The sequence below is a fragment of the Vibrio sp. ECSMB14106 genome (assembly GCF_000972265.1).
Lineage (GTDB): Bacteria > Pseudomonadota > Gammaproteobacteria > Enterobacterales > Vibrionaceae > Vibrio > Vibrio kanaloae.
The window spans coordinates 115,343-173,013 of sequence record NZ_LAUM01000004.1 but is presented as its reverse complement, the minus strand read 5'-3'; the positions used below and the strand labels follow the sequence as shown (position 1 = coordinate 173,013).

The 57,671-nt window shown below is 44.2% G+C and carries 46 protein-coding genes (2 of these 46 running past the window's edge); 25 read left to right on the top strand and 21 right to left on the bottom strand.

Annotated features, from left to right (window positions below; translation table 11 throughout):
* The 5 genes in view from WR49_RS21430 to WR49_RS04210 are tightly spaced (at most 10 nt apart) and all read right to left on the bottom strand, a layout consistent with a single transcriptional unit that may run on beyond the window.
* On the bottom strand, positions 1 to 665 hold the 5' portion of the coding sequence (locus WR49_RS21430; RefSeq protein ID WP_197078519.1) for a VWA domain-containing protein. Its footprint begins 1,651 nt before the window's first position; only the first 665 of its 2,316 coding nucleotides appear in the window; it begins with the start codon at positions 663 to 665; its stop codon lies off the left edge, out of view.
* Positions 658 to 1,665 (bottom strand): vWA domain-containing protein, encoded by a 1,008-nt coding sequence (locus WR49_RS04225; protein ID WP_046223176.1) that lies wholly within the window; start codon positions 1,663 to 1,665, stop codon positions 658 to 660. The genes WR49_RS21430 and WR49_RS04225 overlap by 8 nt, the downstream gene beginning before the upstream one ends.
* Positions 1,658 to 2,143 (bottom strand): DUF4381 domain-containing protein, encoded by a 486-nt coding sequence (locus WR49_RS04220; RefSeq protein WP_046223175.1) that lies wholly within the window; start codon positions 2,141 to 2,143, stop codon positions 1,658 to 1,660. The genes WR49_RS04225 and WR49_RS04220 overlap by 8 nt, the downstream gene beginning before the upstream one ends.
* Complete coding sequence (locus tag WR49_RS04215; RefSeq protein ID WP_046223174.1) at positions 2,140 to 3,066, bottom strand: DUF58 domain-containing protein; 927 nt, start codon at positions 3,064 to 3,066, stop codon at positions 2,140 to 2,142. Before WR49_RS04215 ends, WR49_RS04220 begins: the two co-directional genes overlap by 4 nt.
* Before the next feature lie 10 nt (positions 3,067 to 3,076).
* Positions 3,077 to 4,033 carry an AAA family ATPase gene (locus WR49_RS04210; protein WP_046223173.1) on the bottom strand — a complete coding sequence of 319 codons (957 nt, stop codon included), beginning with the start codon at positions 4,031 to 4,033 and terminating at the stop codon, positions 3,077 to 3,079.
* 454 nt (positions 4,034 to 4,487) lie between these two features.
* Here WR49_RS04210 and WR49_RS04205 point away from each other — a divergent pair, with 454 nt between their 5' ends.
* Complete coding sequence (locus WR49_RS04205) at positions 4,488 to 6,404, top strand: methyl-accepting chemotaxis protein (protein WP_046223172.1); 1,917 nt, start codon at positions 4,488 to 4,490, stop codon at positions 6,402 to 6,404.
* Positions 6,405 to 6,611: 207 nt separating this feature from the next.
* The gene (locus WR49_RS04200) at positions 6,612 to 6,812 is read left to right on the top strand and encodes a hypothetical protein (protein WP_017057910.1); all 201 of its coding nucleotides are present in this window, start codon (positions 6,612 to 6,614) and stop codon (positions 6,810 to 6,812) included.
* 215 nt (positions 6,813 to 7,027) lie between these two features.
* Here WR49_RS04200 and malK read toward each other — a convergent pair whose 3' ends face one another.
* Complete coding sequence (gene malK / locus WR49_RS04195; RefSeq protein WP_046223171.1) at positions 7,028 to 8,140, bottom strand: maltose/maltodextrin ABC transporter ATP-binding protein MalK; 1,113 nt, start codon at positions 8,138 to 8,140, stop codon at positions 7,028 to 7,030.
* 664 nt (positions 8,141 to 8,804) lie between these two features.
* Here malK and malE point away from each other — a divergent pair.
* From malE to malG, 3 genes are all read left to right on the top strand, one after another.
* A complete protein-coding gene (malE, locus tag WR49_RS04190) occupies positions 8,805 to 9,989 on the top strand; it encodes a maltose/maltodextrin ABC transporter substrate-binding protein MalE (protein ID WP_017057912.1) in 1,185 nt (394 codons plus the stop codon).
* Between the two features lie 81 nt (positions 9,990 to 10,070).
* The gene (gene malF, locus WR49_RS04185; RefSeq protein ID WP_046223170.1) at positions 10,071 to 11,642 is read left to right on the top strand and encodes a maltose ABC transporter permease MalF; all 1,572 of its coding nucleotides are present in this window, start codon (positions 10,071 to 10,073) and stop codon (positions 11,640 to 11,642) included.
* Positions 11,643 to 11,653: 11 nt separating this feature from the next.
* Positions 11,654 to 12,544 (top strand): maltose ABC transporter permease MalG, encoded by an 891-nt coding sequence (gene malG / locus WR49_RS04180; protein WP_046223169.1) that lies wholly within the window; start codon positions 11,654 to 11,656, stop codon positions 12,542 to 12,544.
* A gap of 584 nt (positions 12,545 to 13,128) precedes the next feature.
* Here the strand turns inward: malG and WR49_RS04175 are convergent.
* From WR49_RS04175 to WR49_RS04165, 3 genes are all read right to left on the bottom strand, one after another.
* The gene (locus WR49_RS04175; RefSeq protein ID WP_017057915.1) at positions 13,129 to 13,374 is read right to left on the bottom strand and encodes a hypothetical protein; all 246 of its coding nucleotides are present in this window, start codon (positions 13,372 to 13,374) and stop codon (positions 13,129 to 13,131) included.
* Between the two features lie 246 nt (positions 13,375 to 13,620).
* On the bottom strand, positions 13,621 to 14,124 hold the full coding sequence (locus WR49_RS04170; RefSeq protein ID WP_046223168.1) for an acyl-CoA thioesterase: 504 nt from the start codon (positions 14,122 to 14,124) through the stop codon (positions 13,621 to 13,623).
* 641 nt (positions 14,125 to 14,765) lie between these two features.
* Complete coding sequence (locus WR49_RS04165) at positions 14,766 to 15,659, bottom strand: DMT family transporter (RefSeq protein WP_046223167.1); 894 nt, start codon at positions 15,657 to 15,659, stop codon at positions 14,766 to 14,768.
* 98 nt (positions 15,660 to 15,757) lie between these two features.
* Here WR49_RS04165 and WR49_RS04160 point away from each other — a divergent pair, with 98 nt between their 5' ends.
* The 3 genes from WR49_RS04160 to WR49_RS04150 all read left to right on the top strand — a co-directional run bounded on the left by WR49_RS04160 (position 15,758) and on the right by WR49_RS04150 (position 19,245).
* Complete coding sequence (locus WR49_RS04160; RefSeq protein ID WP_046223166.1) at positions 15,758 to 16,546, top strand: AraC family transcriptional regulator; 789 nt, start codon at positions 15,758 to 15,760, stop codon at positions 16,544 to 16,546.
* A 393-nt stretch (positions 16,547 to 16,939) separates the two neighbouring features.
* Complete coding sequence (locus WR49_RS04155; RefSeq protein WP_046223165.1) at positions 16,940 to 17,920, top strand: ABC transporter substrate-binding protein; 981 nt, start codon at positions 16,940 to 16,942, stop codon at positions 17,918 to 17,920.
* Positions 17,917 to 19,245, top strand: a complete 1,329-nt coding sequence (locus WR49_RS04150; RefSeq protein WP_046223164.1) for a GGDEF domain-containing protein — start codon at positions 17,917 to 17,919, stop codon at positions 19,243 to 19,245. The genes WR49_RS04155 and WR49_RS04150 overlap by 4 nt, the downstream gene beginning before the upstream one ends.
* A 195-nt stretch (positions 19,246 to 19,440) precedes the next feature.
* On the opposite strand, the gene luxN is transcribed toward WR49_RS04150, so the two are convergent.
* Positions 19,441 to 22,011, bottom strand: a complete 2,571-nt coding sequence (luxN, locus tag WR49_RS04145; RefSeq protein WP_046223163.1) for a quorum-sensing autoinducer 1 sensor kinase/phosphatase LuxN — start codon at positions 22,009 to 22,011, stop codon at positions 19,441 to 19,443.
* Positions 22,004 to 23,239 carry an acyl-homoserine-lactone synthase gene (locus WR49_RS04140; protein ID WP_046223162.1) on the bottom strand — a complete coding sequence of 412 codons (1,236 nt, stop codon included), beginning with the start codon at positions 23,237 to 23,239 and terminating at the stop codon, positions 22,004 to 22,006. The genes luxN and WR49_RS04140 overlap by 8 nt, the downstream gene beginning before the upstream one ends.
* 418 nt (positions 23,240 to 23,657) lie before the next feature.
* Between WR49_RS04140 and WR49_RS04135 the strand changes: the two genes are divergently transcribed.
* A complete protein-coding gene (locus WR49_RS04135; RefSeq protein ID WP_046223262.1) occupies positions 23,658 to 26,111 on the top strand; it encodes a M9 family metallopeptidase in 2,454 nt (817 codons plus the stop codon).
* 250 nt (positions 26,112 to 26,361) lie between these two features.
* Positions 26,362 to 26,736 (top strand): cystatin domain-containing protein, encoded by a 375-nt coding sequence (locus WR49_RS04130; RefSeq protein ID WP_046223161.1) that lies wholly within the window; start codon positions 26,362 to 26,364, stop codon positions 26,734 to 26,736.
* 158 nt (positions 26,737 to 26,894) lie between these two features.
* Here WR49_RS04130 and WR49_RS04125 read toward each other — a convergent pair whose 3' ends face one another.
* Positions 26,895 to 27,452: a hypothetical protein gene (locus tag WR49_RS04125; RefSeq protein ID WP_046223160.1), complete on the bottom strand. Its 558-nt coding sequence runs from the start codon at positions 27,450 to 27,452 to the stop codon at positions 26,895 to 26,897.
* Positions 27,453 to 27,672: 220 nt separating this feature from the next.
* Entirely contained in the window at positions 27,673 to 29,271 is a 1,599-nt protein-coding gene (locus tag WR49_RS04120) for an isocitrate lyase (RefSeq protein ID WP_046223159.1), read from the bottom strand.
* A gap of 130 nt (positions 29,272 to 29,401) precedes the next feature.
* Between WR49_RS04120 and WR49_RS04115 the strand changes: the two genes are divergently transcribed.
* Together WR49_RS04115 and WR49_RS04110 are read left to right on the top strand one after the other, a co-directional pair.
* Entirely contained in the window at positions 29,402 to 30,355 is a 954-nt protein-coding gene (locus tag WR49_RS04115) for a LysR family transcriptional regulator (RefSeq protein ID WP_017057927.1), read from the top strand.
* Positions 30,356 to 30,510: 155 nt separating this feature from the next.
* Positions 30,511 to 32,694, top strand: coding sequence for a malate synthase G (locus WR49_RS04110; RefSeq protein ID WP_046223158.1), 2,184 nt, complete (start codon positions 30,511 to 30,513; stop codon positions 32,692 to 32,694).
* A gap of 233 nt (positions 32,695 to 32,927) precedes the next feature.
* On the opposite strand, the gene WR49_RS04105 is transcribed toward WR49_RS04110, so the two are convergent.
* Positions 32,928 to 34,355 (bottom strand): NAD-dependent succinate-semialdehyde dehydrogenase, encoded by a 1,428-nt coding sequence (locus WR49_RS04105; RefSeq protein WP_046223157.1) that lies wholly within the window; start codon positions 34,353 to 34,355, stop codon positions 32,928 to 32,930.
* Positions 34,356 to 34,448: 93 nt separating this feature from the next.
* Positions 34,449 to 35,237, bottom strand: coding sequence for an IclR family transcriptional regulator (locus tag WR49_RS04100; RefSeq protein WP_017057930.1), 789 nt, complete (start codon positions 35,235 to 35,237; stop codon positions 34,449 to 34,451).
* Between the two features lie 155 nt (positions 35,238 to 35,392).
* Here WR49_RS04100 and pta point away from each other — a divergent pair, with 155 nt between their 5' ends.
* Both pta and WR49_RS04090 read left to right on the top strand, forming a co-directional pair.
* Positions 35,393 to 36,511, top strand: coding sequence for a phosphate acetyltransferase (pta, locus tag WR49_RS04095; RefSeq protein ID WP_046223156.1), 1,119 nt, complete (start codon positions 35,393 to 35,395; stop codon positions 36,509 to 36,511).
* 56 nt (positions 36,512 to 36,567) lie between these two features.
* A complete protein-coding gene (locus tag WR49_RS04090; RefSeq protein ID WP_046223155.1) occupies positions 36,568 to 37,332 on the top strand; it encodes a sulfite exporter TauE/SafE family protein in 765 nt (254 codons plus the stop codon).
* Positions 37,333 to 37,415: 83 nt separating this feature from the next.
* Here the strand turns inward: WR49_RS04090 and WR49_RS04085 are convergent, their stop codons facing one another.
* Both WR49_RS04085 and WR49_RS04080 read right to left on the bottom strand, forming a co-directional pair.
* Entirely contained in the window at positions 37,416 to 39,134 is a 1,719-nt protein-coding gene (locus WR49_RS04085; RefSeq protein ID WP_046223154.1) for a cobaltochelatase CobT-related protein, read from the bottom strand.
* A 3-nt stretch (positions 39,135 to 39,137) separates the two neighbouring features.
* Positions 39,138 to 40,121 (bottom strand): AAA family ATPase, encoded by a 984-nt coding sequence (locus WR49_RS04080; protein ID WP_017057934.1) that lies wholly within the window; start codon positions 40,119 to 40,121, stop codon positions 39,138 to 39,140.
* Between the two features lie 262 nt (positions 40,122 to 40,383).
* Between WR49_RS04080 and xsc the strand changes: the two genes are divergently transcribed.
* From xsc to WR49_RS04030, 10 genes are all read left to right on the top strand, one after another.
* Positions 40,384 to 42,195: a sulfoacetaldehyde acetyltransferase gene (xsc, locus tag WR49_RS04075; RefSeq protein WP_017057935.1), complete on the top strand. Its 1,812-nt coding sequence runs from the start codon at positions 40,384 to 40,386 to the stop codon at positions 42,193 to 42,195.
* Positions 42,196 to 42,624: 429 nt separating this feature from the next.
* A complete protein-coding gene (locus WR49_RS04070; protein WP_046223153.1) occupies positions 42,625 to 43,431 on the top strand; it encodes an FRG domain-containing protein in 807 nt (268 codons plus the stop codon).
* A gap of 262 nt (positions 43,432 to 43,693) precedes the next feature.
* The gene (locus tag WR49_RS04065; protein WP_017057938.1) at positions 43,694 to 44,131 is read left to right on the top strand and encodes a nuclear transport factor 2 family protein; all 438 of its coding nucleotides are present in this window, start codon (positions 43,694 to 43,696) and stop codon (positions 44,129 to 44,131) included.
* Positions 44,132 to 44,179: 48 nt separating this feature from the next.
* Positions 44,180 to 45,628 (top strand): NAD(P)/FAD-dependent oxidoreductase, encoded by a 1,449-nt coding sequence (locus tag WR49_RS04060; RefSeq protein WP_046223152.1) that lies wholly within the window; start codon positions 44,180 to 44,182, stop codon positions 45,626 to 45,628.
* Positions 45,629 to 45,748: 120 nt separating this feature from the next.
* On the top strand, positions 45,749 to 46,750 hold the full coding sequence (locus WR49_RS04055) for a TRAP transporter substrate-binding protein (protein WP_046223151.1): 1,002 nt from the start codon (positions 45,749 to 45,751) through the stop codon (positions 46,748 to 46,750).
* 164 nt (positions 46,751 to 46,914) lie between these two features.
* The gene (locus WR49_RS04050) at positions 46,915 to 47,457 is read left to right on the top strand and encodes a TRAP transporter small permease (RefSeq protein WP_017064289.1); all 543 of its coding nucleotides are present in this window, start codon (positions 46,915 to 46,917) and stop codon (positions 47,455 to 47,457) included.
* 37 nt (positions 47,458 to 47,494) lie between these two features.
* Positions 47,495 to 48,835 (top strand): TRAP transporter large permease, encoded by a 1,341-nt coding sequence (locus WR49_RS04045; protein ID WP_017057942.1) that lies wholly within the window; start codon positions 47,495 to 47,497, stop codon positions 48,833 to 48,835.
* A gap of 11 nt (positions 48,836 to 48,846) precedes the next feature.
* On the top strand, positions 48,847 to 49,767 hold the full coding sequence (locus WR49_RS04040; protein WP_017057943.1) for a cache domain-containing protein: 921 nt from the start codon (positions 48,847 to 48,849) through the stop codon (positions 49,765 to 49,767).
* Positions 49,768 to 50,003: 236 nt separating this feature from the next.
* Entirely contained in the window at positions 50,004 to 50,576 is a 573-nt protein-coding gene (locus WR49_RS04035) for a malate synthase (protein WP_017057944.1), read from the top strand.
* Between the two features lie 501 nt (positions 50,577 to 51,077).
* Positions 51,078 to 52,685: a BCCT family transporter gene (locus WR49_RS04030; protein WP_017057945.1), complete on the top strand. Its 1,608-nt coding sequence runs from the start codon at positions 51,078 to 51,080 to the stop codon at positions 52,683 to 52,685.
* Positions 52,686 to 52,905: 220 nt separating this feature from the next.
* Here WR49_RS04030 and WR49_RS04025 read toward each other — a convergent pair whose 3' ends face one another.
* From WR49_RS04025 to WR49_RS20915, 3 genes are all read right to left on the bottom strand, one after another.
* A complete protein-coding gene (locus tag WR49_RS04025; RefSeq protein ID WP_046223150.1) occupies positions 52,906 to 53,832 on the bottom strand; it encodes a M14 family metallopeptidase in 927 nt (308 codons plus the stop codon).
* A 235-nt stretch (positions 53,833 to 54,067) separates the two neighbouring features.
* Complete coding sequence (gene pyrC, locus WR49_RS04020; protein WP_017057947.1) at positions 54,068 to 55,096, bottom strand: dihydroorotase; 1,029 nt, start codon at positions 55,094 to 55,096, stop codon at positions 54,068 to 54,070.
* Between the two features lie 192 nt (positions 55,097 to 55,288).
* Positions 55,289 to 55,447 (bottom strand): YqaE/Pmp3 family membrane protein, encoded by a 159-nt coding sequence (locus tag WR49_RS20915; RefSeq protein WP_004731890.1) that lies wholly within the window; start codon positions 55,445 to 55,447, stop codon positions 55,289 to 55,291.
* Between the two features lie 219 nt (positions 55,448 to 55,666).
* Here WR49_RS20915 and WR49_RS04010 point away from each other — a divergent pair, with 219 nt between their 5' ends.
* Positions 55,667 to 57,553: a hybrid-cluster NAD(P)-dependent oxidoreductase gene (locus WR49_RS04010; RefSeq protein ID WP_046223149.1), complete on the top strand. Its 1,887-nt coding sequence runs from the start codon at positions 55,667 to 55,669 to the stop codon at positions 57,551 to 57,553.
* Positions 57,554 to 57,652: 99 nt separating this feature from the next.
* Here WR49_RS04010 and nadE read toward each other — a convergent pair whose 3' ends face one another.
* On the bottom strand, positions 57,653 to 57,671 hold the 3' end of the coding sequence (gene nadE, locus WR49_RS04005; protein WP_017057949.1) for an ammonia-dependent NAD(+) synthetase. The gene runs 812 nt beyond the window's last position; the window shows 19 of its 831 coding nt (coding positions 813-831); its start codon lies beyond the right edge, outside the window; it ends in the stop codon at positions 57,653 to 57,655.

The window sequence follows — 57,671 nt, the reverse complement described above, 5'->3', positions numbered from 1 at the left end:
TCAGTACCCACCGCTAGAATAGATAACGTCCAATTGCTACCAGATAGCAGAGAGTCGATCTCTTTCTTCTCTTGGTCATCGATATCATCGGCAATCAATACCAAGTCACCTTGATAGATCTTCGCGCGAGTCATCATCTCAATCGCAAGCTTAACCGCAGCGGGAGCGTTGCTACCTTGGTAAGGCATGATATCCGGGGAGAGATTCGGCACTTGGTTCTTAATGGTGTTAATGTCTGACGTAAGCGGGCTAATGGTGTAAGCATCGCCAGCGTACGCGACCATTCCAGTTAAACCTTCTTTCCACAACGAAAGCAGATCAAGAGCCTTGTATCGCGCTTGAGTCAGACGATTTGGTTTTATGTCGGTAGCGTATAGAGACATCGACATATCCATTATCACAACTCGTGCCTGCGTTTTTTCAAAGCTCGGCTGTTCGTTTTTCTCGAAGCTTGGACCGGCTAATGCGATGACACCGACCAGCCACCAAATACCGAAGTAAGTACTGCGATTTTTCGACGGCTTGCTCGATTCTGGCGCCAAGTATCGAGCGATGTGTGACGCGAGTAATCCTTGTTTGGATTGTGTCTTACTTAGCCACCAAATAGCGGGCAGCACGGCAAGCGCCAAGAACCAATATGGGTAGATAAAAGTAAAGTTAGACATTGTTTCTCCTAATGGCTAACAGCATAAATGCGAAGAACATTGCCGCCGACAGTGGCCATACAAACCACTCTTGTTGCGGTCGCCAGATCTTAGTAGCGTTCGTCACGGGTTCTAACTGGTTGATGGTGTCGTAAATCGTTGCTAACTCTTTGCTGTCCCGTGCTCGGAAGTACTGACCGCCAGTGCGTTTGGCAATTTCCATTAGTGTGCGTTCATCCAGATCTTGAGCAGTATTGACCTTACGCGTCATGAAGAACTCTTTGACCATCATCTCGCCTGCACCGACACCCACGGTGTAAATTGTCGCGTCGTATTTCTTGGCAATATCCGCCGCTTCTAATGGGTCTAATACCCCGGCGGTATTACTGCCGTCACTGAGTAGAATCATCACACGCTGAGGGGCATCGCTGTCGACAAAGGTTTTGGTGGCAAGGCCAATACCATCACCAATCGCGGTTTGAGTACCGATAAGCTTTAACACCGCTTGATTGAGCTGTTGTGAAAGCGTGTCTCTATCTAGCGTAAGTGGGGTCTGCAAGTAGGCGTGATCGGCAAATAGCACCAATCCGACTCGGTCGCCTTTTCGTCGCTCAATAAAGTCACTCAATACGCGTTTCACAGCCGACAAGCGGTCGATGTATTCTCCATTGAACTGCATGTCCTTTTGGCTCATCGAGTAGGAAAGGTCGACAACCAACATCAAATCACGATGCTTCGGCTGAAATTCCACCGGTTCGCCATACCATACAGGGCGTGCGCTCGCCGTAACTAGCAGAAGCCAGATAACCACGGACAACGCCTTTGGTAAGCGACTGCTCGGTGTTTTGGTATTGCTGTCTTCGGGCAGAAATGGAAGCCTTAGGGCATTGCTTGATTCTGACTTTGGTGAGAACAAGTAAACGAGCAACGGCAGTAGCGCGATGAAGAACATCCACCACCAAACGAACTCGATGTTTAGCAAGTCCCTGCTTAGAAACATAGGGCTTAGAAAATCACTCATAACGACCTCGCTTAGCAGGAAGGGCTTTACGAAGCCAAGTTTCGCAATCATTAACCAATTGCTGTTGAGCCTTTTTCTGTTCGTCGTTCATTAGGGCTACATCTTGATAGAGCGCTTGTTGCCACTGGGATTGTTTTGCTACAAATAACGGCTTCGCCAATTGCGCATCTAAGAACTTCAACCAATCATCACCAGACAAACCTGCAATTTTTTCGCGTGGGAAATAGCTCAGTGCAGCCTGACGAACGATGTCTTGAGCTTTGCTCGGAGACAAGCCATCTTGGGACTGACTATTACTAAAGTAAGACAGCGCTTCTTGCTTCGCCTGTTGATTGTTTTTTCTGCGTTTTACAATAAAAAACACCAAAGCAATCAGGATAATGGCTGTGACAATTACGGCCCACCAACCCCACGCCAAAGGCCACCATGTTGGTGCGTCTGGCGCAATAACAGGGCTTAAATCTAAGGGCTGATTCATGACTGAGCTCCCGATATCTGGCTCATCAATGGCTGCGCACTCGACAGCGAGCTATAGGGTATCGCGAGAGATAATCCCATCAGTTGTAGCTGTTGCTGCTTGGCCGAGAAGGCATGGTTGAGCTTTTCCTTTTCTTTATTAGAGGAGAAGTTGAACCATTGTGTTTTGCTGCCATCGGTGACCTGTTTAGAACCTTTATAGGCGGTTTCACCTTGCTCTAGCGGATCGTAGAAATGCACCAGACGTACTCTGTTGTGTCGGCGAATTTGACTGATAAGTGAGTAGTCACTTTCTTGGTAACGCACAAAGTCACTGAGCATAATAATATCGCTTCCTTTAGGGCAAAGCTGGTGCAGAGATTTCAGCCCATGCTCTAAGGTCGTGTCATTATGATTGTCGTGATTAGACAGTGCCGCATTATTGATTTCTATGACTTTTTGCAAAATACGCAGTGGAGCATGGTTGCTTGCACTTGGCTTAATCTCAATGATCTCTTTGCCCGTATCAATCACAGAACCAATTCGGTCTTTTTGAGCCACAGTTAGCCAACACAGTTGACTGGCAAAGTGCGCAAGTTGAACTGATTTAAGCAACAAGGTTGAACCAAAAATCATACTGCTTGATAGATCCAAGAACAAAATGACAGGCTGCTCCCTTTCTTCAGAGAACAATTTGGTATGCGCCTTGCCCGTTCTGGCTGTCACGCGCCAATCAATGCTACGAATGTCATCGCCCGCTTGGTACTGACGAACTTCCGAGAAATTCATCCCGCGACCTTTGCGGTTGCTTTCGTGTTGACCATTGAGCTGTGACCATAGGCTCTTCGCCGGAGGCAACCATCGGACAGACTGCGCTTTGTATTGCAGCAGTTCGTCTAGATTCAGCATCACGCCGTCACTGTGGTTAGGTAGTTGATTATTCATGCGCGTACCCCTATGCGCTACCAACCAGTGAAATAAGGTGTGTGATCACTTGGTTCGCAGTGACACCTTCAGCTTGTGCGTGGTAGCTACGAAGTAGGCGGTGACGCAGTACAGGGAATGCCATCGCTTGAACATCTTGTGGTGTGACATAGTCGCGTCCAGCAAGCCAAGCGTGTGCACGAGCACAGCGGTCTAGGGAAATCGTTGCACGCGGGCTAACACCCATATCTAGCCATTGCTCCAGTTTGTCGCTGTATTGCTTAGGTTGGCGAGTCGCCATAACCAGTCTGATTATGTACTGCTCAATGGTGTCTGCCATGTGAATATTGAGTACTTCTTGGCGAGCTTCAAAGATCGTTTTCTGAGATATCTCTTGTGGCTGAATCGACTCGTTGCCTTGAGCTTCACCGCGGTTCAGGCGCAAGATCTCCAGCTCGCTTTCCATATCTGGGTATTCAACTTCTAGATGCAGTAAGAAACGGTCTAACTGGGCTTCTGGCAGTGGGTATGTACCTTCTTGCTCAATCGGGTTCTGTGTTGCCATGACCAAAAAAAGTTCAGGCAGAGCATAGGTTTTTCGACCTGCAGTGACCTGTTTCTCTGCCATTGCTTCTAGCATAGCCGCTTGTACTTTCGCCGGAGCACGGTTGATCTCATCCGCTAGAATGAGTGAGTTAAAAATCGGGCCAGATTGGAAGGTAAACTCTCCTGTCTCTGGCCGGAAAATGTCGGTACCCGTTAAGTCAGCAGGCAGTAAGTCAGGGGTAAATTGAATGCGGTGAAAGTCGCCCTCGACACAGTCTGCCAGTGATTTTACCGCACGGGTTTTTGCTAACCCGGGAGGCCCTTCGACTAGGATGTGACCATCCGCCAGCAGGGCGATCATCAGTTGTTTCACTAGTTCTTGTTGACCAATGATTTGAGACTCTAAATAGCTTTGAAGGACTTCGAAATTTGTTTTGTGCATTTTGGACTCTCTGGGTATCCATTTGATTTTTATTTTGAGTATTAGTCACTGATTTGTAGGAAAAAGTTCCAGTACATTTGCGGAATTTATTTTTCCAAAATTAGAGTGGTTTAAGCGCGGTTAGCTAAAATACCGTTAGCAATGATTTTTATCATATCAATCGCTTTTTATATACTAAAGCTCAAAAAAGTGCATCGTTGTGTGAGTTAGGTGAAATCTAAAATTCAGATTAGAAATTCATAACAAAAATCATTATATTTGCCTTGGTTATCATAACTTAAGAATAAGCGGAGCCAGTTGTTACATCATATTTGCAAGTTTTTGCGAGAATCCTCTCTAGTTTTATAGGCTTTGGCCGATATATTGCTCAGGTTGTGCATTGCTTGTTGGAGTGCACTAAACAAGTCCTGTTCAGGGTATACCAATAACGAGCGATTCTTTTAAAGGTCCAAATATGTTGAAAACTAACTCTCTGAGTATCAAACAAAAAGTTGTACTTGGAATTACCTTTGCGGTTCTTGCATCGACAGTGATTGTTGGTGCGATGGCCCAGCAACAAGCAAGAGATGTATTGAGTCATCGATTGATCGATATTGAGCTTCCAGGGATGCTAGAGCGAATCAATGGTGAAGTTGATCGCGAAGTCTCTCAGCTGTTGTTGGCGGCGGAACAAATTGCTTCAAATGAATTTGTTTCTGATGCTATCGAATCGACCGATCGCGATGCAGCATTAGAGAATAAGCTGGTTAAACAACTGAATAATGTTCGTAACCAATATCAGTTGAACGATGCCTCGGTAGCTAACCGCGAAACGGCTTACTACTGGAATCAAGATGGTTTTTTACGTCAACTTAATCAACAGCAAGATGACTGGTTCTTTGGCTTTACACAATCTGGTCAGAAGACAATGGTCAGTATGTTCCAAGAAGCCAATGGTGATGTGAAAATGTTCGCTAACTACCAACAGCCTTCAGGTTTGGCAATGTCTGGCTTATCAAAATCGATGGATGACATGGTTAGCCTACTTAACAGTTTTAAGATTGAAGATACAGGTTTTGTGTTTTTAACGGATAGTCAAGGTGACGTACAAATTCACCGCGAACGTTTTCGTAGTGATTCTTCACTCCAACAACTTTACGGTTCTCAATCAAGCCAATTATTGAACAAGTCGGGTTTCAACCTGATTACCACTGAAAGCCAGGGACAAGAGCTGTTCGTTGCGAGTTTATACGTGTCGTCAATGGACTGGTTTGTTGTTGGCGTAGTACCAACCGATGAAGTCTTTGCTGAGCTCGATGCCACCGCGCAAAAGATGCTGATCATGACTGCTATCGTTGCTTTAGTCTTTATCCTAATGGGCGTAGTGCTAGCAAACAGCATTACTCAACCGATTAAGCTGTTGGCTAAGCGTTTTGGTGATCTTGGTGAAGGTGATGGCGATCTTGCACAGCGTATTGAAGTGAAAGGCAATGATGAAATTGCACAGCTTTCTGCTGGCTTTAATGGATTCATTGAAAAAATCCATGAGTCGATGAAAGAGGTATGCTCAACCAGTCAAGCACTTCAAGTGGCGGCGGAGAGCGTTTCTAACAAAGCACATATCACTCATGACAACAGCCAAGAGCAGCGCGACCAAACCCTTCAAGTGGTTGCTGCTATTAACCAAATGGGCATGACCATCAGTGAGATTGCATCAAATGCAGCAACAGCAGCAGAAACAGCCACGCAAGCTTCGGGCAATACTGAAGTGGGTCGTTCTGTTGTGAACAAAGCAAAAGACGCGATTAGCCGTTTAGCTCAAGACATTGAAAGTACAGGTCAAGTGGTTGAGCAGCTTGCTTCAACAACGCAAGACATTGGCTCTATTCTGGGTGTTATCCGTGATATTTCAGAGCAAACTAACTTACTTGCACTGAACGCAGCGATTGAAGCAGCTCGTGCGGGTGAGCAAGGTCGTGGTTTTGCCGTGGTAGCAGATGAAGTACGAAACCTAGCAAGCCGTACTGCAGATTCAACGGAAGAGATTCAGAAGATGATCAACCAATTGCAAAGCGATGCGAAAGATGCGGTAACTGCAATGAGTGCAGGCAAGGTTATTACTCTAGAGGGTGTATCTGCATCGGATGAAGCGGTAGACGTGCTGGGTGGTATCTCAGACCGTATCGTTGATATTACCGACCGCAACACGCAAGTTGCTACGGCAACGGAAGAGCAATCGACAGTGGTTCACACCATCAACCAGAACATTGAAGAGATCAATGCGATCAACGAAGTGACGACGGGCACTGCTGAGCAACTTGCAGAAGCGAGCCAAGAGCTTCGCGACCTTTCTTCTCGTCTAGATAAGATGGTTGGTTCATTCAAGCTTTAACCCCTTAGGTCATAGAATGGCTTAGATAGTTACATAGACGAAGAGCTGGATTCATTTAATCGTGACTCCAGCTCTTTTTATTTACGGGCTTGTTTTCTTCTAACTGGCCTTAGCTTGATCTGGTTTCGGGCTTTAAACTCAATCACCCTAGCATCACAGGGCGTAAATGAGTAAAATCTGATTAGGTTTAATATTTAGGTAAGTATCATGAGCGATTTTGAAAAAGAACTAGAGCAGATGACTCAAGAGATGGGCGATGAGCCCGAAGTGAAACTGCCATCACTTGAAGAGCAAAAAGCGATCGTTGCTGAATTTAAGCGACTAGAAGCGGAAGGCAAGCTAACACCTGAAGTGTTAGAAAAGCATTTTGGCCAGTTCAATAAAAAAAGTGATACGCCAATCCACTAAGCTCAAAACAAACCATAGTGCTTAAAGTATCTGGTTGTGCTGAAGCTCAAATTAAACAGATAAAGGTCTAGCACATGCTAGACCTTTTTTATTGCCGTTATCAAAAACCGCCTATTCAATGAAAGAGAAATGAGTTTTAGAAAATGAAAAAATCCCCCTTGTACTAAGTAAGAGGGATTTGATATGGGCAAGTTATATCTTAAAAGGCGAACTGGTTAATCTGTACCGTACTCTTTGTACAAACGACGACATCCGCGGCCATCGCTGTGGAACAGGTGACAACGGTGTGCTGGGATACCAATCGCCAACTTGTCACCTGATTCGATTGTTAACGTGTCTGGCTGGCGATAGATAACGTCAGCATCGGCACTTTCAAGGTTTAGGTAAACCTGAGTTTCGTTACCTAGCTTCTCAACCATCATCACTTCAGCTTCAATTGTCGCATCACCTGATTCAGCTGACATCAAGTGTTCAGGACGAACACCCAGAGACATACGGTCACCAGCATTAACGGTTGTACCATCAACAGGGATCCAGAAAGTCATGCCGTTTGAAAGCTGTACCAATACGCGTTCTGCTTCAGCCTGTTCAATGTGTACAGACATAAAGTTCATCTTCGGCGAACCAATAAAACCAGCAACGAAACGGTTTTGAGGGTAGTGATAAAGGTCTAGCGGCTTACCTACTTGAGATACGGAACCACCGTCAAGAACAACGATCTTATCTGCCATTGTCATCGCTTCGACTTGATCGTGGGTCACGTAAATCATGGTACAACCAAGTTGACGTTGCAGCTTAGTGATTTGCGAACGCATTTGAACACGTAGTGCAGCATCAAGGTTTGATAGCGGCTCATCAAGTAGGAATACGTTTGGTTGAGAAACCAGAGTTCGACCAATCGCAACACGTTGACGTTGACCACCAGAAAGTGCTTTAGGTTGGCGCTCTAGTAAGTGACCAAGCTGAAGAATCTCAGCAGCATGTTCAACACGCTTATCAATTTCGGCTTTGTTAGCGTTTGCTAGCTTCAGGCCGAAAGACATGTTGTCGTAAAGGTTAAGGTGAGGGTAAAGCGCGTAAGATTGGAATACCATACCTACGCCACGCTTTGAAGGCTCAACGTCATTCATGCGTTGGTCGCCAATGTACAAATCACCAGACGTAATGTCCTCTAGACCTGCGATACAGCGTAATAGCGTCGATTTACCACAACCTGATGGTCCAACGAATACTACGAACTCACCTTCGTTGATGTCTAAGGTTACGTCCTTAGAAATCTGTACATCACCATATGATTTATAAACGTTTTTTAACGTGACACTCGCCATCTAGCTAGTCCTCGATCGATCAAATTTTAAGTTTTACTGCTTATCATTATAAGAAATTTTTGGGTCAGCAGTAACTGTAGGAATTGGTAAGTATTGAATGAGTAAGAAAAAAGTGGGTGAGACTTGGATTCTTTAACCAAGCCCACCCATCATAGCCAAACTGGTGCCTATTTCCCCCACATCCAGCTAAATCTCCCCCGTGATTCAATCACAGATTTAGCTCGATGCTTAATAAAGACAACAGCGGGCAGTGAAGCCAACTAAATGAACAATGCTTAAACGCATAACATCTGCTGGTAAAGGGTTCTTACTATCCACTCTTGGATGAATGCAGTTTCGGTGAATTGGTGCAATCGTACATCCTCCCAATGAAAATTTAACGAGGGGGAGTAGGAGGGGAGGAGTAGATAAATGAGGTTATTGATAATAGCCGATCCAGTTCAAATAAATCCACGGCATAACGGTGACTGTGATCACGATGAGTATGTGTTTTGTGATTTTAGTCTCTAATCTGACCGGATGATGATCACGAAATTAAGCCATAATAGCTAGGGCGTAGTGGCTAGGATGATGAGTTAAAGTCTATTTTCTCAGATCATAAGCGCTGAAAACTGGCTCGTCTTGGTTGATGTGCCCTACGTATAAATATAAAAAGGATATTCACATGAAAAACGCTCTAAGCGCTGTAGCTCTAGGTACATTAGTTGCTCTGGGTTCTTTTGGTGCAAATGCTGCTATCGAAGAAGGACAACTAACAATCTGGGTAGGTGGTGACAAAGCTTATGAAGGCATGGCTGAAGTAGGTAAACGCTTCGAAGAAGATACTGGTGTTAAAGTAACAGTGGCTTTCCCTGACAAACTAGAAGAGAAATTCTCTCAAGTTGCAGCAGCTGGTGATGGCCCAGACATGATCTTTTACGCACATGACCGTTTTGGCGGCTATGCAGAAGCAGGGCTTCTTGTTGATATCAAACCTTCTAAAGAAACGAAAGAAGGTATCGTAGATTTCGCATGGGACGCTGTTTCATACGAAGGTAAAACAATCGCATACCCTGTAGCGGTTGAGTCAGTTTCTCTAATTTATAACAAAGCGCTTGTTCCTAACCCACCTAAGTCTTGGGAAGAAATTCCAGCACTTGATGCTGAGCTTCAAAAAGATGGCAAAAAAGCGATCATGTGGCCTCTACGTGGCGGCGCTTACTTCACATGGCCTCTACTTGCAGCTGACGGTGGTTACGCATTCAAACAGACTGCAGAAGGTTATGATATTAAAGATGCGGGCGTAGCGACTGACGGTGTTCAGAAGTCTCTAGGTTTCATCGAGAAGATGGTACAAGACAAAGTTATCTCTGCAGACATGGATTACTCAGTTGCTGAGTCTGAATTTGTAGCGGGTAACGTTGCAATGACAATCAACGGCCCTTGGGGTTGGGAAAACATCAAGAAAGCTGGCGTAGATTACGGCGTAACAACTTTACCTAAGTTCAACGGTAAAGCGTCTAAACCTTTCGTTGGTGTATGGGCGGGTGGTATCAGCACGGCGTCTCCAAACCGCGACCTAGCTGTTGAATTCATGGAAAACTACCTACTAACAGATGAAGGTATGAAGAGCCTGAACGACGACAAGCCACTAGGCGCTGTTGCTCTTAACTCTTTCCAACGTCAACTAGACAGCGATACTCGTATTGCAGCAACAATGGACAACGCGATGAACGGTGAAATCATGCCTAACATCCCTCAGTTCACAACATTCTGGTACAGCATGGAAGAAGCGATCGGCAACGTAGTTGACGGCCGTCAATCAGTAGACCAAGCACTAAAAGCTGCTGAAGGTCGTATGGTTAAGTAACACCCAAGTACTACCTTTTAAGGAGGGGGTAACCTCTCCTTACTTTTCTATTTTTTATCTATATCGCTAGCAGGTTCCTCTATGCAGTCAGTTCAAGGTACAGATGCTATCCCAGCACCATCAAGCCTTCCAAGCAGTAAAAGCGTCTTCATCAAATGGGGGTTGCTTGGTAGCGTTGGCTTAATAAACGGCTACGCTACAATTCTTATGTATTCTCGCGGTGAGCTCGCTTTTGCGCTGCTTACAGTGATCTTAACGGCTTTGGCACTTTACATTTTTGGCAGTAAAAAAACTTACGCCCACCGTTATATTTACCCAGGTATTGCCGGAATGATCTTGTTCATTCTTTTCCCTTTGGCATACACCGTAGGGCTTGCGTTTACTAACTACAGCGCGAAAAACCAGCTTTCTCTAGAGCGTACTCAAACCGTTCTTTTAGAGCGTTCTTTCCAAAGCGGTGAGAGTTACCCATTTACTTTGTACAAAACAGGTGATGGTCACCAGATCGTCGTAAAAGATGGCGACCAGCTGTTAGCGACTGATGTATTTTCTCTAGACAATATGACATCGTCAGAGATGGACCTATCTGTCATCGAATCTGCGCAAGGTGAGAAAGAGAAGATCAAGGCGATCATCCAAAACCGAGCAGCGATCAGTGGTGTTGATTTTAATTTACCAAACGGTGATGACATCCGAATGAGCGGCTTACGTAAGTTTGCTTCTGTTGCTCCGCTTTACACGCTACAAGACGATCAAGAAACGTTAATCAACAATGAAACGGGTGAAGTTCTCAAGCCAAATATGGATGTGGGTTTCTACCAGCCTGTTGATGCAAACGGTGAGTTTACAGGTAATACAATCTCTCCAGGTTTTGTAGTTAGCATTGGTACGCATAACTTTGAACGTGTGTGGAAAGATGATGGCATCAAAGAACCTTTCATCAGCATCTTTATTTGGACGGTTATCTTCTCGGTATGTACCGTAGCGTTCACGCTTGTTATCGGCCTAGTGCTAGCAAACATCGTGCAATGGGAAGAGCTGAAAGGTCGTTCTATCTATCGTGTTTTACTGATTCTGCCTTACGCCGTACCCGCGTTCATCTCAATTCTTATCTTTAAGGGTCTATTCAACCAAAGCTTTGGTGAGATCAACATGGTGTTAGAGAACATCTTCGGCTTAAGCCCGAACTGGTTCTCTGACCCGGTTCTTGCGAAAACCATGGTGTTGATTGTTAACACATGGCTAGGTTTCCCTTACATGATGATTCTATGTATGGGCCTGCTTAAAGCGATTCCTGATGACTTGTACGAAGCGTCAGCAATTGATGGTGCGAATTTCCTTGATAACTTCAAGCGCATTACGTTCCCATTGATGATTAAGCCGCTAACACCGCTATTGATTGCAGCGTTTGCGTTTAACTTCAACAACTTCGTAATGATTCAACTATTGACGAATGGTGGACCGAATATGATTGGCACTTCTGAGCCTGCTGGTTACACAGACTTGCTTGTAAGCTACACGTACCGAATTGCATTCGAAGGTGGCGGCGGTCAAGACTTTGGTCTAGCAAGTGCAATCGCAACGCTTATATTCCTATTGGTTGGTGCACTCGCGTTACTAAACCTTCGTTTCACTAAACTGTCTCAAGATTAAGGAGCACGACAATGGCTATGGTACAAGGTAAAGGCCTTAAATACCGAGTGTGGGCAACGCATGCAGTGTTGTGGTGCTTCTTGGCAATGATTATCTTCCCGCTATTGATGATCATCGCGATCTCGTTCCGTGAAGGTAACTTCGCAACCGGTAGTTTGATTCCAGATAACCCATCATTGGAACACTGGAAGCTAGCATTGGGTATGTCAGTGGTGAACGCAGATGGCTCGGTAACGCCGCCTCCATTCCCAGTACTAACTTGGTTATGGAACTCAGTTAAAGTAGCGGGTGTGACATCGATTTTAATCGTGGCACTGTCAACGACATCGGCTTACGCATTTGCTCGTATGCGCTTCAAAGGTAAAGAAACTATCCTGAAAGCGATGATGATTTTCCAAATGTTCCCAGCAGTACTGGCTCTTGTGGCTATCTACGCGCTGTTCGACAAACTTGGTCAATACATTCCGTTCTTAGGCTTGAACACACACGGTGGTCTAATCTTCTCTTACCTAGGTGGTATCGCACTGCACGTATGGACGATTAAGGGTTACTTTGAAACGATTGATAACTCTCTGGAAGAGGCTGCAGCCCTTGATGGTGCAACGCCTTGGCAAGCATTCAGACTGGTTCTACTCCCGCTGTCTGTGCCAATTCTAGCGGTTGTGTTTATCCTATCTTTCATCGCGACAGTGGGTGAGGTGCCAGTAGCATCTATCCTGTTAACCGATGTGAACTCTTACACACTAGCAGTAGGTATGCAGCAGTACCTATACCCTCAGAACTACCTATGGGGTGACTTTGCGGCAGCGGCTGTACTTTCAGCGCTTCCGATTACTATCGTGTTCTTACTTGCTCAACGTTGGTTAGTTGGCGGTTTGACGGCAGGTGGTGTAAAAGGATAAGCTGTAGCCTATAAGAAAGAAAAGAGCGACCTTTAGGTCGCTCTATATTGGCATTTTTATTACATCATTTGGTTTGGCCGCCGATCAGTAATAAAAATAACCCTCAGGTTACGCATAGCTGGCTGCTAATCAGGTTCCTTACGCTATTAATGATTAGTGGTTTTTGTAACTCTAACCCAGGTACTTACTTGGGTTTTTTTATGCCTGCTACTTTTTGCTTTTTATGTCAGCTTTACTCGTCAAAGCTTCGAGTCATCTCTCTTCTAACTCTTTCCTACTTCAATCTTCTTACTTGAAAAATGAACGAGTCTCACAAATCAGGCTCATCAGTATAAGGAGCTGTTGTTATATTGACATATTACTAATAATCCAATGCGTGATACTTCAATTATTTGCATGCAACGAATCCCCAGGTTGCATAGAAAGTGTGTATAGAGACGGAAGGCAGTTGTGAATCTTAAGGAGTTATAATTCAGGGTTATGGAATGGAGCTAAAGCAATAGTGAATGGCTAATGGCCGAAACTCAGCGCTCAGGCCAACTTAAGATTGATAGTTATAGAATATGAACTTTGAGCTTTCGAAGCTAAAACTCTCGACTCGAAGGCGCGCAACCCAAATGTTGCAACAACACATAGATGCTTTCTTGATCGAGTGCTACGCGACGAAATAAATCCGCAAACGTTGGGTCACCGCCGAAACAAGTCTGGATATAGTGGTTAATTTCACTGTTGTCGTAGCCTTCGACGTACAACGTTCTAACCCATTGATACTCAACCGCCTTCAAGTTGTTCAGTGTAGCTTCGCTAAGAGTAGGGGGTGTCACGCTCAAGTTTGGCTCCGGGGAAATAAAATACAATCTATTATGAGTGGTGGTATTTAATCAGAGCAAAATGACGACTTTATTACAGTCAAAATAAATCAGTGAACCAGCGTTAAATCATTCCAACCTTTGGCTGAATATCACGTTTTATCGACAACATTGAATTTGTAGCGGTTTATTTGTGTGGGGTATTAGATACAAAAATGCCAAGCATGTGCTTGGCATTTTAATAAATCTATGTAGGGTAGCATGACCTTATTTGAGGTACCTCACGTGCGCTTCCATCTCTTCGCCAATTTGTTTTCGCATTTTCATTAGGCGAATAGCAGAATCTCTTAACTCGATGTCTTCTGGTGTTTCAGGGACCCATTCAGGCACTTTAGTTGGAGTGCCATTTTCATCTACAGCTACCATAATAACAATACAGTGAGTCGTCAGGCGGTTGTTAAGGTCTTTTGGATCGCTCGCTTGAACGTCTATTGCAATATGCATTGAAGATGAACCCGTGTAGATTACCTTCGCGCTGACCTCCACCAAGTTGCCTACATGGATTGGTGCGACAAATCGAATACCGCCGGCATAGGCCGTTATACAATACTTACCACTCCACCCTGCAGAACAGGCATAAGCCGCTAAATCGACCCATTTCATTACTGCTCCCCCATGAACCTTACCACCAAAGTTCACGTCCCCAGGCTCAGCTAAAAAACGCAGTATAACGTCTCGTTTACCATTTTTTTGGCTATTGTTACTGCTCATCTATCTTCCTTCATTCATTATTATTGTTCTGCATAACATGCTTGTTACTTGCTAGTAACAATATACTTAAGATGACATAAATTAAAGCGGATAATTTCACGGTTAAGACTATTTTTTCAAACAGATGACAAACCGGTGAATATTGATGTCTATTGGGATGGGAGGCGAGAGGTAAACGCTAGGTGGCTATCTTGTGAGTAAGCTGAGAAGAAGAAAAAACACCTAGCGCGATGCTAGGTGTTTTTAAGCCGTTAGATACTCATATTGGTACCTTTTTATATTTGCCAACTAACCGCTGTTTGTCTGGTTTAGTTTAAATGATTCTAGCTCATTTACCACTAAAGTGGTAGTCAGTTTGTTTTGTTAATCAGCTCATCTTTTACAAAGTATAGATCCTTTACGTGAGTTTTGCCTTTCGGAATATTGATTGGTAATTACTTATTTACACTTGGTACTAACTTCAATCTTGTAAAGGTATTCATGTTAAAAGTACATTAAGTGATTTCTTAATTTCGTTACACGTTCAAGTTGATTCTCCCACCTTGTGAACTTGTTGCAAGAGCTCACTGTGGCTAACGGAGCAGGTACTGAGGAAATGTCGATGAAAGTGTTTTCACTAATCTAACCGAGCTAAAACGAGCTTAGCTTTGTTGTGGCAAAGGCGCTTCAAGTATCGGTTTTCTTTTAATTTGCGCGAGAATAACACCAGAGATCACCATCACACCGCCAATGATATGGAATTGATTAATCTCTTCACCTAACCATGTAGCAGCCAGTACAATCGCGACAACAGGCATTAAGTTCATAAACATCGCACTGGAATCTGCTCCTATGGTGTCAATCGCCTTCACCCACATCCATGGCGCGAGAATAGAAGCAGCAACTGCAGCGTAAGCTATGAGCGGGATGGCTTGCTGTGATGGTATTAGTTGCTTACTTGTCAACCAAAGTGGAGTCAACATCGCAACGGCAAACAAACCTTGAACATAAATCACAACTCCGCTGCTAACTGGCATTTTCCAACGTTTTAGCAAAACACAATAAGAAGCGTAAACGAGTGCTGCAATCAGCATGTACCCATCACCTTGAGTGAGTTCTTGGTGAATGAAGAACAAAGGATCTCCTTTACCAAGCATGAGTGCCAACCCCGACAATGACAATACACCACCAATAATACTTAAGCGCGAAACCGATTTGTGTAGCAAAGGAACGCTCAAGAAGACACTGAACAATGGTACCAAAGAAGTGATCAAGGCCATGTTAGAAGCGGTTGTCGTTAAGCCCGCGTAATAACCCAGAGATTGGTTCATCGCCATGCCTAAAAAGCCAAGGAAAGCTAGCTTAGGTAGGTTAGGTTTGATTATTGCCCATTGTTTTATCACTGAACGTATACAAAAAGGGGTAAGAATTAACATCGCGATGAACCAACGGTAAAAACTCATTGCACTAGGTTCAATGGCGCTTGCTGCAAGTTTATTGACGATTGCATTTGCGCCCCATATACAGACCGTAAAAAATGGTAAGAGGTAATACATGTTAGTTCCGTTGCAAATGATTTGATGTGGCTAGTTTGACAGGTCGTTATACTTATAGATATCTTTAAAAAGACATCAGGCGCGATAGGAAGACAAGATTGAAAAAACACTCGAGAAACCTTCACCCATCCTTATCAATTGATAAGGCACCATCCAACGTATTTATGAATTTCGAAGCGTTCTTATCGAACACCGAAACTCGTGTACATAGCCACCCTTGGGGACAAGTGCAGTTGATTAGCGGTGGAATTCTTGAAATGGAAGCTGAAAATACTCGCTTCCTAGCACCGCCACACTTAGCTATTTGGGTACCTGCTGGGGTGAGGCACTGTAGTTACAACCGTAAGCCATTGGACTACTGTTCACTGAACATCGCTCGTGAGTTAACTCATGACTTGCCTGAAAAAACAAGCTTGATAACAATCACTCCAATTGTGTCTTCGATCATTGATGACTTTCGTCAGAGAAGCATCAATATTGCCGAGAGCGAGCAAGACCAAAGACTAATCCAAGTCTTACTGGATCAATTGGCTGAGCGTCAGGTTGAGCATCATTTTTTACCATCGACAGACAACAAATACTTAGCGCCGATCCTATCCGCTATAGAAGAAAACCCGACTGATGATATTTCCTTAAAAGATTGGGCAGAAAAAGTACACACGACAGAGCGTACTTTGTCACGACACTGCCAGAGTGAGTTAGGGATGAGTTTTACGGAGTGGCGATTGAGAGTACGCTACTTGTACTCTATGGATTTGTTGAGAAACGGCCAATCAGTCAAAGAAGTAGCACTAACTTTAGGTTATAACCAAGCGAGCCCGTTCATTTCAATGTTCAAAAAGTATTCGGGAAGTACCCCTGAACAATATAAGAACCGGTTGTTGTAATTCACTTATCTCGCTAAAACTGTATATTTTTCTGCTTTCTTTGATATTGAAGTATGCGTAACACAATTTTGCGTCGTCACTTCGTATACCAATAGTTCATCGACATCTTCGAGCGATTCACCTAGGCGGGTATGGTGAAAACTGTCGGTATTCTGTTTCTGAACGATTTCGGCATTTGGTCTTGAGATTGGGGTGTTTGGTATACATCTACCCTCAATAACTGAAATCTGTGATGTGCAAGTCAAGCTGCCACGTTATTGAGGGTTATGTTCATCAATTCTCACAACTACATAGCCAATACAAAATCTAATCTAGATTTGGGTAGATATAGCTTCCTCGTTTTTTGTAGTCTAAGATTGAAATTATACGATAAGTTACTGCAGGGCTTTAAAAATGAAAGGGATTATAGTTGCTGTGATTGCCACCTTAATCTGTGGATGGTTGAGTTTTGCTGCAAGCAGAACAATCCAAACAGGCCATATTCCCAAGGTAAAAATTGCCGTTTCTTTAACTCCGCTTAGTACACCTTTGTTTATAGCAGAAAGGTTGGGCTTTTTCGTTGATAACGATATCGATGTCGAACTCATCCCATGCGAAGGTGGCGTAAATTGCGCAAATTTACTTCAAAATAATACTGTGGACTATGCGACGGCGTCTGGAACTGTTGCTCTATTTAATCAGCATCAATACAATAATATATTAATAATTTCAAGCTTCGTTACTTCGAGCAATGATATAAAACTACTGACCCTTGATCAATTGAAGATAAATAGCCTTCAAGAATTATCAGGGAAAAAAGTTGGAATTATCAAATCAAGTGCCAGCGAACTGTATTTTGATTTTCTCTTAATATCAAATGCACTTCAGGAGCTCGATGTTGAAAGAGTATATCTTGAACCTCATGAAATGGTACCCGCTTTACTTTCTTTTCAAGTTGATGCCATATCCGTCTGGGAGCCATATGGATATAAAGCTTCGTTATTATCGACGACGCCTGTCATTGATTTAGGATTAAAGGGTATTTATCAACTTTCTTTCAATTTACTCGCAAAATCGCCTAGAACCATATTAAGCTCGACAGATAAAGAAATTTTATCTGCAATTTACCAAGCTACTCAATGGGTTGAAAAGCATCCTAGTGAAAGTATTTCGTTGATCTCAAATGAATTAGGAGTTGACCCTCAGCAGGTTAAGTGGGCGTGGGGGGATTACATATTTGAATTAACTAACGGTTATACTTTGCTTTCAAATCTACAGCTACAAGCGAGGTGGGCCTCAGAGAGAAAAATAATAGAAGGAGAGCCCATAGACGTTAGGTCATTTATTGACAATACCGCGTATATTGATCTTCAAACAAGTGGAGTCATTGAATGATTCATTCTTTAATATTTAAGATGAAAATTTTACTCGGTATTAGCGTGGTGATGGCTTTTTCGACGGCATGGTTGCTTTATGACCTCTACAACAGCCATATCGTTGCTACTAATAACCAAAACCAGCTTGTTAATCTTCAAAGAGAAGTCAGTTCTCTACAAGGGCAATTATGGCTATTCTTAGAGTATCAAGACAATAAGAGTTATAATAACTTAGTTAATCAGCAGGCCAAGTTTTCTCTTGGTATAGAAGAATCTAATATCCCAAAACCTCAAATAAAAAAAATCAAATTGCTAAATACCCAACTTGAAGAATTGATAGAGCAAGACAAGAAGTTTCAAATAGTTGTAAAAAATTCGATTCGAGATTCAAACTCCCTGATGCAAAGGCGTGCATTACTAAACGCTCGATATAACATGTTAATACAAAACATACATGAACACTTAGCGACCCAGCAAAAAAGAGAGTTATTACAAACGGAGAAGAGGACCGAAAATACAATCATTGATATTACGCGAGTACTCGCTCTGTTTTTTTTCGCTATCACAGCAATCTCTTACCGTTTGCTTAGAAAGTTCCGGACAGGATCGACAGCTATATCTGAAGGGATAATGAAGATCAAGGCTCGCGATTTTTCTCATCGGATAGAATGTACCAATATTGACCTAGAATTTAGTTCTTTAGGTGAAGCTTTCAACACCATGAGTGAAGAATTAGAGCAAAATGTAGTGACAAAATCTGTATTGGAAAATGAAGTTAATAAACAAACACTAGAGCTTAAACGGCAAAAGGTTGCACTGGAATATTTGTCTGGTCACGATTCCTTAACCGGAGTGATGAATCGACGTTCCTTTGAAGAGAGCCTTAAGGCGATGATATCAAGAGCCCAACGAACGGGAAGAATTATAGGAGTTCTGTTTATAGATTTGGATAAATTCAAATCTATAAATGATAATCACGGACACCGAATTGGTGATCAAGTTTTAGTTAAGGTAGCCGAACGCTTGCGAGAAAATACTCGATGTACCGATCTTGTCAGTCGATACGGAGGTGATGAATTTGTTATTGGTCTAGATTTGCTTGATGATAAAGAGTCAGTATTAGACAAAAAAACACAATTAGTTAGCGCTATAATGCGAACAGTTTCTATTGAAAGTAATGATTACCAAGTGGGTGCAAGTATCGGTATATCCTACTATCCCGATGACGGTGATAGCTACGAGCAACTTATTAATTCAGCTGATAAGGCCATGTATGTAGCGAAAAATAAAAAATTGGACTCTGCTTTATTGAAAAGTTATCAAGTCAATAACAAAGTAGTGTAGTTAATGTTAAGTCATGATATATATTTTAATCATAATATATATATCGGCCTTAACATGAAGGATATCTTGTTGTTACTTAAATTAAATCCCTTCAAGTAACACTCTCGAAGCTTGAAGGGATGTTAGCTAACCACTGGATCGTTCATTAAGTCATGTATTTAATTGGTTACTTGTGCCAAATGATTAGCGCCATCACTAATCACTTTCTGTGACTTTAAAAGCGTCGGGCTTAACGTAATTGCTTAACCACTTGTCGAGCACATGTTGTAGTGCACCTAATGAAGTAGGTTTTTCTAGGCGGCCATCCATCAATTTACGTATCATATCTAATTCGTATTGTCCTGACTCTCCAGAAAGAGCAATGATAGGTACATGGGGCGAACGAGCCTTTATTACTTGGCTTGCGTCAAAGCCATTCATGACTGGCATTTGCACATCCATTAAGATCAAGTCTACTTGGTTCGTTCTACACAGCTCGATGGCATTTTCACCGTTTTTTGCTTGTATGCTGTTAACCCCAAGTCGAGTTAAATACATTTGAACAAGCGTACGTTGTACTTCTTTGTCGTCGACAATGAGTACTGTCGGTGCTTGGCTACCACTTCCGGCTTGTTTTACTAAGTGAACGTCGGCTTTGGCTTTATCTTCTGCTGTTGTTTGGTTTTGTTTCCAATCATTGAAGTAAGGTGTACGCAGCGTTGCTGCTTTGGGAGCGTTAGGCACAACCGGGAAATACAACTTGAACTCAGTAAACTCACCAAGTTTAGATTGACATTCAACTCTGCCACCAAATGAGCGCATAACGCGTTGGCAATAACCTAAGCCTAAGCCGCTACCACCGCTTTTTTGATGAGAAAAAAAGTCATCGAAGATCTTGTGAGAAATGGTTTCGTCAATGCCCGGGCCGGTATCACGAAATGTGAGGACGTTCTCGTAAGCCCCTGTTTTGGTGCTGATCTCAATTTGGCTATCTGGATAGGAGTCAAAGTAATAGATCGCATTACGTATTAAGTTAAAAATAACGAAGTTAAATAAGGTCTCATTCAATTTTACAACAAAATCATCATGTTGTGGCAAACGAATCCGCTCAATAATATTCTCATTTTCGAAACCATAGTGGCTTACAGCCTGATCTACGGCTTTGTGAATAGAGGTCACCGTAATTGGTTCATGTTCTGGTGAGCTATCACTGACTTCGCGTAAGATGATGTCAATCAACTGTCGTCCACGTTGGATGGCAGCTTGACCACTCTCAATATCAAGTTGGATTTGTTTAGCTGGTGCTTGATTATCAATGTGCTGTTTTAATACTTCAAAATGCAATTGTACTTGGGCGAGTGGGTTACGCATTTCATGAGCAATTGAATTAGCAAGTGCACGGCTTTGTCGGATGCGCTTATCTGCTTCGATGGTACTTTGTACACGAGTTAATAAGGTCTGTAGCGCAGAGATCTCTTCATTAGAGAACATCTGATCATTGCTCTTGTGTGAAGAGACCAATAAGTGTGTGACCGACTCACCCTGGCCAAACAACGGCATCACCAAGGCGGTGTTGTTGGAACGCATTTTTTCATACAGTGCTTTTATTGAGCGTTTCATCGGTGCTGTGTAACCTAGCTCCTCAGAAAGTTCATCGAACACCAAAACTGACTTGTTTGTCGAAAGGTAATCCTCGTAGAGGGTTTCATTGTAGTTACTGTTAATTAGTCGCAGCTTGTCCTCTGGAATTTGTAGTAGGTGGCCTAAGCGACGCATCGCATCATCAATAGAGAGCTTGAAATCTTCTTCCAGAGCAAGGATTTGCTGGACTGGTGTTTTTGGGTTTCCGTAAATCAAGAAAGAGGCATAGCGACTCACGCGTTTGTAGAGAACATGCCAGGTGATACCAATAAGTGCGCAGATTGGGACTGCTACTAGCCATTGATTGTTGTCGGTCAATGGGATGAATATAGCGCCGAAAGGTATCACTAAAATAACACAAGCCAACAGCGCGTTGAGGCTCATGTAGGCGAGATACTTCACACTGTAGAAACGCGAGGTTAGCAGGGCATAACCAACGAATAACATTTCACTAATAGACAATGCTGGAGGCAACCAAGTGAGTGAGAAATCACGCAAAAAATAGGTTATACCGAGGTGAATTGTCGCGGTAGACAGCATGAATACCAAGATACCTGCAATCATGTAGCCGGTTTTAGTTAATGTGAGCTTGCTACTGTTGGCGCGCATGGCCATTAGGTTACTTAGTGTAAGAACAACAAAACTAATCATTCCAATGAAAAAATATGGCGTATGCGGACCGAATTCAATAACGAATTTGCTAGGGCCAGTAATGATGACATCTTCAACGGTTAACCCCGGACTTAAGTTAATAAAGAAGGAGTAGACCGTAAAAGTAACGAAAATAGCTTGTTGCCACAGGTGGACCTTACCATTACGTTGTTCTGCAGCGAGTTGGCACGAGAAGTAGTAGGCGAAGGCAAATGCAAAGAACGAGGCAAGATTAGCAATTTTTGCGGTCAATATTGCGGCTGAAGTACCAAGATCCGGCAACAAGTCGGAATGGAAGTAGGCGTTACTGCTGATCCACGCAACAATACAAACCGAGTACGCGATGTAAGGTGCATGGTGTGTACCTGCGATCACTTCGTTCTTTTGTTTAAGGCGATAGCAATAGTAGAGTAACCACATCACGACTACAGCAACCGTCGCAAGAAGCGTTATCGCTTTGGCGTGGATGACCGCTTCTAAGCCGAAATCAAACATGTTCATCCTTATTTACCGAGTTTGGTTTATGTACAGAGTTTTGTTTTTCTATCGAGCCAAGTTTTCTGCTTTCACGAACTCGGTGTTTGTAACGGCGAAAATCTGTGTTACTGAACACTTTTACCATCATTTCGAAATTCCAGAACCCGCGATAAATTGTTGTACCATCACCATTTAACTCGCAATATCCAGAGTGGAAATAGGCTTTTGGGTCGATAGCTTGATAAAACTGAAGCATGAAAGGTTGCTCAATAATGGTGAAGCCGATTTTGTAGCCAACTTGGTGTAATACGCTCATCAACTCTTTTTGAGCGAGATAGAGGAAGTAGAGCTTTTGTTGGGTATTCCCGCTTACTGTTAGACGGAGGATTTCACAAATAGCGCGCTCATCGGTCAATTGTAATTGGAACTGGTTATCAAATTCAGGCAAAGAGTAACATTTTGAGAGCGTCGATGGCGTGAAAAGCTGTAACTTTACTAATTGATCGTAACCATGACTTGGTAAACAGTATTGCCATTGCTCATTACTGAACGGTGGTGCGTAACTTAACCAAGTTTCATTTTTTGACCAATCTTGAATGAGCGCAGAAGAAACCAGTGTCGGAAAGGCTTCGCTGGCTGGGTGCTTGAGTAGAATAAAGTGCTTACCCGTTTGAGATAGGTGCAGTAAAGGCAGCATCTCAAACCATTTTTCACCCTTTATGAATACCTCAAGATTGCTCAAAGCGATAGCATCGCATATTGGCATTCCTTGTGGATGACTCGGTGTTTGTACGATAAGTTGATCATTCTCTATCTGTTCAATGATCGCATCATAGTAAGCACTATCTTCAACGGGGAGATCTACAGAAGAGTGGAGCGGGGCTTTTAATGGTGACTTTGCTTTTATTACGGCAATTTCACACTCACACCAAAATTCTAACCAATGCATGTAGCACTGGCCTACGACTGCTTCAAGTTGAATTATCTCGGATGATAAGGTGCTTGGATAGCGCTGAATGAGATCTCGATAATCCATTAAATCAAATAATACAGAGAAGCTCTTGTTTTGGTGTTCAGAGAAGAGTGATTCTAATTGGTTTCTACGATAGTTTGTTACGGTATGGAAAAGAACTGTGCGCTCTTGTGGCTGATAAGCACCAATAACGAGTTCTATTAGCGCTCGTTGTTTTTTTTCGATAGACAGACTGCTAGCCAACAGTGAGCCTAAAGACGACGTTAATTTCATGTAGTTAGCCTAGCCTGGGTTTATTGATTATTATTCGATCTGGCACCAGTCACCGGACATTTATTTTAAGTATTTGATGTAACGTTACATAGAGTGAGCAACAACAACTCTCGTCTATTGCGTGAACATAAGCTGCACAATCGGGCCAAGTTTACTACTTAAGCTTACCCTTAACAACAGCGCTTTATCATGTGGATTTTAATTTGTAAATTACAATATTATCAGTATCTTGCGTGAGTTTTTGGTACGTTTAGCCTGACGTATTCAAGTCGATCATTAACTTTTTGGTTCGATAAATGAGTGTGAAATATCTATTTTTTGAACCAACCTCATAATTAATACGCAACTGAATTCACCTTATAAATTACAAGGAATATAACGGCGGCCTTAAATATATAATCAATTCATGAGTGTTGTTATGTCTCATACCCGTTTATTCCCACGTCGTCGTTTGGCACTGGCTCTTGTTCTTGCCAGTATTTCCAGTTTTACTTTTGCTCAACATCAGTGTGATGTTCCTGACCTTCAGCGATCTCCTGATCTCGCTCTCGCTGTAGCAGCTGCGGATAGCAGCTGCTATAGCTCTTGGTTCTCAGCCCCGGATAATTCACTAGACAATATCTACAGTGAAGCGAGTCTAAGCCGTATTCAAATTGCACTTGACTTAGAAATTGCCCGTTACCGAGGTGAAGCTGAGCAAGCACGTAAACTGGAGAACTTTGGCGAGTTTATTCGTGCGGCTTATTACGTCCGCTATAACGCGCAAGTACAAGACTTCAGCGAAGCGTTGAGTCAGCGATTTGCTCAATCAACCAACGCTTTTTTAGCTAACCCTAACGCGCTAGATCAAGGCCGTGAACAAGTGGGGGCAATGAAAAGTCTGACGTTGATGGTCGATAACGTTAAGCAATTACCACTGACCATGGATGCACAACTTGCGGCACTTCGTCAATTCAACCGAGAAACCGCACAAGACACTCAATGGGTTGATGGTCTCAACAATCTATTTCGCGCAATGGCAGGACATGTTGCTCGAGATGACTTCTACGATTACATGACTAATCATACACAACACATCGATACGTTGGCGGCATTCGCGCGTGATAACATGTGGGCTTTGGACACGGATGCGAGCTTTCTGGTTTATAACGCAGTTCGTGAAACGGGTCGCTTGTTGGCAAGTCCAGATAAAGCAACCAGAGACAAAGCACTGCGAGTGATGCAACAAGTGATGGCACAAAACCCACTGGGTAGCGAGCACGATAAGCTTTGGTTAGCGGCGGTTGAGATGATGGGGTATTACGCACCTGACGGCTTGAATGGATTGGATCTAGAGCAAGCAAAACGTGATCTAGCAATGCGTATACTTCCTAACCGTCATGAGTGTCAAGGGCCTGCGATTATTCGCTCACAAGATTTAACACAAGCACAATCACTTGAAGCGTGTGATGTGCTCGCGGCGAAAGAGGTGGACTTCCATCAAGTTGCGAACACAGGTCAACAACCTGTGACTGACGACAATAACGAACGAGTAGAAGTCGTTGTGTTCGGCAGCAACGGCAGTTATGTAGATTACTCCTCTTTCTTATTTGGTAATACGACTGATAACGGTGGCCAGTATCTAGAAGGCGACCCTTCACAGGTGGGTAATGTTGCTCGTTTTATCGCTTATCGTTACGCCAATGGCGATGACCTTTCTATTCTCAACTTAGAGCATGAATACACTCACTATCTCGATGCACGCTTTAACCAATATGGATCGTTTAACGACAATCTGGCACACGGTTATGTGGTGTGGTGGTTAGAGGGGTTTGCCGAGTACATGCATTACAAGCAAGGCTACGATGCAGCGCTAGGCCTTATAAGCAAAGGAAAAGTGAGCCTGTCGGATGTGTTCGCGACTACATACTCTCACGACACTAATCGTATCTATCGCTGGGGTTACTTAGCGGTGCGCTTTATGTTGGAAGAACATCCGCAAGACGTAGAAAGCTTATTGGTATTATCTCGTTCTGGTCAGTTTGCTGAATGGGCGAAGCAAGTGAAATTCCTTGGGTCGCAATACAATGGTGAGTTTGAGCGTTGGTTAGACACAGTTTCAAGTGAGCCAACAGATCCGGTTGATCCTACAGAGCCGACGGACCCTACAAAACCGACAGAACAAGTCAAAGTACTTGCTGAAAATCAAAGTGTGGTGTTGAGCGGCGAGGCGTACAGCGAGCAGTTGTTCTATGTTGATGTGCCAGAGAACGTAACGCATTTTGAAGTTGCTATTCGACGTGAAGGTGAAGGGCACGGCGATGCGGATCTGTACATGAGTTACAACAGAGAAGCACATTACTATGACTTTGAGTTTAGCCAGTATCGAGACGACAGTAATGAGTTAGTGACGTTTGACCCTGAACCGTCAGGTTATATTAAATCAGGTCGCTACTACATGAGTATCACAGGTCGATCTGATTTTAGTAATGTGACATTGGTGGCATCTCTGGAGACAGAAACGCCAACACCACCAACACAAGATAAAGATGATTTAACACCGGTAGTATTGGAATCAGGTCACGCTCAAACCCTTACCGTTCATCAACAACGCTACGCTGCAGTCTATGTTCCGCAAGGTGTACAAGAAGTTCGAGTGTGGCTGAACGATAAAAGTAACAATGCGGAAAATGGACAGTCAAACACAGGCAACGTCGACTTATACGCAAGCAATTCATATTGGCCAACGGCAGGGCAACATGAATATCAGTCTGACTCCAATGGAAGCAATGAATATTTACAAATACCGGTAACTGAAGCGGGTTATCTGCACTTCTTGCTTGATGCAGAGCAACAAGGGGATGAAGTCGAAATGTTGGTGTATTTTCATTAATAAAATAGACATTAACACAAACAGTATTAACTGAAACGTCACCTACTTAAATGGTTTAAATATCAGGTAGGTAGACAGATAAAAGCCGGGCATCAGTGTCCGGCTTTGTATTTTTTAACAGTGTTCTGTGTTTATGGGTTAGTTACAGCGTCATCTCTGATGAAGTGATGACATTCGAGGTTTAAGCTTTCCTGCATATAAAACATCATTTTGAGTAACCTCTCGTGAATGATAGATGTAGAGAGAATTTATGAAGAAAGTACTATTGGCAACCTTGTTTAGTGTTGTTGCGTTAGCTGGATGTAGTCAGAAAACTGAGGTTTCTGAACAATCACAAGAGGAAATGAATCCTATTTGCAGCACTAAGAACCTGACCGGCGGTTGGTCACAAAGTGACATCACGCGAGAAGCTAAGCAAGCGCTAGATGTGGTTCTAGGGCAAATGAATACCACTGCTAAGCTCAAAAAAATATTAGGTGTTCGAATTCAGGTAGTCGCTGGTTTAAACTATGCTATCGAGTTTGAAATGGATAATGGTGAGGTGTGGAATACCATCGTGTACCGCTCTCTTCAAGGTGATATCGAAATGATGCAAGCCGCACAGCAAGGTCGTTTGTGCTCATAGTTTAGTTTTTTAAGACCTGATATTTTTAGAGAATCTATATTTATAGACAAGCTATGCTTGCAGACAGAAAATAGCAAATGGCTCCGTAACGGGAGCCATTTTTGATTCTGAAGAGGGGGTATGTAGTGAATCCCATAAAAATTGTTGAATTCGAACTCTTATAACTCCTTGACACAAGCTCGACTTATGTCTTCATCAATGTAGGCCATCCCAAGTTTGTTGAGATAGTCCATGCGATCGGCAGTACGTAATTCTATGTCAGGGCCTGCAATGTTGTTTTCTTGATAGATCTGACCCAAGTGTTCTATGAATTGCTCTCCCGTACTCATCATTAGTAGGCTCATAGCACCAACGTCTGGTCTTACTTTTTCGCGTTGTTGTTCTGATAGGTTCACCGCTAACACGACTGGTAGTTCTGTACCTGCAAAACGAACACTGCGCTCACGAACGGTTTGTTGAGCCCAGTAATACGCGAGCTCTTTACTCTGAGTTAAAAAGATAGGTTGGACGGATTCTGTGTAGTCGTTTCCGATAGTCGCCATGGTTTTTAAGGCAGCTTCGGTGAGTGATGTATCGCCAGAGCGTTTAAGCCCTTGAGTTTTAATTGAATCAAGTAAGGCAGAAGATGTGCCGTGATACCAAGTCTCACCAGTAGCGAAACCATTTTCTGACAGCAGTGTTTTAGCATCTTGTAGGTGTGTCGGTATTGAAGTCATAAGCACTCTCAATAAATAGGCATATCAATAAATAGGAAAACCATCAAACAGAATGTGATCAGTTTAAACAGAATTTTTCAGGGCAACAGTGGTGTGGAACACAAATCTGAGGCTTTGAGATGAAGCTGGCAGTACTAGCTTCATCCCAAAACCTCCTCCCTCCCGGCACCTAACAGGGAAAAGGGAAGGGGAGATTTTATAGGGGAAACGCTGTTAACGATTAATCAAATTGATTAGACGTATTCGCTTCACCCGCTGCTTTTAGTGCATTTTCGCCAGCAAAGTATTCTTTGTGGTCGTCACCCATATCTGAACCAGACATGTTTTGGTGTTTAACACATGCGATGCCTTGGCGGATTTCTTTACGTTGAACATTCGCAACGTAACCCAACATGCCTTGGTCGCCGAAGTACTCTTTCGCAAGGTTGTCAGTAGACAGCGCTGCAGTGTGGTAAGTCGGTAGAGTAATCAAGTGGTGGAAAATACCCGCTTCACGTGATGCGTCCGCTTGGAATGTACGAATCTTGTCGTCAGCACTTGCAGACAGTTCAGTTTCGTCGTATTCCGCGCTCATTAGGTTCGCACGATCGTAAGCTGATACATCTTTACCTTCAGCAACCAATGCATCGTAAGCTTGCTGACGGAAGTTTAGCGTCCAGTTGAATGATGGAGAGTTGTTGTAAACTAGTTTCGCGTTAGGGTGAACTTCGCGAACGCCGTCCATCATCTCTTTGATTTGACCGATGTGTGGTTTCTCAGTTTCAATCCAAAGTAGGTCAGCACCTGCGTTGATTGCTTCGATACAGTCAAATACACAGCGGTCTTCACCAGTACCTTGGCGGAATTGGTATAAGCCTGAAGGTAGACGCTTAGGTCGAACTAGCTTGCCGTCACGGTTGAAGCAAACATCACCTTCAGCCATATCAGCAACATCAACCTCTTCAACATCTAGGTATGAGTTGTAGATGTCACCTTGGTCGCCAGGCTCTTTCACTACAGCGATTTCTTTTGTTAGACCAGCACCTTGTGAATCGGTACGAGCAACAATGATGCCGTTATCGATGCCTAATTCAAGGAATGCGTAACGAAGTGCGCGAAGTTTTGCGTGGAAGTCAGCGTGTGGCACCGTTACTTTACCGTCTTGGTGACCACATTGCTTCTCATCGGCAACTTGGTTTTCAATTTGTAGACAGCAAGCGCCCGCTTCAATCATCTGTTTAGCCATTAGGTATGTTGCTTCCGCATTACCGAAACCCGCATCGATATCTGCGATGATTGGCACCACGTGTGTTACGTGATTGTCGATTTTGTCTTGGATAAGGTCTTGTTGGTTAACGTCGCCCGCTTCACGTGCAGCGTCTAGCTCACGGAATAAACCACCCAGTTCACGAGCATCAGCTTGGCGCAGGAATGTGTATAGTTCTTCTACTAGGCCTGCAACTGATGTTTTCTCATGCATCGATTGGTCTGGAAGTGGACCGAAGTCTGAGCGAAGTGCCGCAACCATCCAACCTGAAAGGTAAAGGTAGCGGCGATCTGTCTTGCCATCAAAGTGCTTCTTAATAGAAATCAGCTTTTGTTGACCGATAAAACCATGCCAGCAACCTAAAGACTGAGTGTATTGAGAGCTGTCTTTATCGTAAGCCTCCATATCCGCACGCATGATATCTGCCGTGTATTGCGCGATATCCAGACCTGTTTTGAATTTGTTTTGAGCTCGCATACGAGCAGCAGATTCAGGGTTAATTGCATCCCATGGAGCACCTGCAGCGCTTTTTGCAACTTCAATCTTTTCGATATCTTGTGTAATTTGCGACATAACTATTCCTTAGTTTCACGTGGGGTATGGTTGCCAAATTGGCTTGGATTAAAACTTTGCTATGGACAAAGAATAACCACGCATGTGATAATTTTGTTAATTTATAGTTATTATATTCGGTATTTTTCTTATGAATATTGCTCGTATAGACCTTAATTTGCTTGTGTATTTAGACATGTTGCTACGTGAAAGAAACGTTACACGAGCGGCAAATCAATTGGGAATAACTCAACCAGCCATGAGTAATGGCCTTCGTCGATTACGTGATCTGTTTGAAGACCCACTGTTGGTGAGAACCAGTGAAGGAATGGTTCCTACCGAGCGAGCGCAAAAGTTGCAGCCGCTGGTTCGCAACATCTTGGCGAATGTAGAAAAGACGCTACAGCCCACCACTGAGTTTAGGGCTGAAGATAGCGAACGTGTGTTCCGTATCATGGCGAGTGATTATGCTGAATCAACCCTTATTCAGCCGCTATTAAAAAAACTGAGTGAGATAGCGCCGAAAATACGACTGGATATAATGACGCCAAGTGATGTGAGCTATCAGGATGTAGAACAAGGTACTGTTGATATTATCATCAACCGTTTTGATGATATTCCACAGTCCTTCCATCAGATGAGCCTTTGGCACGACGGGTTTTCTTGCCTATTTAGCTGTGACAATCCAATAGCCGACAACTTTGATATTTTATCTTATTTAAAGGCGCAACACATTTGGGTAAGTAAGACGGGTATGGGAACTGGAGTCGGGATCAATCCAAGTGAAGCGCAAAAGCTCGGTTGGATAGATGAAGCATTAATGCGCATTGGTAAAACCCGCAATATCACGGTGTTTACCCGACATTATCTATCTGCGATTCTCTTTGCTCAGCAGAAAAACCTTATCCTTACTATTCCAACTAAAGCCGCGCAATTACAGCGCAACAATCCTAATTTATTAATCAAACCAGCCCCATTTGCGATTGAACCTTTCGAGGTGAAAATGGCGTGGAGCCCATTGTTACAAACCAATCCAGACCACCAGTGGATGCGTCGCTTGATTAAAAGTGTCGCCAATGAAATAGAAAGCGGTGTGACGGAGTAACATAGTTTGCAGGGTATTTTTTATATGAATATTCAGTATAACAGGCATAAATTAGCTAAATTTATACCTGTTAAGTAAGTTTAAACTAGTTATTTAAATTTAAGTCAGTTAAGTAAATATATTGAGTAGTCATCAGTTAGCTTGAGAGAGATTTTATGAGCAGTCGTATTCAACAGGGAAGCTTGAACATTGATAGCACCCTCTACCAATTAATTAATGAGCAGGTCATTCCTGGAACAGGCATTATCGCTGAAGACTTTTGGCAATCTTTTGCAGCGATCCTTAAAGATCTGGCACCAAAAAATCGTGCTTTGCTTATCAAGCGTGAAGATCTTCAACATCAGATTGATGTTTGGCACCAAGAGCGTGCTGGTCAAACACTCGACGCAGCAGAGTACAAACAGTTCTTGCAGCAGATTGGCTACCTAGTGCCGGAAGGCGAAGACTTCCAAGTTACCACTGCAAGTGTAGAGCCTGAAATTGCGACACAAGCAGGCCCACAGCTTGTGGTGCCTATCATGAACGCGCGATTTGCACTTAACGCAGCAAACGCGCGCTGGGGCAGTTTATACGATGCGCTCTACGGCACAGATGTCATCAGTGAAAGCGATGGTGCAGAGAAAGGTGGCAGCTTTAACCCTGTTCGTGGCGCTAAAGTTGTCACTTACGCCAGAGAATTCCTTGATGAAGCTGCGCCATTGAATGGTGTTTCTCATAAAGATGTGACTAAGTACAGTATCAGCAATGTGAACATTGGCAACATGCTGACAGCAACGTTAGATAACGGCGAAGAAGTCACTCTCATTGATCGCAACCAGTTTATTGGTTATCAAGGAGACGCAAGCGCGCCTTCTTGCATTCTGCTGAAGCACAATAATCTCCATATCGAAATTCAGATCGATCCGAGTGCGCCAATTGGCAGCGTTGATGTGGCTGGAATTAAAGATGTGTTGGTGGAATCGGCTCTCACCACCATTATGGATTGCGAAGACTCTGTCGCTGCGGTTGATGGTGAAGACAAAGCACTGGCTTACCGTAACTGGTTAGGTTTAATGAAAGGTGATTTACAAGAGTCGCTTGAGAAAAACGGCAAAACTATCGTTCGTAACCTCAACCCAGATCGTCAGTATACCAGCGTGACGGGTGGCGAGATCTCGCTGAAAGGCCGTAGCATGTTGTTCATTCGCAATGTGGGCCACCTAATGACCAACCCTGCGATTATTGATGCGGAAGGTAATGAAGTGCCTGAAGGCATTATGGATGGCATGGTGACATCGCTCATCGCAATGCACGATTTAAAGGGTAATAGCCCGTATCAAAACTCAACCGCGAACAGCATTAATATTGTAAAACCTAAGATGCACGGCCCTGAAGAAGTGGCTTTCACCAATGAGTTGTTTGGTCGAATTGAAGATGCATTAGGTTTAGATCGCTTTACGATTAAAGTCGGCATTATGGACGAAGAGCGTCGTACCTCTGTGAACTTGAAAGAGTGTATTCGCGCAGCCAAAGATCGTGTCGTGTTCATCAACACAGGTTTCCTAGACCGAACGGGTGATGAAATCCACACCAGTATGGAAGCAGGACCATTCGCTCCGAAAACACAACTGAAAACCATGACTTGGATTGGCGCATACGAAGATCAAAACGTTGATCTTGGCTTAGCTTGTGGCCTGCAAGGTAAAGCTCAAATCGGTAAAGGTATGTGGCCAGAGCCAGATAATATGGCGAAGATGATGGACGCGAAAATCGGACATCCACAAGCGGGCGCGAATACGGCTTGGGTACCATCGCCAACGGCTGCGACTTTGCATGCTTTGCACTATCACAAAGTGAGCGTACCAAGCCGCCAGAAAGAGCTTAGTGAGCGAGTGAGAGCCAATGTAGACGATATTTTGACTATTCCGCTACTAGGCAATCAAAAGCTGACCGCGAAAGATATCCAAAATGAATTGGACAACAATACGCAAGGTATTCTTGGTTACGTAGTTCGTTGGATTGACCAAGGAGTAGGTTGTTCGAAAGTGCCAGATATTAACGATGTAGGGCTAATGGAAGACCGAGCGACGCTGCGTATTTCAAGCCAACACATCGCTAACTGGTTACGCCATGGTATTTGCGATGAAGTCCAAGTAATGAAAACCATGAAACGTATGGCGGCCGTCGTTGACGAGCAAAATGCAGGCGATCCGAGTTACCGCAATATGGCACCAGATTTTGAAAACAGCATTGCTTTCTCAGCAGCTTGCCAGTTGGTATTTGAAGGTTGTGCTCAGCCAAGTGGTTACACCGAGCCTGTATTGCATGCTATGCGACTGAAGTTAAAAGCACTTGCATAAAACAAGGCTGCTAAATTGTTAGATAGCTAGAAAACAAAATAGCAAAGCAACGTAACCGTGTTACAGAATAACTAAATAACAACGTCACTTAATAATAAAACCACTAAGAAAAGAAACATCCATTTAAACCGAGCCCAAGGTGCCGCGCTTTATAGCGCGGCTTTTTTTTTGAGTGTTCACGGGGAATGGAAAGGGAAGAACTGACTTAGTGATGAAACGTATTACTACTAACCTCATTCTCCGCCAAAGCATAGATACTTAATATCCATGTACTCGTCGATGCCTTCTTTAGCGCCTTCGCGGCCAATACCTGACTGCTTAACCCCACCGAAAGGTGCAACCTCTGTTGAGATGAGGCCGTCATTAATGCCAACCATACCGTATTCAAGTGCTTCTGCTACCTTCCACACACGGTGGATATTCTGGCTGTAGAAGTAAGACGCTAAACCATAGATCGTATCGTTCGCCATTTCGATCAGCTCTTCATCGCTATCGAACTTCATAATAGGAGCAACAGGGCCAAAAATCTCTTGTTGAACGATGTCCATGTCGTGCTTCACGTCTTTAAGAATGACAGGTTGAATGAACAAGCCCGCAAGCTCTTGCGTTGGGGTTACAGGCTGGGCACCTTGTTCAATGGCGCGGTCAATCAAACCTTGGATGTTCTGTTTCGCTCTTTCACTGATCACAGGGCCAATGTTGATGCCTTCGTCTAAGCCGTTGCCAATTTTGAGTTGCTGCACCGCTTGGTCGAATTTAGCCACAAACTCATCGTGTACTTTGCTGTGAATATAGAATCGATTAGCACAAACACAGGTTTGGCCTGCATTACGGAATTTCGAAGCCATTGCGCCTTGAACCGCAGCATCGATATCGGCATCGTCAAACACAATAAACGGAGCATTACCGCCAAGCTCCATCGAGGTGCGTTTGATTCCTTTTGCAGCTTGAGCCATTAAGATACTGCCGACACGGGTAGAGCCTGTAAAAGAGATCTTTTTGATCAATGGGTGTGAGGTGAATAGCTCGCCAATCTGTTCTGGGCTGTCACCCAATACAACTTGAAGCAGATTTTTAGGAATACCCGCTTGGTAGGCCAGTTCAACAACAGCAAATGCTGAAAGTGGCGTTTCGTCAGAAGGCTTAACAATAAAACTACAGCCAGCCGCCAGTGCAGGCGCGGCTTTACGTGTGATCATCGCTATCGGGAAATTCCACGGTGTGATGGCACACGCCACTCCGATCGGCTGCTTGATCGTCACTAAGTGTTTTCCTGCGACTGTGCTTGGAATTGAATCACCATAGGTACGCTTTGCTTCTTCAGCGAACCATTCGATAAAGCTTGCACCATAAACCACTTCGCCCGTTGCTTCTTCCAACGGCTTGCCTTGTTCGATCGTCATTAAGTGAGCAAGGTCGTCCTTGTTTTCAAGGATCAGTTGATGCCAAGCTTTCAGTATCGCAGCGCGAGATTTAGCCGGAATTTTTGCCCACTCTTTCTGTGCAATATGAGATCGCTCGATAGCTCTGTCTAATTCTGTCTCAGATGATATAGGCGCATGTCCAATAAGCTCACCCGTTGCTGGGTTGGTTACTGCTACTGCTTTATCCGCTTCAGTCACCATAAAAGAGAGTAAGCGCTGGTTATTAATTTCTAGCATGTGATTCCTTCTTGATGATTACTAACACGTATTGATGCGGTTATTGAGTTGATGTCTATGGCAGTGCTGATGATTCGTTTTAGCCTACCAATGTTATTCTTGCGCCCAGTTGTCTGCTTCTATCTTCGCCAATGCTTTCGCGGCTTTTTGAAGAGCAGGTAGGAACTTGATCGCTTCGTCTGGTTTCACTCGAATCACTGGTGCTTGGATTGCCAAACCGAGATTGGATTGACCGGTTGGTGATGGAATGAGTACTGCGATACACACCAAACCCGGTAGAAACTCTTCGTCATCAATCGCAAAGCCTTGGATCTTAGCTTGTTCGATGTCTTGCTCTAACACTGAGTAGTCGGTGATGGTTTTCACTGTGTACTGAGTCAGTGGCACGTTTTCGATCAGTCTTCTGCGCTGTGATTTCGACATGTGAGCCAAAAACAATTTGCCTGTCGCTGAGCAGTGCACAGGAACGCGAGAGCCAGGTTGCAAATGGAAGCGAAGTGGCGCTTCGGTTTCTGCGCGGTCAAGGTAGATGATCTCACCGCTTGATAGTGCGGTTAGGTTGCAGCTCTCTCCGACTTCTGCTCGAAGGTTTTCAAGAATCGTGCGCCTCGCGCTGTGCATGGTGCTGTTGAACAGTAAGTTTTCAGCCAACTTTCTGAGTCGAATGCCAGAGCTGTAATGCTTTTCGTCGCCATCTCTTTGAATGATACCCGCGGATTCTAATTGTTGCAGCATGCGGTGTAGGGTGGGTTTCGGTAGTCCTGTTTCTTCGACGAGCCCTTGAAGAGAAATAAACTCGTCTTTTTGCGCTATCACCTCTAATAGTGCAAAAAGTCGGAGAGTGGGCGTATCTCCTTGAACTTGTGGTGTTTCTGTTTGCATACAGTGATTCATCCTTGCGATATGTCTATGTGTAAGAGTGTACATATCAAATCAATATTCTTCAATTATCTGAATAAAATTTGACCTTTTTTATTATTTCAATAATATAAATACAAATTATGGAACAATTAATCTCAATAAGTGGAATTTTAAAAATGAAAGCAATTGAACGGATTATTGATAAGGCGCACTTAGATCGTAAGCGTGTGGTTTTGAGTGAAGCTGAAGACCCTCGTGTACTCAAAGCGGCACGATTAGCGATAGATAAACAGCTCGCTTATATCACGCTGGTGGGCGACGAAAAGGCGATTATCGAAGCCGCTCAGCTGCATTATATTAACCTTGCGGGCATTCACATTGTTTCACCACAAACATCAGCACTTAAAGCCGTGTTGGCCGAACGGCTCTATGAGTTAAGAAAAGCCAAGGGCATGACTTATGAAGATGCATTGGAGAAGGTCACAGACCCACTGATTTTTGCCAACTTGATGGTAAGGGAAGGACTGGTTGACGGCACGGTTAATGGAGCGGTTTATACCACATCAGATGTGGTGCGAGCCGCGCTGCAGATCATTGGGCCTGCACCAGACAGTGAATTGGTCTCGAGCTTTTTTCTGATGATGTTGTGTGAACCTTTCCATAATCTTAAAGGTGGCATGATTTTCAGTGATTGTGGTTTGGTAATTAACCCTAATGAAACTGAACTTGCATCGATTGCAGTGGCGGCATCAAACAGTGCACAAACGCTGTTGATGGAAGAACCGAAAGTCGCAATGCTCTCCTTTTCGACCAACGGCAGTGCCAAACACGAATCGGTCGATAAGGTTCGTAATGCCGCTCAACTCGTGAAACAACGTTGTCCCGGTATTGCGGTTGACCAAGATGTTCAGCTTGATGCAGCGATTGTCACCGAAATAGCGGCTAAAAAGTTGCCAGATTCAGAGGTCAAAGGCCAATCGAACGTGTTGGTATTCCCCAATTTAGAAGCTGGTAATATTGGTTATAAGCTTGCGGAAAGGTTGGGTGGGGCAGTTGCGATTGGTCCGTTGTTGCAAGGGCTGAATCAGCCTGCCAATGACTTATCCAGAGGGTGCAGCGCCGAAGATATCTTCAATGTAATTGCAGTGACTGCCGTGCAAGCACAACAAGGTAAAACGGCAAATCCAATGACGGGTGTTGAAGCTGATGCTCAAGAAGCTCCAGAAGATCAAAACGCTACAGAAGATCAAGAAGCTAAAGAAAGAGAAGAATCAGAATTTGAGTTTAGATACTAAGACTCAATACCTAAAGCTCGCTACATACTAAGTAAAAAAACTAATTAGGATTACCAATGGAGTTACCTGTTTTACTCGCCATTCTTACCACTATTGCGGTAGGTACCTACTTCCAAACGGTCACGGGTTTTGGCCTCGGTATCATCGTGATTGGTTTAACGGTCAGCCTTAATTTGGTTTCCTTACCAGTTATAGCCGCTGTGGTCAGTATTGTGACCTTGTTCAATTGCTTGGTTGCGTTGATGGGTAAGCCATTGCTTGGGGAGCTCAAGATTTTGGTGGTGTTAGTTATCGGTATTATCCCCGGCGTGTCTATGGGGGTGTTCTTGCTAGACGAGTTGAGCGATTCGGCCACGAATATTCTCCGAGGACTATTGGGTGCGATGGTATTATTCGCAGGTTTGAGCTTTATGTTCAAACCTAAAACCAGAAAGGACCGTTCGGCAACGGTATCTTTCTTGTTATCTGGTTTTAGTTCTGGGCTCGCGGGTGGGTTATTCGGTATGGCAGGCCCACCGATTGTTTACCATCTCTATCGACAACCTTTTACGCTCGATCTGGTGCGAAGCACATTGCTGATGGTTTTCGCGTGTACGTCGATGTCCCGAACGGTCAATGTCTACGCAGCAGGCGACATGGAGTCAAGCATACTGTGGTTGTCTGCTATTGCTGTTCCCTTGGTGGCGCTTGTCACGATGTTTGCTCGACGTTTTCCACCGCCGTTGTCCAATGATCAACTCAGAAAGTTGGTGTTTATTGTGTTGATGTTGATTGGTGGGTATTTAATGGCTGTCTCTGCATGGTCGTTACTTGCGGCTTAGAACGTTTTCTTTATCAAAGTTATCTTTGAAGGAGGAGGGCTTGATTCCGTTTAATGTTTGATTAAACCCTCCTCACAGACACATCAACGCTTTAGCATCTCGAAGATGCTCTTAGATAAACCAAACAGGCAGCTTTCTTGTACATCTAAAGTGATGTTACTGCGGTAGTACGGGCTTAAATCGACACCGATTCCCACACCATGAATTTCGATACTGTTCTTGGTTGATTCACGCTCAATGACTTGTTTGAGGTGGTTATCCAAATAGAACTGATCGTTGGCTGTGCTGGTGGCGGTATCCATCGGGCAGCCGTCTGAGAACACGATTAAAACCTTTCTTTGTGCAATGTGCTGTTGCAACCGCTGACTAGCGAACTGCACCGCTTCGCCATCAATCCCTTCTTTAAATATATCGGCTTTGCGAAGGCTCGCAATGCCAAGGCGAGAGCGTCTCCAATGTGTATCAAAATCTTTAAACACAATATGTCGAACTTCGTTTAAGCGGCCTGGGTGTTTCGGCTGACCTTGCTTGAGCCACTGTCGATAAACTTTGCCACCGTTCCAGTTATTGGTGGTGAAGCCAATAATCTCAAATGGAATGTTGGCCAGTCCAACGGATTTGAGAATTGTATCTATCAGTAGACTTAGCTTGTGACTGTGTTTCTGCATTGAACCTGAGCAGTCCATCAAAAACGTGATGGCACATTGATGAGATGCGCCGATGTCAGGTTGATAAAAGACAGTGCGATCCAATGGCGACGTGATGAGCTTGGTTATTGTGGTGGCGTTAACAATGCCTTCTTCTAAATGATCCTGACGTCGGTTCGTTTGTGGAGTGGCAACAAAGCGAGTGAGCATCGCGGCTAAACGGCGAGTGTTGACTTGTCTCGCCATGATGTCATCAGTGAGCTTTTGCCTCAGATCGAGTAACAGAGCGCGCCTGACGAGTTTATCTGCGGCGACCACGTGGTCAAATTCTGAATTAAAGACCTGATAATTGGCGCCCGACAGTTCGAATACCTTGCTACTGCCTGTGATGTCGGTATCGACGTCTTCATCTTGAATGTCGCCATCAACAATCAATGCAAGCTGAGCAAGGATCTTAATGTCTTCTTCAACCGTAGGTGTCGGCGAGTTATTACTCTCTTGTTCTTGGTTGATAAGCTCTTGTGCTAAAGAGGCTAGCTCATTGGCGCAGTGTGCAAACTGTTGTTGGTCGCTTCTATGTTGCTTTAAGCGCCTCAGGCTGTGCCCAAAAGTAGGCACGATGCCGGCACGTGTCGATTCAATGGTTTCAGCAATCGGTTCCGAAACGGGAACACCGGTTAAGCGAGTGTGGATAACCTGCATCAATGTGAAGAGCAGCATGCCAATGCGAGATTCAGTAAAACCATTCTGATGATATTGGTCGCTCCAATACGCAAAGTTGAATTGAATACTGTTGGTTACACCTTTTAGATAAGATGGAACTTGAGATTCAATTCGCACCTGTTCGCAGAAGTCGTAAAGCAGACGTTCGACTTCGTTTTTCGGTCGCAATGAGTAATGAAGTTCAGCATCAGAAAGCAAGAGTCGTAGTGCTGATGAATCGATCTTACCTTGCATCGAAAGCTTGCTGTTTTTCAGCTCATGACGTGATACAAAGGTCAGATCGTTGGTGTGCGCGGACTGGTAATAACAAGGGATATTGCCTTTATAGAGACGCTCTCCTCGATAATTCAGGCTCAACTCGCCACTGATCGCTCTGGCGACAGACACACCAAGGTCGAGGATCTTTTTCTGCTGGGAAGAGACATTGGCCATGGTTTACGACTCCGAGTGCGAATAGTTTTGAGTATGTGTTTCCAAGGCTTCCCCAAAGCAACGGAAATAGTATTCGCTTACCAACTCTTTCTCTTCGTCTTCGCAGCGATTTAAGAATGACAGCCTAAATGCGGTGGCTACATCGTCGAATATTTGGATGTTTTCGGCCCAAGTGAGTACCGTTCGTGGCGACATCACCGTTGAAAGGTCGCCAGCCCGAAACCCGTTGCGAGTTAACCCTGCCGTTGCGATCATTTTCTCAACCAGTTGTCGGCCACTTTCATTATTCAGATCTGGAAGCTTGGATAACACGATCTTGGTTTCATGTTGTGGATCTAAATAGTTGAGCGTGGCAATGATGTTCCAACGATCTAACTGGCTGTGGTTAAGCACTTGAGTACCCGAATACAAACCCGAAAAGTTCCCCAAACCGAGCGTATTACAAGTAGCAAACAGACGGAAAGAGGGGTGAGGAGTGATCACTCGGTTTTGTTCCAAAGAGGTGTATTTTCCGTCTTGCTCTAACAGTTGTTGAATCACAAACATCACATCTGGTCGTCCTGCATCGTATTCGTCTAATACCAGTGCGATGGGTTGTTGAATGCTCTGTGGAAGAATGCCTTCTTTAAACTCTGTCACTTGCATTCCATCTTTAATAACGATGCTGTCTTTACCAATGAAATCCAATCGACTTAAGTGTCCGTCTAGGTTGATCCTCAAACACGGCCAATTTAATCTCGCGGCGATTTGTTCAATGTGAGAAGACTTGCCCGTTCCGTGGGTGCCTTGTATCAACGTACGGCGATTAGAGGTGAACCCCGCCAATATCGCCAGCGTCACTTCAGGATCAAAACAGTAGTTAGGATCGACTTTTGGCACATACTCTCCCACATGTTCAAACGCCATCACCGTTAGGTTGCTGTCGATGCCAAAGCACTCTCTAACACTTACCTGTCGCGTTGGTGTCAATTCCGACTCTTTCATCATTCTTCCCTCTATATAACCCATTACTTGTCGATGTTATTGCGCTATGTCGTCGATTATTAACAGCTCCAGTTAAGTTAACGGCACTTTTTGTACGAAAAACTATCAATAATGTGATCCAGTTTTGTTAATTAGAATGAATTGTTCCAATTTAATATAAAAAGTTGACGCACAAAAAATCTACAACTAAGGTAAAAATGAATTCGAAAAAGAGACAAATCATTCCGAAAAATGAAATTTTGGTTAACTCAAGGAGAATGGAAGAATGAGTGAGCAAGAAAAACGTACGGTTGTTTCCGGCACAGTAACAATGACACCATCAGAAGCGTTCGTTGAAACTATGGTTGCTAATGATGTTACCGACATGTTCGGCATCATGGGGTCAGCATTTATGGACGCAATGGATATCTTTGCTCCTGCTGGCATTCGATTGGTCCCAGTAGTACACGAGCAAGGTGCTGCTCACATGGCAGATGGTTACTCTCGTGTATCGGGTCGCCACGGTGTGGTTATCGGGCAAAATGGCCCGGGTATCAGTAACTGTGTGACTGCGATTGCAGCGGCGTTCTGGGCACATAGCCCGGTCGTAATTGTGACGCCAGAGACAGGCACTAAAACAATGGGCTTAGGTGGTTTCCAAGAGTGTAACCAGCTTCCAATGTTCCAAGAGTTTACTAAGTATCAAGGACACGTAACGCACCCAGACCGTATGGCGGAATACACAGGCCGATGCTTCGACCGTGCGATGAGCGAAATGGGTCCGACTCAACTGAATATTCCTCGTGACTACTTCTACGGTGAAACTCAAACTGAGATCCCCAAACCCGCGCGTTTAGACCGTGGTCCGGGTGGTGAAAAATCTTTGAATGAAGCGGCAGACCTGATTGCAGAAGCGAAATTCCCAGTCATCATCTCTGGTGGTGGCGTGGTAATGGCTGACGCAGTTCAAGAGTGTGCAGCATTAGCAGAAAGGCTGGGTGCGCCGGTTGTGAACAGCTACCTACACAATGACTCGTTCCCTGCTAGTCACCCATTATGGTGTGGCCCTCTAGGCTACCAAGGTTCGAAAGCAGCAATGAAATTGATGGCTCAAGCCGATGTGGTTATTGCCTTGGGTACACGTCTTGGTCCATTTGGTACTTTGCCTCAACATGGCATGGACTACTGGCCGAAGAACGCGAAAATCATTCAGATTGATGCAGACAACAAGATGCTTGGCCTTGTTAAGAAGATCTCTGTTGGTATCTGCGGCGACGCGAAAGCAGCTGCGGTTGCTCTATCTGAAAGATTGGAAGGCCGTGCACTGTTGTGTGATGACAACAAAGGCGCTCGTCAAGACACCGTCGCTACAGAGAAAGCACTTTGGGAAAAAGAGCTTGATGAGTGGACACACGAACGTGACTCTTTCAGCTTGGATATGATTGAAGAAAACTCACACGAGACTCCGTTCTCTGGTGGTGAATACCTACACCCACGCCAAGTACTGCGAGAGCTAGAAAAAGCGATGCCAGAAGACGTAATGGTCTCGACGGATATCGGTAACATCAACTCAGTGGCAAACAGCTACTTACGCTTTGAAAAACCACGTAGCTTCTTTGCTGCAATGAGTTTCGGTAACTGTGGTTACGCATTCCCGACCATCATTGGTGCGAAAGCAGCGGCACCTCATCGTCCAGCTATCTCTTATGCAGGCGACGGTGCGTGGGGCATGAGCCTGATGGAAACCATGACATGTGTTCGCCATAACATTCCAGTGACAGCCGTGGTATTCCACAACCGTCAATGGGGTGCAGAGAAGAAGAACCAAGTCGACTTCTACAACCGACGCTTTGTTGCTGGTGAACTGGATAACCAAAGCTTTGCAGAAATCGCACGAGCAATGGGTGCTGAAGGCATCACGGTTGATAAGCTAGAAGATGTAGGTCCGACTCTACAAAAAGCCATCGACATGCAAATGAACGAAGGCAAAACAACCATCATTGAAATCATGTGTACTCAGGAATTGGGCGACCCGTTCCGCCGAGATGCACTATCAACGCCGGTTCGTTTCCTAGATAAATACAAAGATTACGTATAAGTCATAGGAAGTTTGTCCGACCAAAACAGTCTCGTGAATGCAAGATAAAGAGTTATCGAGAATGTGGTCGGGCAAACAAATTAAGCTCTAATACTAGCCATTAATTTTAAATTAGATGATGAAACAGAATGGCTCAGCGATCGAGTGGTTTTCAAAGATTCTTAATAGTGCTGTTATCTAAGTATTGGGTCATATATTTCTATTATTTCGCTCTAAATATTAGAGCCCTAATGAAATAACCAAGATGAATAGGTGCTCGGTTTCAGTAATAGAGGCTTATCAATAATTATTATGAGTGACTTTTAAATAGTAATTACCGATAAGCCGATAGAGTTATTAGACTTTAGTCTGTGTATTTTATTATATGTCAGTTTTTAACGAATCAATTTCAATTTAGTTATTTATATTGTCGAGTGGTTGGAACCAAATATGAACAATAAATGTTATATCAGCACGCTCGAAGAACTGTATGAAATAATTGATTCATTAATGAATGAATGCAGTGATCAACGTGGTTTGATTTATAACGTATGTGATTATGAAAACAGTAATCTGATGCCAAGTTTAGGCCGTTCAAATCGTAGGAACATACGCCGTGTCGAACAAGAGCTGCTTGCTACGGTGAGACTTTACGGTGGTCACTCGCTGAGTTCTAACGATATAAATGACTGGTTATTGATGTGTTTAGCCAAGAAACTGGGCTTTCCCACCCGTTTACTGGAATGGACCGATAACCTGTTAAATGCGCTGTGGTCGGTGTGTCACAGCCAAAGTAAAGACTGCATAAATATAATTAAAGCTGTTGATTATCAGCGGGTTAGTTTCTTTTTTTCACCGTGTGATCTCAACAAAACACAGATATTTAATGTGGCGGATTGCGATAAACAAGAGCCACGCAAGGACAAGTGGTATTCCATTCACCCATTTAAGGAAGGTGGCAATGATGCCATTCAGCCTTTGTACGATGAGAAAGATTATTCAAACGGTCTAGTGTCCGTTCATATTCTTCCATCAATGAAAGTAAACCTGATAAAGGAGTTAATATCCATGAATGTTTTAAATGAACCGACAGAATATATCGAAGAGAAACTAACAGATTTAAAAAATGAAGCACATGTAGATAACAACCAAGTAATAAATAAAGGTGATGGCAGTATCGAATTACAAGTTAATACTCATGATCGTCAACTTGAACAGTATGGTCGAAAGTATCATCAAGACTTTGATTTCGACTAAAGGCTAACACGTTCCAATTTAATTATATCTCTAATATCGAGAGTGAAAACCTGAGTAAATAAAATTATAACACTAATTAATTTATAAAAAGATGAAATCTGTGAGCTTAGAGATTGTTTATAACCTAACTCGAAGTTAGAGTGATGAACCTTGTTATCAGGTTGTTAAATTTTCGCAAATCTAGTTTAAACACTCTAATAAAAAAGTGGCGCAAAGCTACTGAAATTTAAACCAATAACGAAAACATAAAGGATTCTGGAATATGAATATGCAAACCAATGCACCGACATGCGTGCTGGAAAACCAAGTCGACACCGCTTTTTTACAGTCTTTCAGTGATGCGTGGAATAACCATGATATTGAGGCGCTCATGTCTTTCATGACGGAAGACTGTGTATTCCACACGGTGGCAGGCGAAGGCTTGCTTGGAAACACTATCGAAGGGTACGAAGCGGTTCGAAATAGCTTTGAATTGGTTTGGCAGAACTTTCCAGATGCGGCTTGGAGCGACCCTGTGCATTTTGTGTGTGGTGACCAAGCAGTGAGTGAGTCAACGTTTTCTGCAACGAACCCGGATGGCAGCGTCATCGAAGCTCGCATGGTCGACGTGTTTACCCTGAAAGATGGAAAAATCAGCGTAAAAAATGCCTTCCGTAAAACACGACCTCTTTTAACTCCTAACAACACTCCCAAGAGCTAGACACGAAACCACAACCCGTTCACGTGTTATGACTAGGAGAGTCGAATTATGAGTTTAGTAATGGAACAACCGGCAGCCGATGTGGCGCCAAAGGTGAAAAGCACCCAAGCAAAAGATAAATACGATCCAAAATACGATCCACTAAAAGATAAAAACCCAGGTCACGGTAAGGAATACGCACCAACGTACTGGGTAGATACCGCAGGCGCACCACCCGAAGATGATGGCCCAATCACGTCAGACATGGATGTCGATGTGGCGATTATCGGTTCAGGCTTCACTGGCCTAAGCACTGCGATACATCTTGCTGAAATGTACGGTATTAAAGCGACAGTGATTGAAGCCAACCGTTTGAGTTGGGGCTGCAGCACCCGAAATGGTGGTCAGGCACAGTGTGCATCAGGGCGTTTGAAGCGTTCTCAGTGGATTGAACGTTGGGGATTAGAAACTGCGCTGAAAATGCACCGCGAATGCGTAGATGGCATGAACACCTTTAAGTCTCTAATCAAAGATATTGATTGTGATCCGCAGCCGGGTGGCCATTTATATGTGGCTCACCGTCCAAAAGTGATGGCAACGCTTGAGAAAGAAGCCAAGTTACTACGTGACACGTTTGACTACGATGCGCAGATCTTAGATGCGGAAACCGTAAAGCGTGATTACGTTGGTGACCAAGAAGCGGCAGGCGCGATGCATGAGCCCGAAGGGATTGGTATTCATGCAGGGAAACTGGCGTTTGGTTACCTAAGAAAGGCGCGAGCACTCGGCATTAAAGTTCACCCGTCTAGCCCTGTGATGGGTTGGGAAACTCGTGGCGGTGTACATTACCTGAAAACGCCAGGTGGTGTTGTGAAGGCTCGCTCTGTCGGTGTTTGCACCGGTGGGTACACCAGCCAAGGTTTGCATTCCGAGCTTAAGAATCGCCTATTACCAGTGCTTTCTAACTCGATGGTGACACGTCCGTTAACTCAAGACGAAATCGCCGCGTGTAACTTCAAAACCAATCAAGTGATTACTGATACTCGAATTCTGCGCCACTACTACCGTTTGCTACCGGATAACCGAGTACAGATTGGTACACGCAGTGCCATCAGTGGCAAGAACGCACCTGAAAAGAAATATGAAGACATGTTGAGAGCGGATTTAACCCGAAAATTCCCTTCTCTCGATCAGATCAAAATCGATTATTCATGGTGGGGATGGGTGGATGTTAGCCACGACATGATGCCGAGAATTTATCAGCCGAATCCAAAGCAATCCATCTTCTACGCACTGGGTTATGGCGGCAATGGCGTGATGTATTCCGCTCAAGCAGGTAAACGCCTCGCTCAGTGGATCGCAGGTGAAGGCCACAAGTTGGACCTACCGATATTTGAATCAAAACTTCCGTTCCCCAACGTGAGGGAAATGGTGGAATCAGAGATGTTTGCACCGTTTCGCAGAATGGGGCAGCGGTTCCTTTATCAGTGGTATTCGTTAAAGGATGAAAAGCTGTAATCGCGACTCGAACATTGTTTCCAAAATAGGGAAATAGAACTACGACCAGGAAAGTTGTACCAGGTCACCTTGTGAGCAAAGTACAGGCAGGAAGTCTGTACGATAGGAAAGGTTAAGACTATGAAATTTATTAAAAATAAAATTATTGCTGGTGTCACCATCGTAGCAACAGCGGTGCTATCTCATACTGCGGCAGCAGCGAATTTTAAAATGGCTATCGGCGATGCTGCTGGTGGTACGCAGTGGGAATTGGCGACCTCGTTTTCTGAACTGATGGAGCAAAAAACAGACGGTAAAGTGAAAATCGATCTTTTCCCGAATGGCCAATTAGGCAATGAGCAAGACACTGTCAACGATGCGGCAATCGGTCTTCTCGACTTCTCTGTACTGGCGATCAACAACGTAACCCCTTTCTCTCCAACTGTTGGTCTACTGACCATGCCTTATGTGATTCAAAGCGCAGAAGAAGCGGTTCTACTTACTCAAGGCCAAGTTGGCCAAGACCTCGTCGATAACACCATTCGAGATGCTGGAGTTCGCATCGTTGGTTGGGCTTATTCCGGCTTTAGGGTTTTGACTAACTCGAAAAAGCCAGTCGCTTCGCCAGAGGATCTTAAAGGGCTAGTGATTCGTGTTCCTCGTAACGAAATCATGATTGCTTCTTACCAAGCGTGGGGTGTAAATCCAACGCCAATGGCATGGTCTGAGACTTTTACAGGCTTGCAACAAGGTGTGGTTGATGGTCAAGACAACCCATATATCACTGTTCATGCCATGAAGTTCAATGAAGTACAAAAGTACGTAACCAACCTCCGTTACATCTTCTCACTTGAGCCGCTAATAGTCAGTGAAACGGTGTTCCAGCAACAGACTCCAGAGATGCAAAAAATCATTCTTGAAGCGGGTCAGGAAGCGACAGAGCACAGCTTTGCTTACCTGGAAAATACTGAAAACAAGATCCGTGAAGAACTACAAGCAAAAGGCATGGTATTCACAGACCCAGCAGACAATGAGCAAGAGTGGATCAGCGATGTAACGAAATCAGTTTGGCCTAAGTTCTACTCAAGCATTGGGGGCAAAGACAAGCTAGACGACGTTCTTGAGTTACTAGGTAGAAAGTAACGATTAGATACGCCCTATTTACTGCTCTCCGCTACTTAATCACCTAGCGATAGAACAGTGAGATAGGGCATTTACATGGCTTTACTTGTTGATCTGTTCAGTACCTGATCTTTTTAGGACCGTGAGCGACTGGTTGTCATGTGGAAATCAACATTGGAGGTTATATGTCAGTCGCTAAAACAATAAAAAAGCACTTAAACAACATTGAGGAATATACCTGTTGTCTGCTGCTCGCAAGCTTTGTCCTATTGCTGTTCACACAAATCCTTACTCGTCAGTTCTTTGATTACTCTATCCCTTGGGGTGACGAAGTCGCGACTTACATGTTCGTTTGGTTTGCCTATCTAGGCGCTGTTGTGGCGGCCAAAATGTCAGCCCACAACCGAGTGAGCTTCCACTTTAAATTCTTTCCGCCAATTGTGCAGACCGTGAGTGAAACCATTGCTGACTTCTTATGGCTCTGTTTTAACGGTTACTTTGTTTACCTCAGTTACGACTTCGTGTTTAACAAAATGAACCTGTTTTGGAAATCTCAAACAACAGGCATCCCGATGAAGTATTTCTACATGATTTTACCTATCGCGTTTTCCCTAATGATGATTCGAATTATCTGGAACAACTACGAGCGCTTATTCAAAGGCGCAACCAACGAAGATCCAGAAGTCAAAGAGCTGCGCAAAATGACGGCACAAAAGTCCGCGCAATAGTCATCACAGAGAATTGTCGTAATAGAGAGATGTAATAATGGAATCCTATTTAACTCTAATTTTATTTGGTGGCTTTTTAACGCTGTTAATCCTAGGCGCACCAATCACAGTATCACTGGCCGGCGCTTCGATGGCGGCCTATATGTTGCTCGACAAAAATCCCATCGCTTTAGTACAAATCGCGTTTACCTCGGTGGGTAACTTCCCCTTAATGGCGCTGCCAGCCTTTGTTCTTGCGGGTGCATTAATGGAGGCTGCGGGGATCTCCAAACGTCTGGTGGATATCGCCGAAAGCTTAGCCGGGCCCGTAACGGGTGGCCTTGGCGCGGCAACGGTTATGGCGTGTCTTTTCTTTGGCGCTATCTCGGGTTCTGGCCCTGCAACAACGGCAGCGGTAGGCATGTTAATGGTGCCCGCGATGGTTAAGCGTGACTACGACAAGAGCTACGCATCGGCAGTTACGGCTGCATCCGGGGGGTTGGGCATTATCATCCCGCCATCCATTCCTTTGGTTATCTTCGGTATTTCTGCAATGGGTTTAATGGCGCCACCAGAAGCCATTGCTCAACACGGCCAGTTTGCTTCTTTATCGATTCCAAAACTGTTTGTCGCTGGGGTTGTGCCGGGTTTCATTATGGCGTCGACGCTGGTGGTGACTAACTATTTTATTGCTAAACGCGAAGGCTACAAGGGGCTGACCGAAACGTGGTCGTTTGGTGATGTAAGGCATTATTTGCGCCGTGGATTATGGTCGATCTTAGCACCGTTCTTGATTCTTGGTGGTATCTACAGCGGTATGTTCACACCAACAGAATCAGCGGTTGTGGCGATATTCTATTCGTTGTTTGTGGGGCTTTTCATTCACCGAGAGTTGTCGTTTAAAAGCGTGATGAAATCTTTGTCGACCACCACATGGATCACAGGGCGTGTATTGTTAATCCTCTTTGCCGCTACTGTGTTTGGACGCTTGTTGATCGAGCAAAAAATCCCAGTTGTTGTGGCGGAATCGCTACTCAGTTTTACCGACAACATGTACATGGTGTGGGCACTAACGATTACCTTGCTGCTGTTCATCGGCATGTTCATGGAAACCTTGGCGGCGATCATGATCATTGTGCCTGTTCTACTGCCAATCATGTACATGTTAGGCGCGGATCCTACCCATGTTGGTATCGTGGTGGTGTGTACGCTCTCGATAGGTTTTGCGACACCTCCGCTGGGTGAAAATATCTTTGTCGCCTCGGGGATCGGTGGCTCTACAGTCGAGCAGATCACCGCCAAGATCCATCCCTTTGTACTTGCATCTGTCGTGGGCGTTTTCGTTATCGCTTTCTTCCCACAAATCACACTTTGGCTACCGTCCTTAGTCGGCTATTAGGAGACACAACGATGAATTTATCCAGAATAATCCTTATTGGCTGCGCCTTGTTTGCTGTAGTGAGTGGCATTGGATTGCGTGCTGAGCATTCAGAAGTCGAGAAAGAAACTAAGCCAGTCAATGTGCTCGATATTTCTGAGCCACATGTGGTCAGTGACGCTGAAAGAAGAGCTAAAACCTTGCTTGCGAAAGCGGTGGTGCATGTTCAAAAAGAAGGTGATGACAGCGTGAAAGACTTCATGAGTGATGCCGAATATATAGACGGTGAGCTCTATGTGTTTGCTCTTGGTATTGATGGCCAATTCCTTGCCAGTGGCGGTTCTTCGATGGTGCTGGTGGGCGACAGTGTGTTGGATACACAGGACGTTTACGGCAATCCTTTTTTCCGTGAAATGATCACCAAAGCAGTACATAACGGTTTTGGTGAAGTGAAGTATCACTGGACCAATCCAACCGACCGCATGGGAGAGCCGAAAACCACTTTCTTTGAGCGAGTGGGAGATGTGATTGTCGCGGTGGGTTATTACCCAGAACGTTCCAGTGCTGCAGAAGCTAAGCGGTTATTGGCGAGAGCGATGACCGCGATAGTGGAATCAGAACAAGAGAGCCTGGCAGAGTTCAATGATGCCGAGGGCAGTTTTGTGGAAGGAGACTTGTATGTGTTTGTGATGGATATGCTCTCTGGAAAGCTGCTGGCGCATGGCGTATCTCCTGAGCTTGTTGGGCGGTCACACAGCGAGATTTTAAGCCCTGACGATAAACCGATTCTTACTGAGATGTTGAATCTCGCGAAAGAAAATGGTCGCGGAGTTTACAGCTACCGATGGTTAAACCCTCAGTCGAGTAAAGTTGAAACCAAGCATACTTACTATCGAGTCATCGACAATAAGTTGGTCGGGGTCGGTTATTACACAAATTCAAACAACACGTAAAATGGTTTCTAGCGAGCCTTCAGCCCAGTGAAATAAAGGGCTAGGGGCCCAAAATATCAGTGTGTGTAAAAAAGCAATTTAGTAAAATTAACAGTGTGAAATTTTTGTTGTGAAATTGTTTTATAAATACAGGTAGTATGAAATACATGGAAACCACACAGTAAAGAACAATTTTTAATAAGGTCAATCAGGATGTTTGACCTAAATGAAATTCAAAGCCGTACGAGGGATAGACTATGAATATGCTGACACTAGACAAAACAGAACTTCACAGAAACCATTCAACATTTATTGCTGAAGCTGTCTTTGCCGTCGAAATGGTGAAAGCAGACAAGCAACTCGAAAAACAGAAAATGGCAAAACAGTTGCTTGATACTTTATTTCCTCTAGAGGCAGGCTCGCACGAAGACGCAGTGAGCTATGAGATTGACTACAGACACGTTCAGGTTTACTTCAAAAACGGTGAACACACAGGTCTGAAACGTGCTAAGCACTTTGTGGCTTACACCGGTGATAAATCTAAACCTTCTGCAATCTTGTTCCGTGACGAGAGCGGCACGCACGTTGAAGTGACGATAGGTGCTCGTAAAGGTACGGGTCACCTAGAATTGGTTGATATACAAGATATTCAGCTAGAGACATGCACTACGTTTGGCCAAACTGAGGCTAGTTGTTCTTCAGGAATCCGTCACTGGGTGAGCTTGGTGAAAGGCGATGAAATCGGTCGACCGAATGCATCGAGTGAAGACAAAGAATTCACGGCGAAAAATGGTGAAGACTACAACCTAGGTTTTTGCTTTGCGATCTAACGCTCTTTAGCGACTGAATTGAGCTTCGGCGATTAAAATACCTGAGCGCTGCGATACGTGGCGCTAATATCGCACTATCGATTTCTCTTTACCTTTGGTAATTTCCCCGCCCCTATAGCGGGGCTTTTTTATTAGAGGTATAAGTAAATTAAGCGCTTCTTAAAGTTATCTGACAAAAGTTTTCAAGAATTTACTTCCATATGTTTCTTGGTGTAAGTGATTGTAATTAATCGATTTATTTGTAAGTTTGAGTCTTTTTTTTATAAAGAGAACGACCGAGGATGACTATGCCCTGAGTGACTATTGAGCAAAAACTCAGTCAAAATGCTTCGTGCTGTGCTATTATGCGCGGCCTGGGATTGAGCTATTAAGTCCATTTGTCGCCTCTCAAGGTGGTTTTTATCACGTTTATTTAAGTGGTATGGCGAGCCAATCAAGTAGTAGTTGGATATGGAGAACGTCCTTATATTCGTTGATTCGGATATGCGAACATCATAATTTATGAGTTTTAAATCAAAAAAATACAGTATTGATTCTACTGACTATCAAGTCGGTCAAGATAACGTCAGTAAATGGGGCATGGATGTCCATAACACAGTTTTCGTAGCCTCGGTTGGCTTATCTCTTCTCTTTATCATCACTCTTCTTGCTCTTCCTCCTGCGGATGCTAAAGCTGCTATTGATTCTATTAAGGGTGCTGTTCTATCAAAGTTTGACTTCCTGTTTATGTGGGGAGCCAACATCATGCTAGCGTTCGCTGTGGTTATCGCGTTTTCACCGTTGGGTAAAATTCGCCTAGGTGGTGAAGAAGCTACGGCGGACTACTCAATGCCATCTTGGATTGCGATGTTATTCGCTGCAGGTATGGGGATTGGACTTATTTTCTGGGGTGTTGCAGAGCCAACCGCCTTCTTCACGAACTGGTTCGGAACGCCATTGAATGCAGAACCCTTCACTGAAGCAGGCCGCGAGTTAGCGCTAGGCGCGACAGTATTCCACTGGGGCTTTCATGCGTGGGCTGTCTATGGTATGACGGCGCTTTGCCTAGCATATTTTGTTTACAATAAAGGCCTACCGTTATCAATGCGCTCTGTGTTTTATCCAATACTGGGTGAGCGAGTGTGGGGTAAAACTGGTGATGTGATCGATGTGCTAACCGTACTGGTTACTCTGTTTGGCCTAGCGACTTCATTGGGCTTAGGTGGTACACAAGCGGCAAGTGGTATCAGCCATGTGTTCGGCTTGGAAAATAACATCTTCCTTCAGCAAGCTATTATCGTGTTGATTATGGGCTTGGCGATCATTTCTGTTCTGCGAGGCATGGACGGTGGTGTTAAGTTCCTAAGTAACCTGAACATGGTTATTGCGTTCGTATTCCTGGGCCTTATCGCAGTATTGAACTTTACAACTGTGCTTGATTCAATGGCGACGGCAGTAACGGGTTACGTGAAAAATATCGTAGCGTTGAGCCAAAGCTCTGGCCGCGAAGACACAACCTGGCTGCATGGTTGGACTGTGTTCTACTGGGCATGGTGGGTAGCGTATGCACCTTTCTTCGGTATGTTTGTAGCGCGTATTTCTAAAGGCCGTACGGTTCGCGAATTCTTACTTTGTGTACTGATTATCCCAACATTGGTAACGTCAGCTTGGATGTCTATTTTCGGTGGCGTGGCTATCGAACAAGTGATTAATCAGGTGGGGCAACTTGGCCTTGACCAAGGCATCACAGACGTATCTCTAAGCTTGTTCTACATGTTAGATGCTTATGAGTTTGGTAGCATTCTGTCTGTTATCGCTGTCGTGTTGATTATCGTATTCTTCGTTACAACGTTAGACTCTGGTTCTATCGTTATTGATGGTATGACGGCGGGTGGTAAACTTGAAGTACCAGTGAAGCAGAAAGTGGTTTGGGCGGTTATTTCAGGTGCCATCGCGATGGTAATGCTATGGATTGGTGGAACTCAATCAATCCAAGCACTGCAATCTATTACTATTATTGCAGCACTGCCGTTTACGATCATTCTTTTGATTGGTTGTGTGAGCTTGTTGAAAGGCCTACTGACGGAAGTGGGTAAAGGGCAAGAAACCGTTAGCCCCGCCTCTGAGTAAACTGCGACGCAGAAATAAGCAGCTAATGCTTTAATTTTACTTAACATTATTTCAAAGCTCTCTTGTACTGTGTGCAAGGGAGCTTTTTTATGGTTCAAAGAAACAAGAAACAAGAAACAAGAAACAATAAAGATAAAAAGAGCCATAAGTGAATAGTCACTTATGGCTCTTTTAACTCTTACTCTTAGGAACGCGGTTCTAGCTATTATCTAATGTGCGCTTACGCATCCAATTCGTGCTGAATAACGTAATCCAAAGCACCGACTACCGCAGCAACTTGAGCGTCGTTACACTCTTCGTTTGTCACTTTGTCGCTGTCCGGGTAAACCTCTGTGGTTGTACCGTACTTACAATCAGTCACACCGCCACATAAGCCAAGCTTCTTCATTGGGTAGTTAATCACACCATGTTGGGTAACTTTAGAACCAATGATCTTGCCGTCTGCATCTGCTGGTGCAATGTGCGTTACTTTTTCAACTGAAGCAATTACCGCCGCTTGGAACTCAGGCTGTGGGTTTTCTGTATCGCCAACCGTGTAGAAACCGTCTGGAATCATACCTTCAATGTACTCAATACCATCACGCGCTGCGAGTGCTGGTCGGAATTCTGTTTCATCAGAATCCGTCGTTTCATGTAGATCAACGTGAACCAACACTTCTGGTAAAGATGCGACTAATGCACGTAGGTTCGCTGATTCTTCTGCTGGCGTACCGTCGTAGAAAGAGCGGTTTGGATCGACAGCATTTGGGTTCCAACGGTTGATCACTTCGTAACCCCAAGGGCTTACACAAGGTGCAACAACAATGTTGAAGTGCGCTGTATACTTTTCCGCTTGAGTGGCAGCGAATTTGATCGCGCCATGGACACCACTGGTTTCGTAACCGTGAACACCACCCGTTACAAGAACAGTTGGTTTTGATGAGTCCCAGTTCTTACTCTTAATAGCGAAAAGCGGGAAGCGAGCTTCGTCGTAGCTCAGTGCGCCGTATTGCTCGATGTCAAAGCGGTCTGCTAGTGCTTTAATCTTTGGTACGACGTCTTGTTGGTATTCACGCTTAACCGTTCTTTGAGCAAACCATGCTTGATGCTCTGCTTCTTGCCATTTTTTTCCTGGCTCACCAATAGGGTAGGTGTAAGTACTTTCCATTGTTTTATCTCTGTCAGGGACGTTGCGATGAAGTGAGAATAATCAGCGCAGCGGGATCGTGCAACTTTTATTGAGTGAGTTTATGCTTCGAACGATTGGTATTCTAAATACTGTTTCTAAAAGTCGTTATTCTTGGAAGCTTTAGGCTGTTAAGAAAACAAAAAACCTTCACATATGTGAAGGCCTTGATAATTCAACAATATAATTTATGAGCTGAAACTGCTTAAAACTCTGTTTACTTAACTGTCCAAGCAATCGTCTCACCGCCACGAATTGGCACCACGATGTCTGAACCGAAAGGCATTGTTTCAGCAACATTCCACTCTTCTTTTACTAGAGTGATTGTGTCTGTGTTGCGTGGAATACCGTAGAAGTCAGGACCGTTGTGGCTTGCAAACGCTTCTAGGTTCTCAATTTTACCTTCTAAGTCGAACACTTCTGCGTACAGTTCAACCGCCGCGTGCGCAGTGTAAGAACCGGCACAACCACATGCTGACTCTTTTGCGCCTTTTGCGTGTGGTGCAGAATCTGTACCCAAGAAGAACTTCTTGCTGCCGCTTGTTGCAGCTTCGATAAGCGCCAATTGGTGCGTGTTACGCTTCAGGATGGGAAGGCAGTAGAAGTGTGGCTTAATGCCACCAACCAGCATGTGGTTACGGTTGTAAAGTAGGTGGTGAGCGGTGATGGTTGCCGCTACGTTGTCGTTTGCGTTCTTAACAAAAGTCGCTGCATCTGCTGTCGTGATGTGCTCTAGAACGATCTTCAGGTTAGGGAAGTCGTTTACAATCGGTGCTAGAACTGTGTCTAGGAACTCTTTTTCACGGTCAAAGATATCAACATCGTGAGCCGTTACTTCACCGTGTACAAGCAGCAACATGCCCACTTCCTGCATTGCTTCTAGTACGTGGTAGATGTTTTTAGCAGAGGTTACGCCTGAATCAGAGTTTGTTGTTGCGCCAGCAGGGTATAGCTTCGCCGCTACAACAGCGCCAGACTCTTTCGCCTTGCGAATTTCATCAGGTGTTGTGTTGTCTGTCAGGTAAAGTGCCATTAGAGGCTGGAACTGTTCACTTGGCTGCTCTGCCATGATGCGTTCACGGTAAGCAAGCGCCATTTCGGTATCGGTTACCGGTGGGACGGTATTTGGCATGATTAACGCTCGACCATTGTAACGGCTGATATCGCGAACTGTATCTTTTAGTACGTCGCCATCGCGTAGATGAACATGCCAGTCGTCAGGACGAGTAATCGTAAGTTGTGTCATTGAAGGCTCCCACCAATTGAAGTGTTATGTAGTTGGAGCCTAAACTCGGCGAAATCTGTGAAAGCAATCGCTTACGTTTAGGCGACAGGATGATAGTGGAAAAGCACTTTCATTTCATCCTATTTTTAACTCTTCATGGTTAGGAGCTTGTTTTTATGGGGTTTTAATTCGCTATTTATTCCTGGATATGGGTTAGCGGGTGGCCACCCACAGACCGTGGATCATTCCTGGTACCCAGAAGAAGAAAGTAAGGATGATGTTAATTAGTAAATCTTTACCCGCACCACGAGCGAAGAACACACCAACAGGTGGAAGTAGTACACATAAAATAATAATGACGAGTTTGTTCATGATAAATCCTTTTTTATTCAATGACAGTTCAATGCGATAAACGTGTTCAAATTATAGAACGTATGGAAAGAGTTAGTGTATTGGTGTCTTTATGTATATAAGACAGTCGTTTAAACATCTCAATATATTAGCTTAGTATCAAGTGTTTAATACCTGCCAGTTTATCTATTTATAACCATTTGCTAGCATTGGGACAAACTACAAAACATTGGAATCGTTATGTCGCAGCTATCTTCAGGTCAAAGGGCGTTAGATCAAAGGGCTTTGGAGCAAGAGCCTTCTGATCAAGCTCCTTCTTTATCTCAAATCAATGTGTTTCCGGTAAAATCAGTGGGCGGTATCTCGCTCTCTTCTGCTTGGGTCGAAAAGCAAGGCCTTACTTTCGACAGACGCTTTATGCTCGCATTGGCTGACGGTTCAATGGTCACGGCACGTAAGTACCCGAAAATGGTCAAGGTATCTTCAAGTTTGCAACCAGACGGTTTGATTTTCACTTACGAAGGTAAAGAGCCGTTACGCCTAAAGTATGCGGATTTCAAGATGCAAGAAGCGCCAGCAACGGTTTGGAAAGATAGCTTCACCGCATATACCACCAATGATGACGCCGATGATTGGTTTAGTGACGTATTGGGTGTTCGTGTTGAGCTATTGTTCTCTGGTGAGCAATCGAATCGTGTTCGTGAAAAGCTCGGTCATAACGTAAGTTTTGCTGACGGCTATCCAATGTTGGTGATCAGCCAAGCATCGCTTGATGAGCTGAATCGCCGCAGTTCTGAAGTTCATTCGATGGATCAGTTCCGCACTAATTTTGTTGTTTCCAATACCGAAGCCTTTGCTGAAGATGGTTGGAAGCGTATCCGAATCGGCGAGGTTGAATTCGAAGCAGTGAAACCTTGTGAGCGCTGTATTCTAACCACGGTTGATGTTGAACGTGGCGAATTCAGAGCAACAAAAGAGCCGCTCAATACCTTCTCCACATTTAGAGCTAATGAACGCGGTGGGGTTTTCTTTGGTCAGAATCTTGTGGCTAAAAATGAAGGCTTAATCAAAGCCGGTGATGTGGTCGAGGTGCTCGAGACCAAAGAGAAAGAGCTTTATGAAGACACTTGGGTTGAGTCACTGCATCTAACTTGTGTTGAGCGCGAAGAGATCGCACGCGACTTTACAACCTTTTGGTTAGAGCATGCGAAAGAAAACCACTCACTGCCACTTTACCAGCCTGGCCAACACCTACCGATTGAAATGGTGATTGATGGCAAAAAAGTGTCTCGTCGGTATACGCTATCTTCTAGCCCGTCACGAGCGGGTCGTTTAGCGATTTCAGTGAAGCGAGTGGATGACGGTCAAATCTCCAACTGGCTAAATGATCATTTCCAAGTGGGCGATACTTTAGTCGCGCAAAACCCAGACGGTGCGTTCTACTTAGAAGAGAATCCAACTCATCCATTACTGCTGTTGTCTGCAGGTAGTGGTATTACCCCAATGTTGTCGATGCTGCGTTATTTAGCCGACCACGCTCAGATTGATGATGTGGTTTTCTATCATCAATGCAGCAACGAACAAGATATCCCTTATCAAGCTGAGATTGATCAGATCGCTAGCGAACATGCAGGCCTACGTGTGATTTATTCGTTAAGTCAGCCAAGCAAAGAGTGGGATGGTTTATCAGGCCGTTTGAGCATTTCGCATATCGCTAAGATTGAAGAGCTACATAAGCGCCAAGCGTTTGTGTGTGGCCCTGATGGCTTTATGGATAACGCAAAGAAACTGCTAATTCAAATGGGCCTAAACCCTCAGCATTACCACCAAGAAGCGTTTGGTATCGCTCAGTCAACTGAAGAAGCGGTGAAACAACTGCAGTTAAGTGTGAACGGCTACTTATTCGAAGGTAATAACCAATCAACTTTGCTAGAGCAAGCTGAATCGGCGGGCGTGCCTATTGCTTCCAGTTGTCGTGCGGGTTTCTGTGGCGCTTGTAAAGTGACTCTTGAGTCAGGACAAGTTCACCAACCCGATGTGCCAGCACTACAAGAGCACGAGCGTAACATGGGTCAGATACTAGCGTGTTGCAGCGTTCCTCAAACTGATATCGAAGTTGTGGATTAAAGACTCCTCAGTTCAATAAGAAAAGCACATTAAATAAAAGGCCGGGAGTTCACTGAAATGAACTTCCGGCCTTTTTGATTCTGAGGCTAATTCAGAAAATTAATCGTAGATCGTTGGG

Bases quoted from the DNA above. Each gene is read 5' to 3' on its own strand.
- WR49_RS04225 (WP_046223176.1), bottom strand. From the start codon at position 1,665: ATGAGTGATTTTCTAAGCCCTATGTTTCTAAGCAGGGACTTGCTAAAC.
- WR49_RS04220 (WP_046223175.1), bottom strand. From the start codon at position 2,143: ATGAATCAGCCCTTAGATTTAAGCCCTGTTATTGCGCCAGACGCACCA.
- WR49_RS04215 (WP_046223174.1), bottom strand. From the start codon at position 3,066: ATGAATAATCAACTACCTAACCACAGTGACGGCGTGATGCTGAATCTA.
- WR49_RS04210 (WP_046223173.1), bottom strand. From the start codon at position 4,033: ATGCACAAAACAAATTTCGAAGTCCTTCAAAGCTATTTAGAGTCTCAA.
- WR49_RS04205 (WP_046223172.1), top strand. From the start codon at position 4,488: ATGTTGAAAACTAACTCTCTGAGTATCAAACAAAAAGTTGTACTTGGA.
- WR49_RS04200 (WP_017057910.1), top strand. From the start codon at position 6,612: ATGAGCGATTTTGAAAAAGAACTAGAGCAGATGACTCAAGAGATGGGC.
- malK (WP_046223171.1), bottom strand. From the start codon at position 8,140: ATGGCGAGTGTCACGTTAAAAAACGTTTATAAATCATATGGTGATGTA.
- malE (WP_017057912.1), top strand. From the start codon at position 8,805: ATGAAAAACGCTCTAAGCGCTGTAGCTCTAGGTACATTAGTTGCTCTG.
- malF (WP_046223170.1), top strand. From the start codon at position 10,071: ATGCAGTCAGTTCAAGGTACAGATGCTATCCCAGCACCATCAAGCCTT.
- malG (WP_046223169.1), top strand. From the start codon at position 11,654: ATGGCTATGGTACAAGGTAAAGGCCTTAAATACCGAGTGTGGGCAACG.
- WR49_RS04170 (WP_046223168.1), bottom strand. From the start codon at position 14,124: ATGAGCAGTAACAATAGCCAAAAAAATGGTAAACGAGACGTTATACTG.
- WR49_RS04165 (WP_046223167.1), bottom strand. From the start codon at position 15,659: ATGTATTACCTCTTACCATTTTTTACGGTCTGTATATGGGGCGCAAAT.
- WR49_RS04155 (WP_046223165.1), top strand. From the start codon at position 16,940: ATGAAAGGGATTATAGTTGCTGTGATTGCCACCTTAATCTGTGGATGG.
- WR49_RS04150 (WP_046223164.1), top strand. From the start codon at position 17,917: ATGATTCATTCTTTAATATTTAAGATGAAAATTTTACTCGGTATTAGC.
- luxN (WP_046223163.1), bottom strand. From the start codon at position 22,011: ATGTTTGATTTCGGCTTAGAAGCGGTCATCCACGCCAAAGCGATAACG.
- WR49_RS04140 (WP_046223162.1), bottom strand. From the start codon at position 23,239: ATGAAATTAACGTCGTCTTTAGGCTCACTGTTGGCTAGCAGTCTGTCT.
- WR49_RS04135 (WP_046223262.1), top strand. From the start codon at position 23,658: ATGTCTCATACCCGTTTATTCCCACGTCGTCGTTTGGCACTGGCTCTT.
- WR49_RS04130 (WP_046223161.1), top strand. From the start codon at position 26,362: ATGAAGAAAGTACTATTGGCAACCTTGTTTAGTGTTGTTGCGTTAGCT.
- WR49_RS04125 (WP_046223160.1), bottom strand. From the start codon at position 27,452: ATGACTTCAATACCGACACACCTACAAGATGCTAAAACACTGCTGTCA.
- WR49_RS04120 (WP_046223159.1), bottom strand. From the start codon at position 29,271: ATGTCGCAAATTACACAAGATATCGAAAAGATTGAAGTTGCAAAAAGC.
- WR49_RS04115 (WP_017057927.1), top strand. From the start codon at position 29,402: ATGAATATTGCTCGTATAGACCTTAATTTGCTTGTGTATTTAGACATG.
- WR49_RS04110 (WP_046223158.1), top strand. From the start codon at position 30,511: ATGAGCAGTCGTATTCAACAGGGAAGCTTGAACATTGATAGCACCCTC.
- WR49_RS04105 (WP_046223157.1), bottom strand. From the start codon at position 34,355: ATGCTAGAAATTAATAACCAGCGCTTACTCTCTTTTATGGTGACTGAA.
- WR49_RS04100 (WP_017057930.1), bottom strand. From the start codon at position 35,237: ATGCAAACAGAAACACCACAAGTTCAAGGAGATACGCCCACTCTCCGA.
- pta (WP_046223156.1), top strand. From the start codon at position 35,393: ATGAAAGCAATTGAACGGATTATTGATAAGGCGCACTTAGATCGTAAG.
- WR49_RS04090 (WP_046223155.1), top strand. From the start codon at position 36,568: ATGGAGTTACCTGTTTTACTCGCCATTCTTACCACTATTGCGGTAGGT.
- WR49_RS04085 (WP_046223154.1), bottom strand. From the start codon at position 39,134: ATGGCCAATGTCTCTTCCCAGCAGAAAAAGATCCTCGACCTTGGTGTG.
- WR49_RS04080 (WP_017057934.1), bottom strand. From the start codon at position 40,121: ATGATGAAAGAGTCGGAATTGACACCAACGCGACAGGTAAGTGTTAGA.
- xsc (WP_017057935.1), top strand. From the start codon at position 40,384: ATGAGTGAGCAAGAAAAACGTACGGTTGTTTCCGGCACAGTAACAATG.
- WR49_RS04070 (WP_046223153.1), top strand. From the start codon at position 42,625: ATGAACAATAAATGTTATATCAGCACGCTCGAAGAACTGTATGAAATA.
- WR49_RS04065 (WP_017057938.1), top strand. From the start codon at position 43,694: ATGAATATGCAAACCAATGCACCGACATGCGTGCTGGAAAACCAAGTC.
- WR49_RS04060 (WP_046223152.1), top strand. From the start codon at position 44,180: ATGAGTTTAGTAATGGAACAACCGGCAGCCGATGTGGCGCCAAAGGTG.
- WR49_RS04055 (WP_046223151.1), top strand. From the start codon at position 45,749: ATGAAATTTATTAAAAATAAAATTATTGCTGGTGTCACCATCGTAGCA.
- WR49_RS04050 (WP_017064289.1), top strand. From the start codon at position 46,915: ATGTCAGTCGCTAAAACAATAAAAAAGCACTTAAACAACATTGAGGAA.
- WR49_RS04045 (WP_017057942.1), top strand. From the start codon at position 47,495: ATGGAATCCTATTTAACTCTAATTTTATTTGGTGGCTTTTTAACGCTG.
- WR49_RS04040 (WP_017057943.1), top strand. From the start codon at position 48,847: ATGAATTTATCCAGAATAATCCTTATTGGCTGCGCCTTGTTTGCTGTA.
- WR49_RS04035 (WP_017057944.1), top strand. From the start codon at position 50,004: ATGAATATGCTGACACTAGACAAAACAGAACTTCACAGAAACCATTCA.
- WR49_RS04030 (WP_017057945.1), top strand. From the start codon at position 51,078: ATGAGTTTTAAATCAAAAAAATACAGTATTGATTCTACTGACTATCAA.
- WR49_RS04025 (WP_046223150.1), bottom strand. From the start codon at position 53,832: ATGGAAAGTACTTACACCTACCCTATTGGTGAGCCAGGAAAAAAATGG.
- pyrC (WP_017057947.1), bottom strand. From the start codon at position 55,096: ATGACACAACTTACGATTACTCGTCCTGACGACTGGCATGTTCATCTA.
- WR49_RS20915 (WP_004731890.1), bottom strand. From the start codon at position 55,447: ATGAACAAACTCGTCATTATTATTTTATGTGTACTACTTCCACCTGTT.
- WR49_RS04010 (WP_046223149.1), top strand. From the start codon at position 55,667: ATGTCGCAGCTATCTTCAGGTCAAAGGGCGTTAGATCAAAGGGCTTTG.